Here is a 40,533-nt window from a genome sequence, read left to right as displayed (position 1 = left end):
TCATCCGTAAATACAGTAGTCTCTACTTTATAGATGTGGTTTGCAATCACGATTTCCGGATCCGTGACCGGTCCATATATCGTCATCCGGAAATGACATGGCAGATAAGATTCGTTGTTGATCATCCTTGTGCCTCGGACTCTTTTTAAATCGGTCGGAAGGTCAAAGAGCCCTTTCGTTTTCTTGCCTTCTTTTACGGTAAGATCGAACGGAAACTCCGGGAACATTATTCCTTGTTCCATCGTGATCTCTGGTTCCGGCTCTTCTTCTCCAGGTAGGATCGTGATCGGATCCGCTGCTTCCGCCAGAAATGAATATGTTGTTTCTCGGATCCAAAACGGATACGGCGCAAGAATCTGCATTGTCTTTACTGTTGCATAATCTCCCGGTTCCGTACTCGCTGTCAAAATATAACACGTTAGGTAATAGTCTCCAAAGATTAATTTTCCTGGCGTTTTATTTACTACATCGTATTCAGCCTGATCCGTCAGCTCATTTAGAGCTTCTTTCTTTTCTGCATTCGCTCCTCTAACCCATATTTCAAGATCATATTCTAGCGGGTCTTTCCGAAAATTATTGATCTCGATGCCGTATTTTTGCTCTGTGCTTTCGTAGTTCCATGAATACGCATGGAATACGGCGTCTTTCAATCTCGTTTTAAAAGAGGAGAGATCAATCTCTCTCCCCTGTGAACTAATGTATTTTATCATTGAAATTGCACCCCGATTTCTCCAAGTCCTCGTTTAAAGCTCCGGCTGTCAATTACCGATATTACTTTAATATTCCGTGCTGCTCTTGAAAATGCTGCAGCCATTCTGCCGTAATCAATATCAGTTCCCATTTGTGTTGCCCCCTGCGTATTTATACTGATGGCATTCGCCGCTGCTTTCGCTGCTTTAGCCACTACCGGGATATTATTGTAAATTCCTTTCGCAAGTCCACTCATAAAGTCCGGCATCCACGACTCATATTCTCTTAGTGGTCCCTCGTCCGGCCGTGAAAAGTGCAGGAAACTTTTGATTTTGCCTCCAATTCCTTTCACTCCGTCTACGATTTTTCCAACTCCAGACATAATTCCATCCTTAAGCCCACCTATAAAATCAGCGCCCCATTCGTACGCCTGACTCGCTAATCCGGTAATAAAATCTTTTATCGTATTAAACGGTTTTTTTACGATATTTGCCAGTCCGCTTACAACAGACTTAATCCCATTTTTAAGTCCATTAAATGCTTTTACCGCAGCATTTTTTATTGCATTAGTTACTGTGGATACAAAAGACTTTATTGCATTAAAAACAGATGTTACAACAGATTTTGCTCCGTTTACTGCTGTTTGTATCGCTGATTTTATCGCGTTCCATACGCTCGTCGTTACGGATTTAATCCCATTGAACACAGAAGTCACAAATGATTTCACGGCATTAAATACAGACTGAACTACAGATTTCACAGCGTTCACCGCTGTTTGTATTGCTGATTTGATCGCGTTCCATACGCTTGACGCCACAGATTTAATGCTGTTAAATACAGACGTTATAAACGATCCTACAGCATTAAATACGGACGTTATGACTGATTTCACGGCATTCACGGCCGTCGAAATTGCTGTTTTTACCTGCTGCCATACCTGTCCAGCTACTTTCGTGATCGTCGACCAGTTTTGTATAACTGTTATAATGGCAGCTATTGCCAATGCGATTCCGGCTATGACCGCTATAATTGGCAGTAACGATACTTGTAATGTTGCAAATGCTCCTGCCATAGCTAATACAACTGGCGTTATTACAGTTGCTGCTGCCAGTAATACTCCCAGCACCGTCACGAACGTCTGTACTGGCGCTGGCAGTTCCGAAAACTTTTTCGCAATATCCGCTATCACATCTAATATCGGTTGTAGAGCATTCTGTAAATTTTCTCCGATTCCCTCTGTACTGCTCTTGATCTCATTGATAGATGACTGCCACTCCTGGCTCGGTGTCGCTTTTGCAAATTCTTTTGCTTTGCCAGTTGTGTCACTAAATGCGTCTCCTGTCTGAAAGAGGGCAACAGACGCATCAATTCCCAGATCTTCAAATTGGCTGGACAGTGAAGACAATGCTTTCTGTTGGTCTTCCGGGGACATTTTTTTCAAATCTGCCCCAATGCTTGATGCCACATCCGCAACTGTCGCTTTTCCACTCTGCCATTCCTTAAATGTATTTTGTGTTGCTTTTGAGAAGTTCCCCATGTTTTCTTCAAAGGTTCCGTCTCCAAGCTTGATCTGCAGCTCTTTTACGGCATCGGCCACTTTACCTGTATTCATTGCCCCGTTTTCCATGCCGTTCTTCATAATCTGCATCATCTGTTCAGCGGAAAAACCGGCCTCTTCGAATAGTGGGGAATACTCGTTGAGCGTATCCATGAAGTCCCCGCTCTTATTCAAGTTCTCCTGATATCCTGCCGCTATCAGATCCATAGCTTCCTGGGCACTGAGTCCGTATTCCTGCATCAGTTTCGATGCACCCAGAACATTGTCCTGCATATCAGTTCCTGTGATATCCGATATCGACATCAGCTGTTGTGAAATATTTTGCAGATTCGTATTATCCAATTCTCCAAAATTTTGTTTCACCAACGTTACAGCCTTTCCGGCTTCTTCTACGGAATCAGTCACGCCTGAGTTAAAAACATTTTTTACAACGTCTCCCGCCTGCTGCGCTTCTTTTTCCGTTAACCCAAGATTTGCCTGCATGTTGGATTGCGCATCTCCAAATTCTTGCGATGTTCCCATAGCGTTCTTCCCGATCTCTACGAGCTTATCGCCTATGCCTCCAGCTACATCTGCCAATTCTGCCATGGCCGTGATCTGCGTTGAATTTGCAATCTGGTCAATCTTTTCTTTTAGACCTCCCGCTCCGCTCCCTGCGTTTTTGAAAGCATTTTCCAGAGCACTGGATGTCTGTTTTGCTTCATTTTTAAGATTTCCCAGTTTCTGCTCTGTCTGTTCTGTCTCTCTTTGCAACGCCCGAAATCCTTCCGGACTAATCGGATTCCCAAACTCGGCATTCACCGTTTTGGCTTCTGCTCTCAAACTTCGTAATTTCTTAGTGGATTCAGTCAGCTCGCTTTGCAGTTCTTTGTATCCTGTAGTATCCGTTTCTCCAGCATCCTGCATTTCCTGCATCGCGTTTTTCAGTTCGGCCGTTTTCTTTTTCGTCTGTTCTATTTCTGTCTGAATCGGCGTCATTGCCGCTTTCCATGCATCATAATTTTTAGCCGATGCTGCAGCCTGCTCATTTGCGATCTTCAATGCGTCTAATCTTTTTTCTGTGTCAGAGATCGATTTCCCAAGCAATTCGTTTTTTTGTGTCAGAAGCGTTATGTTGGACGGATCCAGTTTCAGCAATCGATTTACATCCTGTAATTCCTTCGATGTGCTCTTTAAGTTTTTATCTACCCCCTCCAGGGCTTTATTTAATCCAGTCGCATCTCCATCCAGTTCGATCGTGATGCCTTTTATCCTGCTGCTCCCTGTCTCACCTCCTACAGATTGTCAATATCTTCCTGCGTAGCCAGCCGCGGATAATCGTATTCATCGTTTTTCATTTCCACAAACATGTCGTTTACCAGTCCAATGCTCAATAAGTCCAGGTCAGATACAGCAATACCGCATTGCACACACCGTAGCATGAACAATGCGGTATTTAACTGTCTATCTATTTCCCTTTCTTTTTTTTTGCCTTTGACATTTGTTTATTTTCCAGGTTCCACATTTTCATGATCTCTGGAAAAATTTTATAAATGTCGAACATTTCAAACTGGTCAATCCATTCTAAGATATCGTCCGGCTGACTTGGGTCTCCGTGTTTGTGCATCAGGTATGCGATATTCTCAAACATCTCAAGCGAATGGATTGGCAAATTGGACTCAAACTGACTTTCGTCAAATTCTTCTCCTTTTTCTTCGGCTGCTTTCTTTAAGTCTTCTTTCAACCGTTCCTGGACTTTCATCTGCTTTGCTATGTTGTCCATATCCACAAAAATATCCCTGTTAAACTTCAGCCGGTACATTCTCGGAATCGCTGCTGAGCTTTTAAATTTACATTCTTTTTCATCAATGGTTATTGTTTTTCTCATGTCTGTCCAGTCCCTCCATCAGCTTATGCAGCCGGCTGTTTCTCGTATACACTTTCAAACCAGCTGTTTCTCGTTGCATCGTCAGTATTGTCTGTTGTCTTTGCTCTTACATCCCCGTCTTCATTTGATGCGCAGGAAATTGTAACCGTTTCGGTTCCTGGTTCCTTGGTGTCTTCCGTTGTTTCGGACTCTACATTTGGGCGTGTCGCCGTACAATTGTAAAACCAGAACAGCGTTGGTTTTACATCCCCATCAATCTGGAACCCCAGTGCAAATGTTTTTCCCTTCGCATTTATGTTTTCAATCAGTACCTTTTTACCGTCTTCTTCTTCTCCTAAAACATCTTTCCGGAAATCATCCGTAATTAACGCCATCTCTAAATCGCCTTCATACCCGCCATTTGATGCACTTTTATAGTACACGATGCCATCCGCATAGAACGGAGTAATCTCTCCCTGCTGTTCAAGGGATATTGATACCGCTCCCGGAAGTGGTGCCGGAGTTCCGTATCCGTCATCTTCCTGCACTGCATAATGCACATTTTTAATGTTAAATTTTACTTTGCTCCTTCTTATACCTCCGTTTCAAAATTTACCTGTAACATTCTTTCAGATTCGATATAATACTCTGACTTTTCGTAAAAGAGTTCATTTTCTGTCATCCAGTTTTCTATTTTTCCCTCCGCCTCCAAATCTTTTTTCATTGTATATAATTCGATGTCCACCTCCGTGATCTGGTGATATACAATGCCGTCTGCAGAAAAATTGTCGGTTCCCGAGAATGAATACACAATATAAGGCGGCTGCGGAACATCTCCTTCCGCAAAATGGCTGTATGCAACAGGATATCCCAGGCTTTTCAGTCCCTCATAGATTTCTTGTGCTGTCATCTGCCTAGCCTCGCTTTCACGCGTCGTTCATACTCTTTGTTGCACCACTCTTCTACTTTTTTAATATGTGGATATGCTTCGGCTCTCCCTCCCTGCTGCAACTGGTGTCCTTTCTCCAGAAGGTGTGTTAGTCCCGGTTTTTTCCGGTTATGAATCGTAAAAGAAAATTTCCCGTTTCCAGATTTAACTGCCTTTACGCTCCATCCGTCCGCATAGTGTCCTTTTCTGCTTCCGGATCCGCGCGGCGATGTCGCCTTCAATTTTTTTCTTCCTTCGGCCGCTACTTCCTTTGCAATCTCTTCCATTTCTTCATTTTTAAGTTCTCTGTATTCTCTCAACTCTTTCATAATCACATCTGCCAGATTTCCGGCGTCAGCTTTCGCCATCTTTTACCACCGCCTTTATTTTTACTGTCTGGTTCCGAAACTGTATGTTGTCAATCGAATTTATGTTATAGACTCCGTTCCGAAACAATATCCTGAATCGTTTTGTATTCATTTCATCAAAGAACGGCTTCCACCGAAATATAAATTCTACCGTATTTTCCTGTTTTACATTGGCTGCTTCCCAGTACTCTCTTCCGGACAGGCCGTTAACATAAGCATATGCTTTCTTGTAATCTTCCCATTTTCCGGCCGGATTCCCGATATCATCAAACTCGCCTGTATATTTTTGTATCACAACTTTATTTCTGTAAGCTCCGGCATCCATACGATCACTCTCCGTTCGGTAACAGGTTTGTGCTATACATTCCAAGGATTGTCTCTACCGTCCTATTTGGATTTGCCTGGCTCACCGTCGTGGATCGGTTGTCCCACATATCCGCGATCAGCGCAAGAACAGCTATTGTAATATCTTCATGTTCGTTTAGTTCTTCTTCTGTCAGGCCGGTATATCCTTTACAATATGCAACCGCAGCCCCAAATTGAGCTTCTATTAGATTTTTGTCATCATCTTCAAGATTTTCCTCAATTTCTCTGATATGATTACAAATCGTAGCAAGCGAAATATCATTTATTTTCCTTCTTTCTCACCGCCTTCATTTTTTCCAGAAATCCACACGCCACATATTCAGAGGCCAGGGAACTTTTCAGCTCCCGCACCTCTCCTTTTTCCATTGCAATCTTTCCGGAAAAACTTTTCAATGCCCTATATTTCATTGTGTATCACCTTAATCTCCAGAAGCCATTGTAAGTACAGAAATTTTCTGCTCGTCTTCCACTTTCGCGTCAATTTCTGTCCATCCTACAACTCCGATCGCGTGCTGTGTTGCGTAGATTTCTCTTAATACCTGTGCTTCAAAATTCTCCGTGATCTTAACTGCCAGTCCAGACATATCGCCATAATAGATAGCTCTGGATCCTGCTGCCATTTCCGGCATGTTGTCAGAAACATACACATCTTTTCCCAGCAGTACACGGCCAAACGCTGCATTGATGTCATCCTGCAGCAGATATCTTCCATTTCCATCTTTTAATTTTCTGATGGCTGTTCTGGTCTTGCTTGACATGATCCAGATAGCCCTCTGCTGGAACGCATCTTTTACAGAATCCTGCAGATCAATTAACTCATCCGCTGTAATTGCCGTCTGAGATGCTGCAGTTACTCCCTGAGTTACCGTAGACAATCCTTCAATTTTGGATGCCGTCCCTTTCAATAATTCGCCTTCAATCCATCTGGCCACTTTCTGAGCCATGTGATTTACAACAAAAGATACGATATCGAACTGGCTGTTATTCATGAGCGAGCGCGACACTTTAGTCAATGCCCCTGCTAAAAATCCAGATAAGGTAATGCTTCCGAATTTTCCTGCGCTTGCTTCCAGTTCTTCAAATTCATCCGCGTATGCCATTTCAATATCATTTGCATCCGCTGGATAAAACGGGATCACAAGGCTTCCCTTGATGTTGTACTTAGTTGCTCTTTCCAGGATTGGCGAAATTTCATATACTTTTTCAATGATTCTCTGTGCGATGGTTTCCGGGATCACGGCTCCATTGTCCGTCAGCGTCATGTTTGTGTCAGCTCTTAATTCTCCGTTCGCCACTCCGCGAAGATACTCTGCGAACATCTTTTCTTCATCCTGCGCTCTCTGCTCTGCGGATTCATCGTTTTCCGAAGCTCCTTCGCCGCCTTCCTCATTGTTTCCGCCTGTCTCTTCTAAGCGTTTTTTGATTCCTTCCAGCGTTTTGATCGTCTTGTCGATATCATCGATCTCTTTCTGGATATCGTTTACTTTCTGTTCCTCTTCTTCGTTGATTGCTCTCTGTTCTGCCTCTACTGTTTCATACAGGTCTTTCAATTCCTGTACTTTTTCGGCTCTCTGCTCTTTTAATTTTTTGATGTTGTTTTTTTCTGCAAAGAACTGAATGTTCATCTTCATCTTTCTTTGCTCTGCTCTATTTACTCTCGTCTTTTTCCTTACACATTACCTCCGTATTTTTCGATAATCTTTTTTAAGCTGCTGTTGTCATAGTTCTTTTTATCTTCAAACCCGATATATTCAGGTTCAAATTCTTCCGCACGGATTTCAAAAACTTCCTCTTTTTCTCCTGCTCTGGTCTCTGCTGTGACTGTAGTCCCTTCGTACCATGGCCGCATGTTTGTTATTAAGGACACCTCCCTCATATCCATGTCGGTAATCGTCCGTGTCGGGATCCCGTTCTCTCCATCTGCTCGGACTTCTACCGGGTGCAGGATGTCAAAACTCCATCCTCGCAACCTTCTCTCTTTTGCTGCCTGTACAACTTCCGGATCTTCGGTTTCCACATGTGCTCTCAGCCCGATTTTATCTTCCTGCAGATTCAGGTTTGTCTTGGTGCTTCCAAGGATCCTGCTCCACTTGTGGTTCAGTAAGATTTTTATCTCTTCTGCCCGCTTCATCGCTTTCCGGAAAGTTCCCGACTGAATCCTCTCGATAAAATAGCCGCCCTTCCCATCCGGGATTGGCCGGCTATTCCTTCCTGTCACATTCACATACCCATCAATGATCACGGATTCTCTTCCATTCTCTGCCCTGAGTTCAATTCTTGCCCTTCTTCGGTCCCTCCTTCCCCGATCTTTGCACTTTTGTTCATGTTTGGTATATAAATACTTTGGTTTTCCGGATCGTATAACACGTCCTGTAATCCAAGTTTTACCATATTAATTCCTAACGGTTCACGGTTTTCCATCGCTCTGATTTCGTCGATCTGCAGCCATCCGGTTTCTGCCGCCGTTTTATAAGCACTGTAACGTTTATCTGTGTCTCCTTTAGTAAGCTCATACATATCCGGAGCGAAATAGTAGGTTCCTTTTTCTTTTTCCAGGAGCAGCGCCCGGTTTAATGCTGTCATAAATTCGCCCATAAAGGTATTTACACAGTATTTTATGTACGTTTTGTCTCCCTGTTCCGTCTCGATATCTTCCGGAACTCCAAGGATCCGGCGCAACTCCTCTCCATTGGTTTTCTTGTTTTCGTTCAACTGCATCTCAACAGACGTATTAGACGCCTCCTGGAATTCCAGCCCTTCATTCAGGATCACAACATTTTCCGTGTTATTTCGATACAGGTTCCTCCAGGCCGCCCGCAACTTGTTAATCGCCCCTTGCGACAGCTTTCTGGCCGACTTTACAAAACCTTTCTTATTTCCACCGGTTTTCACAAGGTTTTCTTCATATTCAAGCGAATTATATGCCACGCTTAACACCTTGCTATTCTCTTCAACAATGCTGTTTCCTCGCATACCGTCTTTTGTATTTCGGAGCACCCGGATGAATTGTTCTGGAAAATAAGATTTCCCCTGTACCATAATTACATATTCTTTAAAGATTTCGTCTGCGTTGGATGCTGTAGAAACACATTCGCTTTTTACATATCTTAGAGAATCTATTGTCAGTCCATTCCAGTCAACATAGATATATCCACCTCGGCCAAGATAATAATCTTTCACGATCGCCTGTTTCATCTGGTTTGCATCCAGTGTGTCTCCGGTTTCTTCATTTAACATAAATACCCGGTAATCTTCTTTCGCCTCAATTACCCTGTCTCCATCTCTCCGATACAGTTTAATCGGGATATTGGCCACTGTTCTTGCAATTTCATTAATCGCCCCTGCCACCGACGGAATCTGTATCGCTTTTTCTCTCGTGATGTCATCGTTATTAATCCAGGCAGAAAGGAGTTGACTTCCCTGTTCGGATTCTTCTTTTTTCTCTTCCGTTTCTTCCGGCTCTGCTCTTACTCTTTTCTTAAAAAATAACCTTTGCTACCTCCTATAGTTCAATATTCTCCAGTTCCGCCCTCGCTTCCAGTAGATTGATGTAATCCTGCATCATGTTAAGCTGCAGGCAATAGATGCTCTTTGGACACGTCGGTATAAAATCAAGTTCCCGGTTTTCCCATTTTTTTATCATGGATTCTAATTTTTCAAAGCGGATTCTTACTTGCCAGTATTCCGCCCGAAATCGTTCTTTATAATCATTGCTTTCCATCATTTTTATTGTGTCTTTTAATCCCATGTCTATCTCCTTTATGCTGTCTGTACTACAAAATCTCCGTCATACAGCAATACATTTTGTTGCAATAGATAAATGCTGTTTATGATTGCTGCCACTTCATCCACTTTTCCGGATGATTTTTTCTTGTTCACGTATCGGTTCATATTTGTATCAAAAGTACACTTTGCATTTTCAAAATTGATTTCTAAAAGAATATTTTCTGTGTAATGCCATTGCCGATTTAAGATATATTCGTAAAGCAGTTTTGTCGGCGGATGCAGTGTATCGCTGTGCTGCCGGATTTCCACCGTTTCGTATTTCTCATTCCATTTCTGTGCACTGGACAGGGCATTGTAACGATCGTAACCAATCGCCCGCACCGTTACGCCATATTTTTCTTCGATTCCAAATACAAAATCCTCGATCACGCTGTAATCTACTGTCATATCGCCGCAGGCAATGCATTTCATCTCTTGAATAAATCTTCTATAATCAATATGTTCAAATTCATTCTTTTCGTCTATCCGGCCTTCTGGGATAAATGCTATTACATCGGAGTAAATTTCCCCGTCCATCTCTGCGCTCATGGCTACGGCGCAATTATCGTTCGACATGGCCAGATCGACGCCAATATATACTTCCATTCCTTCCCAATCAATATGATCTATCTTGCAGGCTCTTACTTTCTCTACTTCAACATAGACTTCTGTTCCCTGCCCCTGATAGACGATATTGCAATGTTTGGTCAGGAAATTTTCTCGAAGACTCTCCCGTCGTATCGCCTTCTCTCTTTTCTTTACCAGATCATCCCATACTTCTTCGATTTCCTGTGCCAGAGGATTTCCGTCCTTCAGCACGTCATCATCCGTCGCCCAATCATCTGGATTATCCGGCTCATACAGTAAAGCAAATACTGTCGGGTCTTCTACCAGACCATCAAGTATCATTTTGGCATCCTGCACTTCATCTTCCAGCGGATTGTGAACCGTCGGATATTTCGTGGATATAATAAATCCCAGTTTATTTTTTACAAGAAGCTGGCCTGATCGCATAGCCTCAATCGCGTATGGTGTCGGCAGTGCACCTACTTCATCTGCTATAAAAACAGATGGTTCTTTTCCATCCATCCTTGTTGTGGAATAATTCAGCGGTGTATATTTTGTTTTCGTTGGCCGGTGTAAGATATAATCCCGCAGTATTTTAAATTCTCCCTTTTCAAACACTGCTGCGTTTGTCTGTATTAGCGGTTCAATTGCTTCTTTTATCTCTCTTGCCAATGCTCCATCTGGCGCGACAGAAAAAAATCTCGAATAGCTCGGTTCCAGGTAAAAGAGCAAAATAAACAGTACGGCCACAACAAATGTTTTTCCGTTTTTTCTGCATATTTCCAGCAGTGCTGTCTGGTACCTTCTTTTTCTTTTGTCTTCTCTGTATACTGTTCCGATCACAGCCGTGATCAGCAGCCACTGGTATCCGGCCAAGGATTTATATATGCTTTGCCCTGCTTTTGGCCCTTTCGCCATTTTGAGCAGTTTTAAAATTACATAGATTTTTTTTAGCAATTTCGTGTTAATACAATAAATTTCACTTTCCCCTCGGAAAATCGAAAGAAATTCCCTGCATTGTATCTTTACGTATTTTGGCGCTCTGATACGCTCTTCTGCGACTTCCTCCGCATAATTAACTGCCGGGTGTTTAATCATCGTCATCTTCCTCATTCAGTATGTCCATCAGAGTTTTTTTCTCTTCTTCTTGATGTACCGCCGCAATTGACAATTTTGCTCTGCTCTGCGGAGATAAGCAAAGCTCATTACAGCAGCGAAAAAAATCTTTCGTTGCTGAATCCTTTGCAAGTCTGAAATTTTTTTCTAATAACATTTTGGGATCTTCATTGGATTGTTTGTCAAAACTTTGCAGCTGGTCAATCGATACGCACGCCCTGGAAAGAATGAATAAATCAAGATTTCCAAGCAACTTTGACTCATCTAATTCAGCGATTATGTACCTAAAAATCTTTTTCTGATTCCTGTTCAAGTAATTCGGAGGTTTTAATTTGTCAGTTTTGCCGCGGGTCAGCTTTTCAATGTTTCTGCGCTTTTGCTCTTCCTCTTTTGTGATCGTTCCTGTTTTTGCTTCCACGCTTTTTGCCGGTCTTGCCCTTCTATCCCTCCTTAAAATTTTCATTTCTAAGATTTTGTGTGCTCAGATATGGGGCGTCGGTCGGGAGACAGCTCAAAAAATCAAGGCCAGAACCCCGGGGGGATCATCATACTGCGCCTTCGTCCTCTTCCTCCTGCTGCCGCGCAATCTCCTGCAGTTCTTTTCTCGGTATTTCTCCTTTTTCGGCCATTTCATGATGTCGTCCACACAAGCTTATCAGATTGCTATCATCCAGCCTTGCGTCCCAATCTTCCACGATCGGCACAATATGATGTACTGATATGCCTTCTGTCTCAACCCTCTTTGCCCCATACAGTTTCCTTTTACATATCTGACAGCAGTATCTGTCTCTCGTTCTTATATCAACACTCTTCCTTCTCCATCTCTCGCCTCGTCTGAATACCTGTATCTTTCTTCCTTCTTTCTTTTTGTATGATTGTCTTTCCTTGATTCTTCTTTCTTTTTGCGGACACATATACTTCGTGTCGTGTACTCTCCCGCAATACTGGCATGATCTCAGCATCTTCCTTCATTTCTTCCTTTTATCAGATTGTTGATCAATTCCCTGATTCCCTCCGGATCCATTTCCCAGTTATCTTTCCCTACTATTATCATCTGAGTTCCATCTGCTTTCTTTCTGTTCTTTCTCTGTGTAGTATGCCTGCATTTTCCACCATTCCTGTAGCATTCACCTTTCTTGCATTTTTTTACTTTCCCATCACACAAATATAAATTCATTTTCATCCTCCTGTTTGATTGCGCCCCCTGGACTCGAACCAGGACCATCGGCTAAGGAGACCGATAAGCTACCCTTACTCTAAGGCGCGCTATTTTTACACATAACAAAAACAGCACCCACCTAATATGGATGCTGTTTCCTGAAAGGTTATCAATAGAAACTTGTCAACAATGGTTTATTTGTTCACTGGCTTCATTTTATTTTTAACATACTTTTGTGTGACACGGCGTGACATTTATAAATTTTTCTCAAAAAATCTTTTATTTCTTTGGCGACAGGATTCTGCCGTGTATGGTATATTCCGGTTTGGATACATCATATTCATCCGATATGCCGTCTGGGTCCAATTCAGGTCTTGCAAATAATAAAAATCAAACATTATTCTTAACTCGATCTGATTTATACTCTGTATGTACTCTTCTGCTTCATTCGTCAGTGTTAAAAGTTCCATTTCTTCTCTCTGCAGCATATCTTTTCTTTTCTGCAGGAGTTTCTTCTTTTTGTCCAAAATCCCGTCTGGGTGCCCTTCTATCTTAAAATGCTGTGTGCCTCCATATCCTCCTTTCACTGTATCTGCTACTTCCATTTTTCTTAAATCCGTTATTTCTTTTTCTAATTTCCGGATCCTTTCTTTTATGATTTTTATTCTCTGCTTCATGTCTACGTACTGGATCAATATATTTCTGTCCATTTCCTCTCCTCCTGCTGCCGCTTATTTTCCTTCAAATTCCGCCTTTGTCACCCCTCCCTTTATCTTTTTCTTCGTCTCACCATCTTTTCTTTGCATCCCTGTGCTTCTCTGTTTTTTAATCTTCTTGGTTCCCATATTCCTAAGGTATCCAACATCATTTCCCTGAAATCGAACAATACTCCAATCATGGCATCTATCTCTGCCATATCTTCAATTTCGATCATCACCGCACTGTCTTCTTCCATAGCTTCTCTGTATCCTCGATAACCAGAGTTTCCAACTATTCTACGATATTTGTACCCAGTTCCTTTGTGCATGATTACTACGTTGTTAATTTCTCCTACTTCTGTTAATACCTTCATTCTTCCTCCTTCGGTATGTAAAACACTGTATTTTCATCTGGTATCCTGTCTTTATATGTTGTTATAATCTTTTTTAATACTTTTTCCGCACTCTCATGTTTTGTGTATTTCCCTGCTATATCATGCTTTCCCCCATGAGTGATAAAAATTCCATATATTCCCGGTAAGTATTGTCCACACTCAATCTTCTCCGCCTGATCCATGTTAAATATTTCATCTCTATCCTGACTTACAATAATCATTCCCAGTAACCTCCTGCTGCCCCGGTTTGGTGCCACTGCGGTTCTTTCTTTTCCTCTACTTTTGGTTCTCCATCGCATCTTTTAAGGCATTCTTCATCATCTGGATACAAAAACATGCACTCTCCTCCACTTATTTCGCATTCCCATCCGTGATATTGATCAGTTCTCCTCGCCATTTTGCATCCCATTTTTTTCTCCTCCTGTTATTTCCCAATTCGTTTTTTGTTTCTTCTAAGCTTCCGGAATTTCTTCAAACAATTCTTCATACTTACTCGGTGCATATCTTAATAAAAGTTTTTTTTGCTTCTTCCTCTTCAATAGCCTCTCCTGCTTTTTCTCCACAAAACGGACATCCTTTCACTTTCTATTCTCCTTTCATCTCAGTAACAGCTCTTTGGATTGTACTTGTACTTACTTTCAGTTCATCCGCTATCTTCGAATTACTCCATCCAGCATCACGTAATGCCTTTACCTTTCCCAAATCCAGCGGTTTCTTCTTCGTTCCTTTCTTTCCTTCTTTTTTCAGTTCTTCCTGCTGCCTGTTTCCTCCTCTGATCAGGTCGATCAGCTCTTTTGCTTCCTCTATCGTCAAATCGATGTACATTTGTTCCTCCTTTCCGCCTGCTGCCTTCCGGCGGCAGGCTGGTGGTTTCTTTGTTTCTTATGCGCCGGTTGCGGTATATGAAAACCAGTGCTTCAAAAAACTGGTCGCCGAGAATTACATAAAAAAACAACTATATTTAGGATTTGTTTACGGTTACTTGCAGTTTTCCCGGTCAAATCAGTTTTTTACCTTTATTGAATCCCTAAGATACAATATCCTTCTTCCAATCCTCGGAATCCTTCCAATACATAAACAACTTCTTTTTCAAGTTCCCGACCCGTTGGACTCCCATCCATCATTTCCCGCAGCTCCAGGATGTCACCTATCATGTAATTCCTGTCATTCTTCCGCAGTTCAAATGTCTTGGTCCCGTCTGCTATCGCATCAAAGAACATTTTCGCTATCTTAAGCTTATGTCTCCTGCCCACTTCTTCGATTTCCGGTGCTTCTACCCGTTTTGTATCTGGTATCTCCACCCTTTGATCATCCGGAAGGTACTCTGGAAAATCTTTTTCCAGTTCTGTCTGGCCTGGTATCTGTTCTTCCTGTTGCGATGTCGCAACCGGCATAGGTTCTTCTTTTGCGGGCTTTTTTTCTTTTTCCTGCGGCGGTTCTGTTTCTTCTTCCTGGCTCCCATAAGCCGCTTCCCATGGATCCTCAGCATTCAAATCGAACGTTTCGCTGTATTCCACCAACATTTCATTCCATGACAGTTCCTGGACTCCGGATGTTCCCATGGTCCTCACTGTGATCTTGTCCTCTTCAAATTTGATTGCCAAAATACCTTTCTTCATCAGCCGGTATCCTTCCGGGATAACTGTTGCCTTTACATCATCGATACACTTTGCTTTTGCGATCTCCTGCAGCTCTTCCCTTCGTCTGGGCGATTCATATTCTTTTAACAGCACTTCCTGAAGCTTCGTTGGTTCTGCACTCTCATCTTTTTCCATATGCTTCAATTCCCTGATCTCTTTGATGCTCGTTTTATCCGTTACTAGCACATAGTCCTCTGGATCCATGGTCAGCATCTCTGATAACCGGCTCTTTCCCAGTCCAATAAATTCCGGCCGCAGTTCCATGCTATTCCCACCTACACTGTACCGGTCATTGATGGCCATAAACCGGCTGGCCGGGCTTTTGGTCAGTCCCAGCTCCTTTTCAGCAAATTCAAAGATGTTTTCATATCCATCCTGACGGTACGCTTCTGAATCCCGTATCTGCTTTAACCGGTATCCGATCGCTACAAAACTCTCTGCCAGATGATTCAATCTTCTCCTCAAATCTTCCTTGATATCCATATATTCCTGTATCGTGATCTGGTGATATTCTTCTACTCTTACTTCTCCCATTTACGCCGCCTTCCTTATCTTCCTCAAGATTGTATTTTCAAAACCTTTTACAAATTTCTTTACGGATTCCGGTACCGGATTCCCATTGTTATTATTGTAGGCTCCCCGGTACTGGATTACTTCTGCTCCTCGTATCTCCATGGTGTAGAACGGAATTTCCTCTTCCCCGATCTGCCGGATGAACACGATATCTGTCTCTCCTTTGATCACTTTATCTATATACGTCCCGACACAATGATGTAATCTCTTTCCTTCTTCTGTGATATCCTGTAATGTTTCTGGTACCACAATCGTATAATTTTTGGTCTTGTATTTATATTTCAGGAACTCCGGCCGTCTTTCCTGCCATTTCTGTTCCTTTGCCCGGCTCTCTTTGATCTCTATCTCTTCTATCAAATCGCGGTGCCTCTTTTGCAGTTTCCCTGGAAAGAGCACTGCTTTTTCCTTCATGTTGTACCCTGCTCTTTCTGCCATCCGAAGATAATCCAGCCATGTTCCGGCATCATTTCCTTTCATCAGATATGTGCAGATTTTCCGGATCGTTGTGTATTGTTTCAATTCCGCCAGGCGGTATGTTGCAAGTTCCATCGCATAAATCTCTTCCAGACTCAATTTGTTGTCCGGATCCTGTCGCATGATACTTATCCCCTTTTTCCCGATGTCGTTATCCCTTGCCATCTTCATCTGCTCTCTTGTGATCCCCAGGACTTCCTGTAGTTTCTTTCCTTCTTTCAGGAATCTTTCATATGAGTCCAGTTCTCTTGCCAGTCTCTTCATTCCTGCCTTGATTACCTTCTCAATCTGTGGCTGGTAAGCATATGCACGTAAAATCTTTTCCCATTTCTCTTTCGGATTTCTCCAATCCGCTACAACATCTATCCCGCTGTACTGGATCGTACTTCCTTTGATCGCCTGCTTTAACCCGCCTTTATAGATCCTTGCCGTTCCGTGCGGATAGTTCCCCGTTCCATAAGCGCCTGCATCGCTCCAGCAACTGCCTCGTCCTCTTTCTTCTTCATACAGGACATAATCATCTTCAATGAACCAAATATAGGCATCGCCTACTCTCAGTTCTTCTCTTTCTCCTGCTTTTGATATCTTTTGCACTGCGCTCTCGATCGCCGCTACTCCATATTTTGTTTTCCGGAATCGGACAAACCGCATTTTATCGACCTCTTTCTGCTGCCTTCCGGCAGACTTAAAGATGATCTTCTTCCTGCAGCAAGGACATGTCCCTCTCTGATTGTGCCGGATCGGATGTTCTCTCCTGTCATATACGGCTTCTCCTCCACAATGGCAACATATTGCCCTACTCTCCTTCTTTTCCGTTCGGTAAAATACATATGCAGGCATCTGGTTTTCTATCCATTGTCTCATTTTCCCCGACATGGGCCGGATTTCTTTTATATGTTCCATGACCTTTTTTCTCCGTCTTGCCCACGCCCTGTCCCACTTTCTTTTATTTACTTCTTCCTGCATCGTCACTATCTTGCCTTTTAGATCACTTTTCCTTTCCCACTCTGGCCATTCTTCCATGTCATCAAAAAATTTATCGACTACGTCCTGCTCTTCCTGTACCAGATCCGTTTCGAGCCGGAATGGATCACTGCTCCAATATCCTATCATTCTTTGGTTCCAGCCTTCTCCTTCCACGTAGTTAGCAAATTCTGTACCTCGGATGCACACCCTGGCATTCTGCTTCCTGGCAATGGTCTTTCCATCTATCACCAGGCAGTCTCCCAGGATATGTACTTTCTTCTCTCCGAATGGGATAGCTTCGATCTGTTTCTTTTTCACTTCTTATTCCTTCCTTCGTAATAATCTTTTGCAATTTTAAATACGACTCTCGGCGGCAGATATACGCATGTTTTCCCGTTTCTGCGTCGCTCGGCTTCCTTCCTGGCCAAATCCATAGCTTTTTGCAGGTGTTTTCCTTTTTTTCGGATCTTCCTTGCAAAATTCTCATCCTTCTCAGCCTGAACTTTTAGATAGTCCGCAATGCCTTCTGCCAGGTCCTTTTCCTTCGCTTCTTTTATCTCCATATCCAGCTTCCCGACTGCTGCCATCAGATCATCCGTCACGAAATCAATCTCTCCATTCCAGAACATCTCTGTGATTTCTTCATCCAGTCCGTTTTCCTGGCATAATTTCTCCAATTGTTCCTTTTCTCCTTCTTCTTTCAGGCTCCTGGCTACGGCATTGATCTCTCCAGCAGTTTCCATTTCTCCGAATACATCAAACATTCGCCTCTCTCCTTCCTGCAAAATCGCATAAATGCTGCTTTTGCGAGCTTACCAGTACAAATTTCCACCCATGATCTCCCGGATCGCATCCTCCGGTTCATACTTTCCTGCATAATTTTTCGCCTGCAAAAGCCTCCGATGCAGTTTCTCTGCGCTTTTGCGGTTCATCGGACAGCACAGATGCACGATCTCTTCTGCTGTCTTCCGGCCGCGTCCAAATTCCATAAAAAGCGTATCTCTGAGGCTCCTCTTTAACAGCAGGTCCGTCTTGCGACATTTATGTGGTCCTCTGTCTCCGTGGTGAAATCCTAACGGCAATTCAATAATGTTGTAATAAAAGTCACATCCTCCCTGGCTCCGGAAGATGATATGATGTTTTTCCAACCTTCCCATACATTCTTCCGTTGTAAATCCTCCCAGAGCATCTTCTAATTCGTACAGCTGCATAATTTTTCCTCTAACTCCTTTCTACATTCGTATCGTTCCATCTGATCTGTGTCTGCGGTTACCTTGTTGGTCTGCGTAAAGATATAAATCTGCTTCCAGAGATCTTCATTGGCAATCTCTTTTCCAGCTGCAGTCTTCCACTCATGCTGCGCATAGACTTTTGTTCCCTTCAACATGCGCGCAAAGTAGTCCGAATCCGCATGGATTCTTATTTCATAAGCTTCGTTTAACTTGATTCGACGCATTGCCATGACGGCTGCCTGGATCGTGATCCGGTTCCTGGTCGTTTCCAGATCAAATCCATCTATTTCCAGTGTGTACGGTGTCCCGTTGCTCCGGATAAATTCCAGCACAGCTTTATAGACTGCCGGTCCTCTTCCTCTGCTGTGCGTCAATGTGTATATGTAGATATCTATTTTCTTCATAAGCCCTCCTTATCCATCTTTAATCCTGACCTGAATGTACTCCATAAATGGGTACCCTGTCTGTGTGAATCCTTTTCTTACGCCTGCATTTTCCCTATCATGACGCTTGTCGATATAGTATCCCTTTTTTGCTCTGGCATCTGCACGAAAGAAATCCCTCTCCCATACTACTTCTTTGATTATGATTGGCCGTGTCATGTTCCTCGATGGGAGAATATGTCTTCCCTCCATACTTCTCCATCTTTTTCCTGCCCTTCTCTTTTACCAGGTAAGAAGCAAGTTCTCCATACTGGCCTGTCCCATCTAATAGTTTTATGTGGATATATCCACGATCCCAGCATCTTTTCAACAATTTTGTGTCTATGCTCTTTAAGACCATGTGGATATGGGCAGCTCCCCTGTCTCCTGTCTCCAATACATAGACATATTTAAATACTTTATCTGCTTTTTTATGCTCTCTTCGCAGGTCTGCTATCAGTTTATCTTTCATTTTTACCAGTTCTTTATAGGTATCTGGTCTTTCATTTTTCCGGATTGAGAAGGTTACAAACATATCTCCTTCTTCAAAATTACAGTTCAGCAACCATCTTAATCGTTCTACCTGATGTCGGATATTTACGTTCTCCTGGGCCTCCTTTGTCTGTTCCTTCCTCTTGATCCGTCTTTCTTTCGGCTTATGCATCCTGCTGTAATACTTCTTTGTCTCTATCGTTTTCCCAGCTATTACAGTCCGCTGATAAAATGGCATATCTCTTTACTCCTTAATCTCTTTGTATTTCTAAACTTAATACTTTTAACAAGGCTGAAAGGCGGCTTTTTGCCGCCATTTTCTTGCCTTTTTAGGAGGAATTTGATATACTGAAGATGTTTAATGATTGATGAATTAAGAACCTTGCTTTTTCTGGCGGGTTCTTTTTTCATGCTCACATTTCAGATGTTCAAATTCTTCCGGTTCTCCAATGTCCTCATATTTTCCAAGCTTGTCCACAATATCTCCCAGTGCGCAATTGTTATCCACACGGATCAGAGAAGCTCGGTATGTATAGGATCCATGGTTCCTCATTGTCAATCGCATACTTTCTCCCATTCGTTGTAGATTACAAGCGGTTGCATCTCAAAGTTATCCATCATCACTCTCCGCGTTTCTTTCATTAATTGCAGGTCTTTTATCTCCATGCTTCCCTGCATTTCCTGTACCGTTACCAGCATAGCTGCAGCTAAGATCGGCATTTCCAGTTCATTGCACGGATATACAAAATTCGTCACATTGTTCAGTACTTCTCCCAATAACTCATTTCTTGCCGCTATTCTTTCTTCTTTACTCCCCTTCATTTCTGCAACCTGCTTAATTTCTTCTGTAAAGCTTTTCCTATCTGCCATCTTCTTTCTCCTTTCTTAAAATCGCTAAAGTTTCGTTGTAAGCCATCACGGCTCCTTCTTTATAAGCAATCTCGCGCTCTGGTTCTTCCAGATACGCTTTTTCTAATCTACGCATCTCGGCATCCCGTTTGTATCTTACTTTCTGCTCCTGCATTCTCATTGTGTCTTTTAATTGATCTACCTTTTCTTTCATCATGACGATTCCTGGAACAATAAAGCAAAGTACTAAAGCTAATGGAACATCTGCAAAGTACGCCAGCATTGTGCCGATCATGACTAAAATACTTCCTTCAATCATTGCTTGTCCTTCCTGCCCGGTTTATCGGGCTTTTTCTTTCGCTCCTATTGCTCTTATCACTGCCAGAGTCATCTGCCGTTTCAGCTCCGGCGTCAATTCCTTTACTTCTTTCCCGTTTACAAACCTCTTGATCTTATAACCTTCCATACAATTACCTCCCTTACATCGTATTTCCGGAAGTTTGTCCGCTATGAATTAAAAGCCTGCATCGCCCCTCTTTTTCTTCTTCTATTTCAGTAAGCTATCCAGGTTAAAGATTCCGGAACTTCCATCCGTCACCTTTGGAAGTTTTGACATTTATTGTATAGGGTGTAGATTTTTCTTCTTTTCATTTCCTAAGAAAGGAGGAATGTTGAAGGTGCGTTACTTACAGCGACCTTTTTCAATTTGTCATGATGCTTTGTGCAATCGTGGCATTATTAAACAGTCGTAAATAGGCTGTTTGTTCTGATCTACACCCTTACATATCCTGCCGGATCCCTGCCAGGGACCGGCAGTTTCTTTGCTACATATGTTTGCTTTTTATTCTCTTTCTTCGTATACTTTAAATACAGGCACTGCCATGCCGAGTATTGAAAGAAAGGAGGCTATTTGTTATTGAAATTAAACATCGATTGTGTGCGCGATATTTTAATATCTGCTGAAGAAGTTATTACATTCGAAAAAAGTTTCTATTACGAAAAAGACACTCCCTCATCTTTATCTGATAAATATTCTCACGACGAGATCATTTATCATATTCTTCAAGCAAGAGATTCCGGATTAATAACTACTAGCAGTTTTTACGATTCTGGCCGCAGTGTTTATATCACCGATTTAACTCCAAAAGGCCATGAATTTCTCGCTAATATCAGGACCGAAACCGTATGGAATAAACTTAAAAGTAAAGGGGCCGCATCACTTCCTATTCTTTTTGAACTGGCTAAAGATTTGGCTCTCTCGCATTTCCAAAGTTTACTATGATCTTTAATTCAAGTTCGGCTGTGCCCTCTGGCATAGTCGATTCCTTTTTTAATTTGTAATATTCAATTCCTTTTAGAAGTTTCTTTTCCAAATATAATTGATCATCTACTATTTCTAATCTCAGCCATTTTTGCTCTTCCATCCGCTTTTCCTTCCTTCTATTACCAAGTTAGAGAACTTAAGGTAAATACTACACATACAAATAGCGCCCACACCGGATACCAGCCATTGTTTTCCGGTGCTACTTTTCGCATTATTGCAATCATGATTGCTCCAACAATCCACATTCCTATTACTATCAATGTTTTCATCCGTTCTCCTTCCTGCTGCCTTTAAACAATATTTGCATTTCAATCTCTGTTATTGTCTAATTTGTTAAACACTCAATCTAAAAAAATATCACTTACCTTTTTCCCTAGTGCAGTTGCAATTTTTGACAAAGTCTCTGTTGTTGTAACGGTAATTGTCCCGCTCTCTAAACCAGAAATTATTGTCCTTGACACTCCTGCCTTTTTAGACAGCTCTACTTGTGACATTTTTTCCTTTTCTCTAATCTCTTTGATTCTATAATTCAAGGTTTGTCCCTCCTTTCGTTTAATTTGTTTGACACAAATAGTTTAACTTGTTAGACACACTTTGTCAATACTTTTGTTCAAAATGTTTGACATGTGTAACCCCACCATTGTATAATATACTAAACAAAGGTGGTGAAAAAAAATGACTTTAGGAGATATTATTAAAGAATATAGAACTTCTCATAAAATAAGCATGGGAACTTTTTCTGATATGAGTGGTATAAGTAAAGCGTACATTTCTCTTTTAGAAAAGAATAAGCATCCTAAAACAGGAAAACCAATTTCTCCTTCTATTCAATGCATTAAGCAAGCCGCAGATGCGATGGGTATTGATTTCAATACATTATTTGAGCGAATAGACGGTACTGTATCATTGACTCCGAATAAAGAAGAAAGCAAACCTCCTGCTAAAAAGGGAGCTTTAATCAATATATATGGCCGTGTTGCCGCTGGTATCCCATTAGAGATGATAGAAGATGTTATAGACACGGAAGAGATTCCGGAAGATATGGCCAAAACCGGCAGCTTTTTCGGTTTACAGATTCACGGAGACAGCATGGAACCTAAGATTTCCGACGGTGATATTGTTATTGTCCGACAACAGGATGACGCGGAAACCGGTGATACTGTTATAGCGACTGTAAATGGAACAGATGCAACATGCAAAAGACTAAGAAAATACAGGGATGGAATTGAACTCATTTCTACAAATCCCAGTTATGAGCCTATGTTCTTTTCCAATCAGGAGATAAAGTCAAAACCCGTTCGGATTATCGGGCGTGTTGTGGAACTAAGGGCAAAATTTTAATATTAGAGAGGTATATAACATGAAAAAGATTCGTAACAAAGGAAATAGTCTAATCGACTTTCCATCAGATTGCACTATAATCGACATCGAAACCACCGGACTTGATCCTGCATTTGATTCTATTATCGAAGTTGGCGCCATTAAAGTTAAAGATGGAAAACCTGAGTCTTCATTTTCTTCATTAATCAAGCCGGCACCTCAGCCTCTTTATGATGACTGTATTGAGGATTTTAATTCTGATTTTTTAATTGACAATAATGGTCAAAAGTACTATTTCGTTGATCCTTTTATTACTGATTTGACCGGAATAACAAATAAAATGCTTTCTTCTGCTCCGGATATTTCTATTGTTTTACAAGATTTTTATAATTTTATTGGTAACGATATTTTAATTGGACATAATATTCATTTTGACATAAATTTTTTATATGATAATTTCGCCAAATATTTAAATTTTGAACTTTCAAACGATTTTGTAGATACTTTAAGATTGTCAAGAAATTTGCATAAATCGCTTAAGCATCACAGACTTTCTGATATGGTTGATTTTTACAATATAGAAGTAGAGTCCGTCCACCGTTCGCTTTCAGATTGTCAGGCCACGTATGATCTCTTCATAAAACTTCAAAATGCTGCTATAGATCAGTTCGGAAGTGTTGATAATTTTATTGCAGATTTCAAGCAGAAGAAACATACTTACATTGACCTTAGTTCTATTACGCCTGTTTCTGACGAAATTGACGAGTCTGGCTTCTTTTACCAAAAAGTATGTTGTTTCACCGGTAAATTAGAAAAAATGACTCGAAAAGAAGCTATGCAGCTTGTTGTGAATGCCGGAGGTATAATCGCTAATTCTGTTACCAAGAAAACAAATTATTTGATTTTAGGTAACAACGACTACTGCCCAACAATTAAGGACGGAAAAAGCTCAAAACAAAAGAAAGCAGAAAAATTGAAACTTTCAGGTCAAGACATAGAGATATTGTCTGAAAATGTATTTTACGATTTGATAAATGAAATTTAAAAACTGCCTGGCGGCAACCGGGCGGCACTGAGAATTGTTGTAATAATAAAATTTCTATGGTATTATACTAGTACAGAGAAAACCGTACTGATTACGGTTGAAAGGCACTCATGTATTTTTTATAATACTTGGGTGTCTTTTAATTTATAAACAAAAAACCGCCTGGCGGCAACCAGGCGGCACTGAGAAAACTTACTACCATGCAGCCAGCATGATATACTTTCCTCTACACAAGTTTAAGTATATCATTTCTTGGTTGCACCTGGCAAGAGGTGTATTTTTTGTACCCTTTTTTCATATTTTTTACAAAGGTAAGGTGATATACATGAAAACAGCTGCTGCTTACATTCGCGTCAGTACACATATGCAGGAAGAATTGTCCCCAGACGCTCAGAGGCGTCTCCTCCTGGAATATGCAAAGAAAAACCATATGATACTGCCCAAAGAATTTATTTTTGTTGATAAGGGCATCTCCGGCAAAAAAGCGGCCAAACGGCCGGCCTTTATGGAGATGATCTCCCTCGCCAAGCAAAAACCTGCTCCTTTTGAAGTAATCCTTGTCTGGAAATTCTCCCGGTTTGCCAGAAACCAAGAGGAGTCTATCGTGTACAAATCTATGCTTCGGAATAAATGCGGTATTGAAGTGATCAGCATAACTGAAAATATTGGCGGCGACATCTATGGCGGCCTAATCGAGCGGATTATCGAATGGATGGATGAGTTTTATTCCATCCGCCTGGCAGAGGATGTTACCAGAGGAATGACAGAAAATGCTCTGCGGGGCAATTTCCAGGCCTCTCCTGCTCTCGGATACAAAGTAGAGCAAAAGGGGAAACCTCCGGTCATCGTCCCAGACCAGGCAGAGATTGTCAAATTGATCTTTGACAAATACACAGGCTCTACAATGGGCTTTTATGAGATTGCCCGATATCTTAATAGCCTTGGACTTAAAACGCGAACTGGCGGCGAATTTGAAGCCCGTGGCGTGCGGTACATTATCCAGAATCCCATCTACAAAGGATATCTGCGTTGGAATCGTTCTGATGCAAATTCCAAAAAGTTAAAAGATAAAAGCGAATGGATCATCCGGAAAGGCAATTTTGAAGCCATCATCCCAGAAGAAGCCTGGAATCTGGCCAACGAACGACTGGAAAGAGAATACCATCCCCGGGGCGGCGTGGCCATTTCCATGAGACGCCACTGGCTGTCCGGTCTCGTAAAATGTTCCGCCTGCGGCGCCACTCTGTCCACCTCTGTGCAAAAAGATTCCAGATATGGCCGGACTTATATCAATTTCCAGTGCTACCGGTATCTGAAAGGGAAATGTTCCAGTAACCACCGGATCAGCGAGAAGAAACTCGTGCCTCTGATCTTAAATGCCCTGCAGGAAGATATGGGAAAGTCTTACATAGAATACGAATATGCACCTGCTACCTCTCTGTCCAGCGACACATGTCTCTATGAGGAGCAGATGCAGAAATTGGAACTGAAAGAGAAACGTATCAAAGAGGCCTATCTTGACGGCGTGGATACTCTGGAAGAGTATAAAGAGAATAAAAAACTTTTAGAGAAGGAACGTGCTGCACTGGAAGAAAAATTAAAATCCCGGCCGGCAGAACCGGAACCGGTCAACATGCCAGGCCGGATCCGGGGCGTTTATGATATCGTTTCCAGTGAAAAATACAGCACAGAAGAAAAACATGCCGCCATCACGTCTGTTGTCAGCAAAATTGTCTTTGACCGGGAAAATAAAGAAATCTCTATCCACTACTATGCCTGAAAATGGCTTAAATACGTGGTTTTTTGGTACTTATAAACAATTGCGAAAAGGTCATCCATTCCGGACAGCTGACCCGTTTCCCATCGCAGTATTGTGTCAGAATCGGCTGCTTTACATTTGGTCTTGAAAGATAATTTGAAAAAATTTCATCTACAATCGTATTGATCGAATCATAAGTGGTTTTTCCGGGAATCCACTTATGATCGTACGCTGTAGAAGAAGTGATCGTAAAATCATGGCCTTTGTTTCTGTACCATTCCGTATATACCCGGTTCATCGTAAATGACATGATCGCCAGAATATTGGCTTCCAGCGTTGATCTTGGCCACGTGGAATAAATCTCACAGGCTGCTACATTTTTAATATAATCTTTGTATCTGACATAATGATCTGTTGCCGTCTTATCTCCCACCGGACCATCATGAACTACAATATACTCCGGAATTACCACACGGCTTAATACAATCTCTCCCGTTTCATTTACCGGTTTAATTTCAGCTTCAGCAATTTTAGGAGGATAATCTCCCCACAAGGTATGCGGACCGATCACAAAATTATCCAGATTATCATCGGACACTTCCAATGGCTGCATCCGGACATTCTGTATTCCCCGGACTCCGGAAAGAATCTGCGCTCCGGATACGGTAACCGGCTCATACCCCGGGGCACTGATTTTTACCGTATATTCCGCGTACGGCTGATTTTCCCCCGGCGACATGCTGTATTCTACCGGAGGCGCTGCAAGTTCAATATCCTCCGTCTGTCCGTCTTCATTGGTTTCTATCTTTTCAATTACGGATTCAGGATCTCCGGTATAAGAAATCTCCACAGACGCATCGGAAATCGGTCTGGCTCCGGTATTGGAATTTACCTGAACCATCAGCTGTCCCTTATCAATCTGTTCCCTTCTGTCTTGTTCCGGCATATGCCACCTTCCAAAAGTCTTTTACTCTAATATATGTTTTTTCCCGGAAAACGGTTCTTCTAAGGAAGAATCCTCTTTCAAAATTTTCAACATACTTTTCAGCGAGACATTTCCCTGAAAGTATTTATCATCCATTTCAAAAAGAACTGCCTCAAGTCCTTCCATCATAATTCCTGCCAAAATCTCATCTGTATATAAGCATAAAAGAGAAAGAACGCAGGAATTCATAGAAAATCCTGCGTTCTTTTATTCTCTGTTTTATTTTCAAAATCTTAGTCGATCTTTACAATCCATCCACGGGTATCTTTTACTTTACCAAGCTGGATACCTGTTACTTCGTCATACAGTCTCTGGCTTAATTCACCAATTCCGCCATCCTGTACCTGCATGATCTCATCACCCATACGTAATTTTCCGACAGGTGAAATAACGGCTGCTGTTCCGGTTCCCCATACTTCTTCCAGTGTTCCGTTCTTCCATGCTTCTTCAATCTCTGCAATATCGATACGTTTCTCAATTACATCATATCCCCATTCTTTGCAGATCTGGATAACAGAATCTCTTGTAATTCCAGGAAGGATGCTGCCGTTGAGCATTGGTGTTACAACTTTTCCATCAATCTTAAAGAAAATATTCATCGCTCCTACTTCTTCAATGTATTTTCTATATACACCATCCAGCCAGAGTACCTGAGAATATCCTTCGTCATGAGCCTTAACCTGTGATAAAATACTTGCTGCGTAGTTGCCTCCGGTCTTCGCTTCACCGATTCCTCCTCTGACAGCTCTTACATAGTCATCTTCAATCCAGATACCGACCGGATCCAGTCCTTCCGGATAATATGGTCCTACCGGTGATAAGATAATAATAAATTTATAATATGCAGATGTACGTAATCCTAAGAATGGATCTGTACCAATGATAAACGGACGAATATATAAAGAATGATCTGGTTCATTCGGAATCCAGTCTTTATCAAGTTCTACCAGTTCTTCAATCGCCTGTACGAAATCTTCTTCCGGAATCTCTGGAATACACAATCTGTCGGAAGAACGGTTGGAACGTTTTGCGTTCATATCCGGACGGAACAGATTGACTCCCCCGTCAACTGCGTTATATGCTTTTAATCCTTCGAAAACACCCTGTCCATAATGGAAAATCGTTGCAGCCGGAGGTAATGTAATATCTCCATATGGGACAATTCTAGGATCATACCATCCTTTTCCCTCTGCATAATCCATGATGAACATATGATCTGTAAAGATAGTTCCAAATAATAATGGATCATCTTTTGCAGGTTTCGCTTTTGGAGTTTCCGTCTTTGTTACTTTGATGTCTAACATCCTCATCTCTTCCTTCCTGTTTGTATTTTGTTGAATATATTATGAAACTTTTTTTTTCGGATGTCAATTGTTGTTTACAATTTTTCGTATTTTGTAAAACGGTACTCGATATCGAAATACGTTTCTTCTTCTCCTTCTTCCGTCAGCTTCCACTCCTCCATCTCATCCAGATTCGGGAAATAAGTGTCCGCGTCGTAGGCATAATCCGTCCTTGTAACATAAGCCGTACTGCAGTATGGAAGGAGCATACGGTAAATGCTCTCCCCTCCTATGACAAAGATATCTTCCTGCGGATATTTTTTTAATTCTTCCAGCAGTTCTTCTTTGCTGTGGACAATCACAGCGCCCTTCACATCGTAATCTTTGTTTTTCGTCATAACAATATTGGTCCGTTTCACCAGAGGCAGTCCGTTTGGAAAGCTTTCCAGAGTTTTCCTGCCCATAACAACTACTTTACCGATCGTTGTATTTCGAAACATCTTCATATCATTCGGAATATGGACAAGCAGTTCATTATTCTTGCCAATTCCCCAGTTCTTATCTGCATTTACAATTAGATTCATAATATCCTCCTATATGGCGATTGGTATATCTTTGATCTGCTCACCGGCCTGATAATCTTCTACCTTAAAATCATCCAGCGTAAATTCATAAAAATCTTTCACGTCCGGATTCATCCAGAATTTCGGTGCCGGATACGTCTTCCTCTGGATCATTTCCTGAATAATCGGAATATGGCGGTCATAAATATGCGCATCTGCTATGACATGCACCAGTTCTCCCGGCTCCATATCACATACCTGCGCCATCATATATACCAGAACAGAATACTGCACTACATTCCAGTTATTTGCTGCCAGAATATCCTGGGACCTCTGATTCAAAATCGCGTTCAGAGTTAATTTATCATGTCCGGGTTTCTGGGTTACATTAAATGTCATGCTGTAAGCGCATGGATACAGATTCATTTCATGAAGATCCTGATGGACATAAATATTCGTCATAATCCTGCGGCTGAACGGATGATTCTTCAGATCATAAATCACCCGGTCCACCTGATCCATCATACCTTCCGGATACTGATGCTTCACCCTCATCTGGTATCCATAAGCTTTTCCAATAGAGCCATTCTCATCTGCCCACTCATCCCAGATACTGCTCTTCAGATCTTTCACATTATTAGATTTTCGCTGCCAGATCCAAAGGAGTTCATCAATGGCTGATTTTACATAAGTCTTCCTGAGAGTCAGCGCCGGAAATTCCTTTGACAGATCATATCGGTTCACGACTCCGAATTGTTTGATCGTATAAGCCGGCGTTCCATCCGCCCAGTGAGGTCTGACCTTTTCTCCTTCCGTACTTGTTCCATGATCCAGAATATCTTTGCACATGTCAATAAACAATTGATCTGCGTAACTCATTCTATTATTTCTCCTTTTCTTTTTCTTCTGCTTCACTGTTTATCGTCAGCATCTCAATCCTTCGCCGGAAGAAATTGATCTTACGGTCAAAAATACCAAGACGATACAGATTAATCACAAACATACCTAATATAAGGGCAAGCAGCATACCGCCTAATCCTCCGATCTTCCATCCGACATAAATCAGGAAAATCGTCGTCAGGGCTGAGATTCCCATACTGTCTCCCATCATCTTCGGCTGAAGCACCTGTTTCAGGATCAGACAGACTGCGTATACGATCAGCAGGATTACCGCTCTCTTAATATCTCCTGTCACAATACAGAATAGTGCCCATGGAATGATTACCGTACCGGTTCCAAGAATCGGAAAAATATCCACAATTCCAATCAAAACCGCAAACAAAAACGCGTAGCTGATGCTGGCAATCTTAAATCCGATCCACAAAATCGCAATGATAATAAACATGATCTTAATCTGCGCCAGACAGTAGCTTCCAAGGACGCCCAAAGTATTATGCAGAAAAATATTGATTTTGTGCTTTACAACCTTCGGCACTGACCTGTGATACCACCGTATGATCTTTTCCCTGTCAATCAAAAACATATAAGAAGAAAAGAACATAACGACCACACCGATCAATCCATTGGTCATGCCTTTTGCCATGCTTCCTGCATGAGATACCCCGTAATTTCCTATGCCTGACACAATTCCTGCAATTCCGCTGCCGATGGACTGAAGAATGTTATCCAGCTGACTCTGCACTGCCGGCGGCAGAATTTCCAGAATATATTCTATCTTCTGCCGGAAAAAATCAAACTGCACAATAAAGTCCTTCTGAAAGTCCGGAAATCCCTGGATAAACTGAATGACCTGCATTGTCACTCCCCGTACAAAGAAATACAGCAGCGCGATAATCGCTGTCACGACCGCCACGATCAAAATGACCGAACCGAACTTTTTCGGCAGCTTTATCTTCTTTTCCAGATATTCGATCACCGGATGAGCAATCATTGCAATGATCCATCCTGCGACAAAAGGCCATAAAAATCCCAGACATCTTGGCACGACAAATACCAGAAGCACCGCTCCCGCGGCGATTACCAGCAATTCCATAATCATATCCAGATAAATTTCCCAACGTTTCATATGCATCTATCACTCCTTGCCTTCTTATCCCGCTTATTATAACGTATCATGACATACCCGTCCACCCTGGATGATCTGCAATACGGATCCTGTCTGACCTGCGGTCATAATAATAAACATGATCTGACAGAATCTCTTCAGGGTTTACAATTGTCTGATTGGTTTCCTTTACCATATACGATAATTCCCTGACATTTTCCACATCCTCTTCTCTCAGCAGAATCACCTCGTGAATGCTGCTCGGAAGAATATAAAGATTCTGTTCCATCCTGGACGCAAAATCGTACAGCACCTCCTGATAGATCATTGCCGATGCTCCGTTCATATAATCACTGTTAGATAAAACAAAAACCGGTATGCCGCTTTCCTCCACCTGAACAGGAATCACACTCTCGATCTTCTTGAGTACAGGAGGAAATATCTTTTCGGTATTGCGTCTGGCATCTTTCTTTATCTGCTCTTCATCAACGCCCCACATCAGAAGATCTCTCTTACGCACAAGCGCGCTTGCCATCCCGTCTGCATTCCGATATGCCATCCACCGGTAAGTCACCGCAAGATCCTCCATCTGATCAAATGGACACATCTTCAGCATCTCCCGGTTCTTTCCATAATGGACCAGCCGGTAAAACAGCCGGTCTTTGATGTAACCATAATCCGTCATCTTTTGTTCATCCAGGTCAAAACCAAGACTGCATTCCTCATAGGCAGTCCCAATTCCACACATGATCTCCGACAGATCCCATCCTTTGGCATATTCCTGATAATATGGCTCCAGGTACAAAACCGGCTGCAGATGCTCCCCTTCTCTTCCAATCGACAATGCTGCGATCATTACCTGATTGTTTCTGCAGATTTTCTGTACTCTGGCTTCTTTCCCTTCCGCATCCCTGACATATTCCAGGATATGCTGTCTCACATAATCATAAAATTCTCTCTCACTTAACATGATGTTCTCCTTTCCCTCCAGGACGAAAAACCCATGTCATACCCGCTGGCCTTGCCAGTTCCTTCACGCTTTTTCATTTGTAAATATTTTCCATTTTCATTGTACTGGAATCTCTCTGCTTTTTCAAGTCTTTTATACTAATTTATAAAATTGTCATATTCTGCGCGGCGCCCGGCCTGACCAGACAAAATTTTACAGTCAACTGAAAAAAGGAAATTTTCCTGCGAAAATTTCCCTTTCATTATGCATAAACTTATTTTTCTTTGAAATACTCCCGGAAAAAATCGAGCAAAGCTTCCATTTCTTCCTTTGTACCAATCGTAATCCTCAGATAATCATTGATCCTTGGCTGATCAAAATATCTGACATAAATCTTTTTTTCTTTGGCAGCTTCAAATAATTCTTCTGCCGCAAACTTTTCGTGAGAAGCAAACAGGAAATTTGCCTTAGAATCCGGGAAAGTAAATCCTAATCCCTTCATTTCCTCTTTGAACCATTCTCTTGTATCTATGATCTTCTTTCTCGTCTCCTGAAAATATTCTTCATCTTCCAGAACCGCTGCCCCCATAAGAATCGACGGCTCATTCATCGTATAAGAATTATAAGAATATTTCACATCATTCATGGCACGGATCAGATCTTTATTTCCCATGGCATATCCAATACGAAGTCCCGCCATGGAACGTGACTTGGAATACGTCTGCACCACCAGCAGATTCTCATATTTCCTGGTCAGTTCCAGCGCAGAAGTCCCCCCAAAATCAATATAAGCCTCATCTACAATTACAACAACATCCTGATTTCCCTTAAGAATCTCTTCCACTTCATCCAAAGGCATCAGAATTCCTGTCGGAGCGTTCGGATTCGGAAATACAACACCTCCATTTTCTCCGGCATAATCTTTTATTCTGATCTTAAATTCCTGATCCAGTGCTTTCTTTTCATACGGAATTTCAAAAAGTTCTGCCCAGACCGGATAAAATGAATATGTAATGTCCGGGAAGAAAACCGGCTTGTCACTGTTAAAAAAGGTCATAAATGCAATCGCCAGCACATCATCGGACCCAACTCCTACAAAAACTTCCTCTTTGGAAAGTCCATGATAAGAAGCGATGGCTTCCGTCAGCTTCACTGCCGCCGGATCCGGATATTTTCTCAGATTTTTAATCTGAGACACTGCCTCCATGGCCTTCGGAGACGGCGGATATGGATTTTCATTGGTATTTAATTTAATGACCCCTTCTTCCTTCGGCTGCTCGCCGGGAGTATAAGGCTCAACTTTTCGTACATTATCTCTCCAACTGCTCATAACATTCTCCCGTTTATTTATATTCATCCCTGAGTTTTTTAAACAGCGGCAGGGCCTGCTCGATTCTCTCGGTCGGCACACAATAAGAAACCCTTACATATCCAGGGCATCCGAAACTGTCTCCCGGCACGATCAGAAGGTCATATTTCTTCGCGCGCTCACAGAAAGCATTGGCATCTTCTTCCAGCGCTTTCGGGAACAGATAAAAGGCTCCGCCCGGTTCCACGCACTCATATCCCATATCAATGAGCGCATTGTAGAACAAATCCTTATTCTTCTGATAAATGGAAATGTCAGATGTGAGATCCACACATTCCCCGATGACTTTCTGGTAAAGGCTCGGAACGCTGACATAAGAAAGCAGCCTTCCCGCCGCAATAAAGCACGGAATCAGATTTTCGAAGTCTTCCGCCTCGGTCGGCGCAACAATATATCCCACACGCTCTCCCGGAAGAGACAGGGATTTACTGAAAGAATATCCCACCAGTGTATTTTTATAATATTTCGGCACATGCGGCACTTCAAACCCATCATAAACAATCTCGCGGTATGGCTCATCTGTAATAATATAAATGCTGTGCCCGTATTCTTTCTGTTTTGCTTCCAGCAAATCCGCCAGTTTCTGGATCGTTTCCTCAGAATACACAACTCCTGTCGGATTGTTCGGAGAATTGATCAGAACCGCTTTTGTATGCTCATTGACTGCTTCTTCCAGCTTTTCAAAATTAATCTGGAAATCAGATGTGTCTGCCAGAACCGTTACCAGTTTACAGCCGGCTCCCTGAGCATATGCCTGATACTCTGGAAAATACGGCGCGATCGTAATAATCTCATCCTCCGGGCCGTCCACCAGCGTCCGGAAACAGATTCCAAGGGCTGCTGCTGCTCCAATGGTCATGAAAATATTATTCTCTGTATAATGCGTTCCAAACCGGCGGTTTAAAGAATCCGCAACTGCTTTACGGACTTCTGTGATTCCCGCATTGCTTGTATAACCGTGAATTTCCACAGGATCTAAGGTCTGCAGATACCGGATCGCCGTCTCATCGACTTCTTTCGGCGCCGGAACGCTTGGATTGCCGATGCTGAAATCAAATACATTTTCCGGACCTACTTCCTTCGCACGCTGCATTCCAAATTCAAAAATATCACGGATCACAGAGTGCTGTTTTGATAATTCTAATACTTCTTTTGATAACATCTTTTTTCTCCTTTTCTCACTTTATTGTAAAACAAAGCAAGTATCCAGGCAAGCCTTCCTCCCAATTTACTCATCTAAGGCTTTTCTTAAGCTGTGTGTAAATTCATAAACATGCTTCGGACTCTCTGTGCCATGCTGGCTGATCAGCTTCACAATGGCACTTCCAACGATCACGCCGTCACAGTACTGACTCATTGTCTTTGCCTGTTCCGGACCGGATATTCCAAATCCCACCGCGCATGGGATCTCTGAATTCTTTTTGATCACATCAAAGAAAGAATCAAAATCCGTTGTAAATTCGCTTCTTGTTCCTGTCACTCCGATAGAAGAGACGCAGTAAAGAAAGCCCTCCGCATCGCCTGCGATCATAGAAATACGGTCATGGGATGTCGGCGTCACAAGGCTGATATTATCTACTCTATGGGCTGTCGCCTCTCCCTGAATCTCATCCTTTTCTTCATACGGCATATCCGGCACAATGACGCCGTCGATTCCGCACTCATTGCAAAGATCAAAAAATTTCTTTGTTCCGAAACGGTAAATACTGTTTAAGTACATCATCATAACAAACGGAGTTTCTTTAATCTCTTCTCTTAATTCCTTCACCATCTGAAAGATTCCTTTCAGAGTCGTCCCCTGGGAAAGGGAATGCTGGCTGGCTTCCTGGATGACGATTCCTTCCGCAATCGGATCAGAAAAAGGAACCCCGATTTCAATAATGTCCGCTCCGGCTCTTACCATTTCACGAATGTTTTCTTTTGTTGTCTCATATCCGTAATCTCCGGAAACAATATAAGTCACCAGCGCCTTCTGGCCGCTGTTTTTTCTTTTTTCAAATGTCTCTCTAATTCTCATCTAATTCCACTCCTCTGTATCTTGCTACCTGGTATACATCTTTGTCTCCACGTCCGGACAGACAGATAACCATCGTCTCGTCCTGGCTCATTTTCGGAGCAATCTCCATGGCTGCGGCCACCGCGTGAGATGACTCAATGGCAGGAATAATTCCCTCCAGCCTGGACAGATACTCAAACGCCCTGACTGCCTGTTCATCCGTGATACTTACATATTCGGCCCTTCCGATTTCACGAAGATACGCGTGTTCCGGTCCTACACCCGGGTAATCCAGCCCTGCAGAAATTGAATATACGGGATTGATCTGACCTTCTTCATTCTGAAGGAAATAGCTCTTCATTCCATGGAAAATTCCTTTGGTTCCTTTTGCCATCGTTGCAGCATGCTGATCTGTATCTACCCCTTTTCCGGCTGCCTCTGCCCCTACCAGACGGACAGATTCTTCTTTGATAAAATCATAAAAAGCGCCCATGGCGTTGGATCCGCCGCCGACACAGGCAACCACACAGTCCGGAAGTTTTCCTTCTTTTTCCTGCATCTGCTTTCTTGTCTCTTCTCCTATAATCTTCTGGAAATCCCTTACCATAGCCGGATAAGGATGCGGTCCCATAACAGATCCGATACAGTAAAATGTGGTTTCGATGTTTGTTGCCCAGTCTCTCATAGCCTCATTAATGGCGTCCTTTAAGATTCTGGTTCCGCTTTCCACCGCTACTACTTTTGCTCCCAGAAGCTCCATGCGGTAGGCATTTAAGCTCTGACGCTCCACGTCTTCCGCTCCCATGTATACCACACATTCCATATCAAACAAAGCAGCCGCTGTCGCTGTTGCCACGCCATGCTGTCCGGCTCCGGTTTCCGCAATGATCCTTTTCTTGCCCATTCTCTTTGCCAGGAGCACCTGTCCCAGAACATTATTAATCTTATGGGCGCCTGTGTGGTTCAGATCTTCTCTTTTGAGATAAATCTTTGCTCCTCCCAGGTCCTTCGTCATCTTCTCCGCATAATAAAGAAGAGACGGACGGTTGGCATACTCTCTATAATAATAATGAAGTTCCTTCAAAAAATCCGGATCATTTTTATATTTTTCATAAGCTTCATTAAGCTCATTGACTGCGTTCATAACAATTTCCGGCACATACTGTCCGCCGTACTCTCCAAATCTTCCTGTTTTACCCATTGTTTCCTCCTGCTATCTCCATGATTTTCTTCATTTTCTCCAAATCCTTATATCCATCGGTTTCAATTCCGCTGGAAATATCAATCCCTTCCGGATGAATCTCATCTAAAATATCCTTCAGATTCTCCGGATTCAGTCCGCCGGCCAGAAAATACGGCTTCGTAATCTCTGCCTCTTTCAGAATATCCAGACGGATGGTTCTGCCGGTTCCTCCATAGGCTTCTTTTGAAAAACTGTCCAGCAGAATCCGGTCAGCCGGCAGCATCTGCACTTTCTGAATATCTTCCGCTGATTTCACCCTGGCTGCCTTCCAGATTTCTTTATCACAAAGACTTCTTAACTTCCGGATATCTTCTTCTGTCTCATCCCCATGAAGCTGAAGCGCATCCAGCGGAACCCGTGCGGCAGTTTCTGCCATCTTCTCCGGCGTCTCATTGACAAATACCCCCACACAGCGGATTTCTTTCCTCAAATCCTTCCGAAATCTGACTGCCTCTTCCACAGACACTTGTCTCGGGCTGTCTGCAAAGACAAATCCGACATAATCCGGGCAGACTTCATCGGCATATGCAGCGTCTTCCTCCCTGCGGATTCCGCACATTTTAACGATCATAAACTGCTCCTTAATTCTTTCATCATTTCCTGAATGTTATCAGCTCTCATAAATGCTTCGCCAATCAGGGCTCCGTCCGCTCCCTGTTTCCTTACATTCAGCAGATCTTCTTTGGTCATCATTCCACTTTCAGAAACCAGAACCGCCTCGTAAGAGATTTTCGGCGCAAGCTTTGATGTGGTGTTCAGATCGACCTCGAAAGTTTTCAGATTACGGTTGTTAATCCCTATGATATCACACTTGCAGGCGGTTGTCTGTTTCAATTCCTCTTCATTATGAACTTCCGCCAGACAGTCCAGCCCAAGACTCTTTGCCAGTTCGTAAAATTCCTTCATTTTCTCCTCTGAAAGAATGGCTGCGATCAGCAGAACCGCATCTGCTCCCAGGACTTTCGCCTCATAAATCTGATATGGATCAATGATGAAATCTTTCCTCAGCATCGGGAGATCCACTTTGGCACGAATATCTGCGAAATATTTGCTGCCGCCCTTGAAATAATGTTCTTCTGTCAGGCAGGAAATGGCGGCTGCGCCGGCTTCCTCATAGGCAAGAGCCGTTTCCACCGGCCGGAACTCTTCCGCGATCACTCCCCTGGACGGAGACGCTTTTTTTACTTCCGCAATGATGGATAACCCATCCTTCTGCAGGGCTTCCTTAAATCCATAATTCTTGTTTTTTGAATTTAAGGCCATTTCTTTCATATCCTCCAGAGGGAAATTATCCATTTCTCTCTGAAGCTGTTCTTTTCTTTTTTCTACAATCTCATCTAAAATCATTTTTTACTCCTAACAAGCATTGGTGTACTGAATAAATTCATCTAATTTCTCTAAAGCCTTCCCTGATTCGATTGCCTGTCTGGCAATCTCGACTCCTTCTTTTATCGTTGCCGCTTTTCCTATGGTATAAAGAGCGGCCCCTGCATTTAAAAGAACGATGTCCCTCTTTGCTCCCTGTTCTTTTCCTTCCAGGATATCTCTGGTGATCACAGCATTTTCATCTGCTGTTCCGCCAACAATATCGTCCTTAGAATATAAAGACAATCCCAATTCTTCTGGATCTATTTTATATTTTGTAATCTTGCCGTCTTTGATTTCACAGACACTGGATGTGGAAGAAATAGACAGCTCATCCAAACGGTCATCTCCGAATACGATCAGCGCATGTTTGACTCCAAGATTTTTTAATACTTCTGCCATCGGTTCCAGCAATTCTTCTTCATAGACTCCCAAAACAATATAATTAGTCATGGCCGGATTGGCCAGCGGTCCTAAAATGTTAAATACAGAACGGACTCCAAGCTGGGCCCGAACCGGACCGGCATATTTCATAGAGCCATGATGAGTCTGAGCAAACAGGAATGCCACTCCGATATCTTCCAGACACTGTCTGCCTTCTTCCGGTGACAATCCGATCTTAGCTCCCAGGGATTCCAGAACATCGGCTGCGCCGCTCTTGGAGGAAACACTCCGGTTTCCGTGTTTTGCGACCTTGGCGCCTGCTGCCGCGATAACGAAAGAAGATGTGGTGGAAATATTAAAACTGTTTGCCAGGTCTCCTCCGGTTCCTACAATATCAATGGCTTCTGTCTCCTCCGGAACAACCGCTGCCTTCGCACGCATCACCTTCGCAAAACCTGTGATTTCTTCCGGCGTCTCCCCATTCATGCGAAGCCCGGTCAGAAAGCTGGCAATCTGGGCTTCCGTTGCATTTCCTGACATGATACAGTCCATTGCTTTATAAGATTCCTCTGTGGTCAGGTGGTTTCCTTCTACAATCTTTGCTAAGAATGGTTTTAATGTCTCCTGATTCATCGTTGTCATATCGATTTCCTTCTTTCTGTTCTCAATGTCAATTCCTGCCACATCAGTTAAAAAGTTTTCTAATATTCTCATTCCCATTTCCGTCAGAATAGACTCCGGATGAAACTGAATGCCATACACGGGCATCTCTTTGTGTTTCAGCGCCATAATCTGTCCTGCCTCATCGGTTCCGAGAACCTCCAGACAGTCCGGCACGCTTTCCGCATCCACCACAAGGGAATGGTATCTTGCCGCATAAATTTCCTCTTCCAGTCCGTCAAACAGAGGATCTGTATTCTTAATAAAGATTTTGCTCATCTTTCCGTGCATCAGTTCCTCTGCCGGTATGACTTTTCCGCCGAACACTTCCCCGATGGCCTGATGTCCAAGACAAATGCCAAGAATCGGCACTCTGCCGGAGAACTGCCGGATCACTTCGTTTGTGATTCCCGCGGTTTCAGGATATCCCGGCCCCGGAGAAATGATAATCGACTCCGGCGCCATGGTTTCTATTTCTTCTATTGTAATCTCATCGTTTCTCGCTACATCAATATGGGGATGAAGCTCTCCCACATACTGGTATACGTTATAGGTAAAAGAATCATAATTATCAATCAATAAAATCATAACTGAGCCGCCTCCTTGATCGCATCAATCACTGTCTGTGCTTTGTTTCTGGTTTCTTCATACTCTCTCTTCGGCACAGAATCCGCTACGATTCCGGCTCCCGCCTGTACGTATCCTTTTCCGTCTTTAAATACTACGGTCCGAATAGCGATACAGGTATCGATTCTGCCGTCAAATGCCAGATAGCCGACGGTTCCTCCATAAACGCCCCGTTTCTTCTCTTCCAGCTCATCGATGATCTCCATGGCTCTTACTTTCGGCGCTCCGGACAATGTTCCTGCCGGAAGCACACTGAAGAGAGCATCCATCGGCGTCTTATCTTTCCGTAATTTCCCCTGAACATCACTGACCAGATGGGTGACTTTGGAATACTTTTCTACTGTCATGAAGTTTTTAACTTCCACCGTGCCAAATTCACTGACTTTTCCCACATCATTTCTTCCAAGATCCACCAGCATAGTGTGTTCCGCACGTTCCTTCGGGTCATGCTCCAGCTGCCTTACCAGCATATCATCTTCTTCTCTGGTGGCTCCTCTCGGCACGGTTCCTGCGATCGGCTTGGTGGTCACAATCTGATTCTGCACACTGACCAGTTTCTCCGGTGACGCTCCGACTACCTGATAATCTACGAAATCGAAGAAATACAGATACGGCGATGGATTGCTGGTTCTCAGACATCGGTACACATCAAACGGATCCGCATCGCTTTCCACTTCGAATCTCTGGGAAAGAACCACCTGGAAAATATCACCTTTCGTAATATATTCTTTGGCTTTCTTTACGCTTTCTTCGTACCCTTCTTTTGTGAGATTAGAAGTTACCTTCGGCTTTTCTGCCAGGAAACGGTCTCTCTGAATTGCCACCGGACGCTCCATCTTGCGAAGGATCAGCTCCGCCCGGTCTTCCAGTTCTTCATAAATGTCTTCCACCGGGTCTCCCTGATGGATATTCTGGATGATGATGACCTTGTTGGATAAATGATCGTATGCAATCAGCTGATCATACATACACAAGTGGCAGTCCGGCATCTGAAGATCATCCTCCGGCACATTCTTCAGACTCTTTTCAATATAACGGATCATATCATAACCGAAATATCCGATCAGACCTCCTGTCAGATTCGGCATTCCCGGAATGACCGGAGCTTTGTGTTCCCTGGCAATTTCCATCAGGAACTGTGCCGGATTCTCAATCTCCTGTTTCTGTCCATCGATATCTGCTTCTTTTCCCTGTATCCTGATTTCTGATTTTGGATTGATTCCGATAAAGGAATATCTTCCCCATTGATCCTTATTTTCCACACTTTCCAGCATAAAGCAGGAAGTCCCTTTTTTCCTGAGAGCCCGGAACATACGAATCGGCGTCATATAGTCCGCCAGTACTTCATAAAATACCGGTACACTCTTGTACTCTTTCAGTAATTCTCTCACTTCGTCCAATGATGGATATAACATCTTAAGCCTCCTTACAATCGGTCGCCGGCGGCTTTCCGCTGCAAGCTCTGCGGCGCAGGTTCTATCCCTTTAACGCTGCAAGCCTCGCACCTCACGACTTCGTCGTTCGTTCGCGGCTGGCGCCGCAGGTTCTATCC

52 protein-coding genes, 1 tRNA gene and 1 pseudogene are annotated in these 40,533 nt (G+C 42.8%); 4 read left to right on the top strand and 50 right to left on the bottom strand.

All coding sequences use genetic code 11. The annotated features are described in order from the left end of the window. The 33 genes from JMF81_RS14835 to JMF81_RS16560 all read right to left on the bottom strand — a co-directional run. Positions 1-710 (bottom strand): hypothetical protein (locus JMF81_RS14835; RefSeq protein WP_201312206.1); only part of this gene is annotated, 710 nt, incomplete at its 3' end. Continuing rightward, complete coding sequence (locus JMF81_RS14830) at positions 707-3,385, bottom strand: phage tail tape measure protein (RefSeq protein ID WP_201312205.1); 2,679 nt, start codon at positions 3,383-3,385, stop codon at positions 707-709. The genes JMF81_RS14835 and JMF81_RS14830, both read right to left, overlap by 4 nt. A 310-nt stretch (positions 3,386-3,695) precedes the next feature. Continuing rightward, positions 3,696-4,115: a hypothetical protein gene (locus JMF81_RS14825; protein WP_201312204.1), complete on the bottom strand. Its 420-nt coding sequence runs from the start codon at positions 4,113-4,115 to the stop codon at positions 3,696-3,698. Positions 4,116-4,138: 23 nt separating this feature from the next. Continuing rightward, positions 4,139-4,690, bottom strand: coding sequence for a major tail protein (locus tag JMF81_RS14820; protein WP_201312212.1), 552 nt, complete (start codon positions 4,688-4,690; stop codon positions 4,139-4,141). Beyond that, positions 4,687-5,004: a hypothetical protein gene (locus JMF81_RS14815; RefSeq protein WP_201312203.1), complete on the bottom strand. Its 318-nt coding sequence runs from the start codon at positions 5,002-5,004 to the stop codon at positions 4,687-4,689. The genes JMF81_RS14820 and JMF81_RS14815 overlap by 4 nt, the downstream gene beginning before the upstream one ends. Further along, positions 5,001-5,390, bottom strand: a complete 390-nt coding sequence (locus JMF81_RS14810; RefSeq protein ID WP_201312202.1) for an HK97 gp10 family phage protein — start codon at positions 5,388-5,390, stop codon at positions 5,001-5,003. Before JMF81_RS14810 ends, JMF81_RS14815 begins: the two co-directional genes overlap by 4 nt. Further along, on the bottom strand, positions 5,377-5,715 hold the full coding sequence (locus JMF81_RS14805) for a phage head closure protein (RefSeq protein ID WP_201312201.1): 339 nt from the start codon (positions 5,713-5,715) through the stop codon (positions 5,377-5,379). Before JMF81_RS14805 ends, JMF81_RS14810 begins: the two co-directional genes overlap by 14 nt. A 4-nt stretch (positions 5,716-5,719) precedes the next feature. Then, positions 5,720-5,977 carry a head-tail connector protein gene (locus JMF81_RS16825; RefSeq protein ID WP_279323900.1) on the bottom strand — a complete coding sequence of 86 codons (258 nt, stop codon included), beginning with the start codon at positions 5,975-5,977 and terminating at the stop codon, positions 5,720-5,722. A 37-nt stretch (positions 5,978-6,014) separates the two neighbouring features. Further along, complete coding sequence (locus tag JMF81_RS14795) at positions 6,015-6,164, bottom strand: hypothetical protein (RefSeq protein ID WP_201312200.1); 150 nt, start codon at positions 6,162-6,164, stop codon at positions 6,015-6,017. An 11-nt stretch (positions 6,165-6,175) separates the two neighbouring features. Then, positions 6,176-7,387 (bottom strand): phage major capsid protein, encoded by a 1,212-nt coding sequence (locus JMF81_RS14790; RefSeq protein WP_243282701.1) that lies wholly within the window; start codon positions 7,385-7,387, stop codon positions 6,176-6,178. Between the two features lie 38 nt (positions 7,388-7,425). Then, positions 7,426-7,998 (bottom strand): HK97 family phage prohead protease, encoded by a 573-nt coding sequence (locus JMF81_RS14785; RefSeq protein WP_201312199.1) that lies wholly within the window; start codon positions 7,996-7,998, stop codon positions 7,426-7,428. After that, a complete protein-coding gene (locus JMF81_RS14780; protein ID WP_279323899.1) occupies positions 7,995-9,137 on the bottom strand; it encodes a phage portal protein in 1,143 nt (380 codons plus the stop codon). Before JMF81_RS14780 ends, JMF81_RS14785 begins: the two co-directional genes overlap by 4 nt. 121 nt (positions 9,138-9,258) lie before the next feature. Continuing rightward, positions 9,259-9,504: a crAss001_48 related protein gene (locus JMF81_RS14775; RefSeq protein WP_201312197.1), complete on the bottom strand. Its 246-nt coding sequence runs from the start codon at positions 9,502-9,504 to the stop codon at positions 9,259-9,261. A gap of 11 nt (positions 9,505-9,515) precedes the next feature. After that, positions 9,516-11,186 (bottom strand): terminase TerL endonuclease subunit, encoded by a 1,671-nt coding sequence (locus JMF81_RS14770; protein WP_201312196.1) that lies wholly within the window; start codon positions 11,184-11,186, stop codon positions 9,516-9,518. After that, entirely contained in the window at positions 11,179-11,622 is a 444-nt protein-coding gene (locus JMF81_RS14765) for a P27 family phage terminase small subunit (RefSeq protein WP_201312195.1), read from the bottom strand. Before JMF81_RS14765 ends, JMF81_RS14770 begins: the two co-directional genes overlap by 8 nt. Positions 11,623-11,749: 127 nt before the next feature. Further along, a complete protein-coding gene (locus JMF81_RS14760) occupies positions 11,750-12,166 on the bottom strand; it encodes an HNH endonuclease (protein WP_201312194.1) in 417 nt (138 codons plus the stop codon). Continuing rightward, positions 12,160-12,381: a hypothetical protein gene (locus JMF81_RS14755; RefSeq protein ID WP_201312193.1), complete on the bottom strand. Its 222-nt coding sequence runs from the start codon at positions 12,379-12,381 to the stop codon at positions 12,160-12,162. The genes JMF81_RS14760 and JMF81_RS14755 overlap by 7 nt, the downstream gene beginning before the upstream one ends. Positions 12,382-12,399: 18 nt before the next feature. Beyond that, a tRNA-Arg gene (locus JMF81_RS14750) sits at positions 12,400-12,470 on the bottom strand. Between the two features lie 147 nt (positions 12,471-12,617). Further along, a complete protein-coding gene (locus tag JMF81_RS14745; RefSeq protein WP_243282699.1) occupies positions 12,618-13,073 on the bottom strand; it encodes a hypothetical protein in 456 nt (151 codons plus the stop codon). A gap of 59 nt (positions 13,074-13,132) precedes the next feature. Next, the gene (locus JMF81_RS14740) at positions 13,133-13,435 is read right to left on the bottom strand and encodes a hypothetical protein (protein WP_201312192.1); all 303 of its coding nucleotides are present in this window, start codon (positions 13,433-13,435) and stop codon (positions 13,133-13,135) included. Beyond that, a complete protein-coding gene (locus JMF81_RS14735) occupies positions 13,432-13,677 on the bottom strand; it encodes a hypothetical protein (protein ID WP_201312191.1) in 246 nt (81 codons plus the stop codon). Before JMF81_RS14735 ends, JMF81_RS14740 begins: the two co-directional genes overlap by 4 nt. Next, positions 13,674-13,865 (bottom strand): hypothetical protein, encoded by a 192-nt coding sequence (locus tag JMF81_RS14730; RefSeq protein ID WP_201312190.1) that lies wholly within the window; start codon positions 13,863-13,865, stop codon positions 13,674-13,676. The genes JMF81_RS14735 and JMF81_RS14730 overlap by 4 nt, the downstream gene beginning before the upstream one ends. A 176-nt stretch (positions 13,866-14,041) precedes the next feature. After that, on the bottom strand, positions 14,042-14,281 hold the full coding sequence (locus tag JMF81_RS14725; protein ID WP_201312189.1) for a helix-turn-helix domain-containing protein: 240 nt from the start codon (positions 14,279-14,281) through the stop codon (positions 14,042-14,044). 191 nt (positions 14,282-14,472) lie between these two features. Next, the gene (locus tag JMF81_RS14720; protein WP_201312188.1) at positions 14,473-15,630 is read right to left on the bottom strand and encodes an ASCH/PUA domain-containing protein; all 1,158 of its coding nucleotides are present in this window, start codon (positions 15,628-15,630) and stop codon (positions 14,473-14,475) included. After that, a complete protein-coding gene (locus JMF81_RS14715) occupies positions 15,631-17,427 on the bottom strand; it encodes a PcfJ domain-containing protein (protein ID WP_201312187.1) in 1,797 nt (598 codons plus the stop codon). Further along, positions 17,424-17,873: a Cas9 inhibitor AcrIIA9 family protein gene (locus JMF81_RS14710; RefSeq protein WP_201312186.1), complete on the bottom strand. Its 450-nt coding sequence runs from the start codon at positions 17,871-17,873 to the stop codon at positions 17,424-17,426. Before JMF81_RS14710 ends, JMF81_RS14715 begins: the two co-directional genes overlap by 4 nt. A 48-nt stretch (positions 17,874-17,921) precedes the next feature. Continuing rightward, complete coding sequence (locus JMF81_RS14705; protein ID WP_201312185.1) at positions 17,922-18,320, bottom strand: hypothetical protein; 399 nt, start codon at positions 18,318-18,320, stop codon at positions 17,922-17,924. Then, positions 18,302-18,745, bottom strand: a complete 444-nt coding sequence (locus JMF81_RS14700) for an RNase H family protein (protein ID WP_201312184.1) — start codon at positions 18,743-18,745, stop codon at positions 18,302-18,304. The genes JMF81_RS14705 and JMF81_RS14700 overlap by 19 nt, the downstream gene beginning before the upstream one ends. Before the next feature lie 97 nt (positions 18,746-18,842). Beyond that, the gene (locus tag JMF81_RS14695; RefSeq protein WP_243282696.1) at positions 18,843-19,493 is read right to left on the bottom strand and encodes a rolling circle replication-associated protein; all 651 of its coding nucleotides are present in this window, start codon (positions 19,491-19,493) and stop codon (positions 18,843-18,845) included. Between the two features lie 135 nt (positions 19,494-19,628). After that, positions 19,629-19,820, bottom strand: coding sequence for a hypothetical protein (locus tag JMF81_RS14690; protein ID WP_201312213.1), 192 nt, complete (start codon positions 19,818-19,820; stop codon positions 19,629-19,631). Beyond that, positions 19,811-20,125 (bottom strand): hypothetical protein, encoded by a 315-nt coding sequence (locus JMF81_RS14685; protein ID WP_201312183.1) that lies wholly within the window; start codon positions 20,123-20,125, stop codon positions 19,811-19,813. Before JMF81_RS14685 ends, JMF81_RS14690 begins: the two co-directional genes overlap by 10 nt. After that, complete coding sequence (locus JMF81_RS14680) at positions 20,115-20,423, bottom strand: hypothetical protein (protein ID WP_201312182.1); 309 nt, start codon at positions 20,421-20,423, stop codon at positions 20,115-20,117. The genes JMF81_RS14685 and JMF81_RS14680 overlap by 11 nt, the downstream gene beginning before the upstream one ends. A 21-nt stretch (positions 20,424-20,444) precedes the next feature. After that, positions 20,445-20,570: a hypothetical protein gene (locus JMF81_RS16560; protein ID WP_279323898.1), complete on the bottom strand. Its 126-nt coding sequence runs from the start codon at positions 20,568-20,570 to the stop codon at positions 20,445-20,447. Positions 20,571-21,014: 444 nt separating this feature from the next. Here JMF81_RS16560 and JMF81_RS14675 point away from each other — a divergent pair, with 444 nt between their 5' ends. Further along, entirely contained in the window at positions 21,015-21,386 is a 372-nt protein-coding gene (locus JMF81_RS14675) for a DUF2513 domain-containing protein (protein WP_201312181.1), read from the top strand. Here JMF81_RS14675 and JMF81_RS14670 read toward each other — a convergent pair. From JMF81_RS14670 to JMF81_RS14660, 3 genes are all read right to left on the bottom strand, one after another. Then, positions 21,346-21,528 (bottom strand): hypothetical protein, encoded by a 183-nt coding sequence (locus tag JMF81_RS14670; protein ID WP_201312180.1) that lies wholly within the window; start codon positions 21,526-21,528, stop codon positions 21,346-21,348. The two genes, JMF81_RS14675 and JMF81_RS14670, sit on opposite strands and share 41 nt — an antisense overlap. Positions 21,529-21,547: 19 nt before the next feature. Continuing rightward, positions 21,548-21,697 carry a hypothetical protein gene (locus JMF81_RS14665; RefSeq protein WP_201312179.1) on the bottom strand — a complete coding sequence of 50 codons (150 nt, stop codon included), beginning with the start codon at positions 21,695-21,697 and terminating at the stop codon, positions 21,548-21,550. Between the two features lie 72 nt (positions 21,698-21,769). Next, positions 21,770-21,961, bottom strand: a complete 192-nt coding sequence (locus tag JMF81_RS14660; protein WP_201312178.1) for a helix-turn-helix transcriptional regulator — start codon at positions 21,959-21,961, stop codon at positions 21,770-21,772. Between the two features lie 142 nt (positions 21,962-22,103). Here JMF81_RS14660 and JMF81_RS14655 point away from each other — a divergent pair, with 142 nt between their 5' ends. From JMF81_RS14655 to JMF81_RS14645, 3 genes are all read left to right on the top strand, one after another. Next, positions 22,104-22,769, top strand: coding sequence for a LexA family protein (locus JMF81_RS14655; protein WP_201312177.1), 666 nt, complete (start codon positions 22,104-22,106; stop codon positions 22,767-22,769). A gap of 19 nt (positions 22,770-22,788) precedes the next feature. Beyond that, positions 22,789-23,793 (top strand): exonuclease domain-containing protein, encoded by a 1,005-nt coding sequence (locus tag JMF81_RS14650; protein ID WP_201312176.1) that lies wholly within the window; start codon positions 22,789-22,791, stop codon positions 23,791-23,793. Between the two features lie 325 nt (positions 23,794-24,118). Then, positions 24,119-25,573, top strand: a complete 1,455-nt coding sequence (locus JMF81_RS14645) for a recombinase family protein (protein WP_201312175.1) — start codon at positions 24,119-24,121, stop codon at positions 25,571-25,573. A gap of 49 nt (positions 25,574-25,622) precedes the next feature. Here the strand turns inward: JMF81_RS14645 and JMF81_RS14640 are convergent. The 14 genes and pseudogenes from JMF81_RS14640 to trpE all read right to left on the bottom strand — a co-directional run. After that, positions 25,623-26,498 (bottom strand): annotated as a pseudogene (locus JMF81_RS14640) (carboxypeptidase-like regulatory domain-containing protein); the annotation flags it as partial. A gap of 272 nt (positions 26,499-26,770) precedes the next feature. Beyond that, entirely contained in the window at positions 26,771-27,841 is a 1,071-nt protein-coding gene (locus JMF81_RS14635; protein ID WP_201312208.1) for a branched-chain amino acid aminotransferase, read from the bottom strand. A gap of 74 nt (positions 27,842-27,915) precedes the next feature. Further along, positions 27,916-28,404: a dihydrofolate reductase gene (locus tag JMF81_RS14630; protein WP_201312173.1), complete on the bottom strand. Its 489-nt coding sequence runs from the start codon at positions 28,402-28,404 to the stop codon at positions 27,916-27,918. Positions 28,405-28,413: 9 nt separating this feature from the next. Further along, entirely contained in the window at positions 28,414-29,262 is an 849-nt protein-coding gene (thyA, locus tag JMF81_RS14625; protein ID WP_201312172.1) for a thymidylate synthase, read from the bottom strand. Positions 29,263-29,266: 4 nt separating this feature from the next. Then, the gene (locus tag JMF81_RS14620; RefSeq protein ID WP_201312171.1) at positions 29,267-30,409 is read right to left on the bottom strand and encodes an AI-2E family transporter; all 1,143 of its coding nucleotides are present in this window, start codon (positions 30,407-30,409) and stop codon (positions 29,267-29,269) included. A 46-nt stretch (positions 30,410-30,455) separates the two neighbouring features. Beyond that, positions 30,456-31,358, bottom strand: coding sequence for a DUF5688 family protein (locus tag JMF81_RS14615; RefSeq protein ID WP_243282695.1), 903 nt, complete (start codon positions 31,356-31,358; stop codon positions 30,456-30,458). Between the two features lie 253 nt (positions 31,359-31,611). Beyond that, complete coding sequence (gene hisC, locus JMF81_RS14610; RefSeq protein WP_201312170.1) at positions 31,612-32,667, bottom strand: histidinol-phosphate transaminase; 1,056 nt, start codon at positions 32,665-32,667, stop codon at positions 31,612-31,614. 13 nt (positions 32,668-32,680) lie between these two features. Continuing rightward, positions 32,681-33,868: a pyridoxal phosphate-dependent aminotransferase gene (locus JMF81_RS14605; RefSeq protein ID WP_201312169.1), complete on the bottom strand. Its 1,188-nt coding sequence runs from the start codon at positions 33,866-33,868 to the stop codon at positions 32,681-32,683. Between the two features lie 66 nt (positions 33,869-33,934). Continuing rightward, positions 33,935-34,723: a tryptophan synthase subunit alpha gene (gene trpA, locus JMF81_RS14600; protein ID WP_201312168.1), complete on the bottom strand. Its 789-nt coding sequence runs from the start codon at positions 34,721-34,723 to the stop codon at positions 33,935-33,937. Next, entirely contained in the window at positions 34,713-35,903 is a 1,191-nt protein-coding gene (gene trpB / locus JMF81_RS14595) for a tryptophan synthase subunit beta (protein ID WP_201312167.1), read from the bottom strand. The genes trpA and trpB overlap by 11 nt, the downstream gene beginning before the upstream one ends. Further along, positions 35,896-36,516, bottom strand: coding sequence for a phosphoribosylanthranilate isomerase (locus JMF81_RS14590; RefSeq protein ID WP_201312166.1), 621 nt, complete (start codon positions 36,514-36,516; stop codon positions 35,896-35,898). The genes trpB and JMF81_RS14590 overlap by 8 nt, the downstream gene beginning before the upstream one ends. After that, complete coding sequence (trpC, locus tag JMF81_RS14585; RefSeq protein ID WP_201312165.1) at positions 36,513-37,292, bottom strand: indole-3-glycerol phosphate synthase TrpC; 780 nt, start codon at positions 37,290-37,292, stop codon at positions 36,513-36,515. The genes JMF81_RS14590 and trpC overlap by 4 nt, the downstream gene beginning before the upstream one ends. Positions 37,293-37,301: 9 nt before the next feature. Beyond that, positions 37,302-38,942, bottom strand: a complete 1,641-nt coding sequence (locus JMF81_RS14580) for a bifunctional anthranilate synthase component II/anthranilate phosphoribosyltransferase (RefSeq protein WP_201312164.1) — start codon at positions 38,940-38,942, stop codon at positions 37,302-37,304. Continuing rightward, a complete protein-coding gene (trpE, locus tag JMF81_RS14575) occupies positions 38,939-40,396 on the bottom strand; it encodes an anthranilate synthase component I (RefSeq protein WP_201312163.1) in 1,458 nt (485 codons plus the stop codon). The genes JMF81_RS14580 and trpE overlap by 4 nt, the downstream gene beginning before the upstream one ends. Positions 40,397-40,533: the final 137 nt, after the last annotated feature.

Source organism: Anaerostipes butyraticus (assembly GCF_016586355.1).
GTDB lineage: Bacteria > Bacillota > Clostridia > Lachnospirales > Lachnospiraceae > Anaerostipes > Anaerostipes butyraticus.
Note: the sequence above shows the minus strand (reverse complement) of the source record. Positions and strands in the feature narration are given on the sequence as shown.

Coding starts and splice junctions, on each gene's coding strand:
- JMF81_RS14645 (WP_201312175.1), top strand. CDS start 24,119: ATGAAAACAGCTGCTGCTTACATTCGCGTCAGTACACATATGCAGGAA.
- JMF81_RS14730 (WP_201312190.1), bottom strand. CDS start 13,865: ATGGGATGCAAAATGGCGAGGAGAACTGATCAATATCACGGATGGGAA.
- JMF81_RS14825 (WP_201312204.1), bottom strand. CDS start 4,115: ATGAGAAAAACAATAACCATTGATGAAAAAGAATGTAAATTTAAAAGC.
- JMF81_RS14740 (WP_201312192.1), bottom strand. CDS start 13,435: ATGAAGGTATTAACAGAAGTAGGAGAAATTAACAACGTAGTAATCATG.
- JMF81_RS14745 (WP_243282699.1), bottom strand. CDS start 13,073: ATGGACAGAAATATATTGATCCAGTACGTAGACATGAAGCAGAGAATA.
- JMF81_RS14810 (WP_201312202.1), bottom strand. CDS start 5,390: ATGGCGAAAGCTGACGCCGGAAATCTGGCAGATGTGATTATGAAAGAG.
- trpB (WP_201312167.1), bottom strand. CDS start 35,903: ATGGGTAAAACAGGAAGATTTGGAGAGTACGGCGGACAGTATGTGCCG.
- JMF81_RS14620 (WP_201312171.1), bottom strand. CDS start 30,409: ATGAAACGTTGGGAAATTTATCTGGATATGATTATGGAATTGCTGGTA.
- JMF81_RS14710 (WP_201312186.1), bottom strand. CDS start 17,873: ATGTTTGATGTATTCGGAGAAATGGAAACTGCTGGAGAGATCAATGCC.
- JMF81_RS14665 (WP_201312179.1), bottom strand. CDS start 21,697: ATGAAAACATTGATAGTAATAGGAATGTGGATTGTTGGAGCAATCATG.
- JMF81_RS14670 (WP_201312180.1), bottom strand. CDS start 21,528: ATGGAAGAGCAAAAATGGCTGAGATTAGAAATAGTAGATGATCAATTA.
- JMF81_RS16560 (WP_279323898.1), bottom strand. CDS start 20,570: ATGGAAGGTTATAAGATCAAGAGGTTTGTAAACGGGAAAGAAGTAAAG.
- JMF81_RS14775 (WP_201312197.1), bottom strand. CDS start 9,504: ATGGGATTAAAAGACACAATAAAAATGATGGAAAGCAATGATTATAAA.
- JMF81_RS14760 (WP_201312194.1), bottom strand. CDS start 12,166: ATGCTGAGATCATGCCAGTATTGCGGGAGAGTACACGACACGAAGTAT.
- JMF81_RS14655 (WP_201312177.1), top strand. CDS start 22,104: ATGACTTTAGGAGATATTATTAAAGAATATAGAACTTCTCATAAAATA.
- JMF81_RS14590 (WP_201312166.1), bottom strand. CDS start 36,516: ATGATCGTTAAAATGTGCGGAATCCGCAGGGAGGAAGACGCTGCATAT.
- JMF81_RS14685 (WP_201312183.1), bottom strand. CDS start 20,125: ATGGCAGATAGGAAAAGCTTTACAGAAGAAATTAAGCAGGTTGCAGAA.
- JMF81_RS14605 (WP_201312169.1), bottom strand. CDS start 33,868: ATGTTATCAAAAGAAGTATTAGAATTATCAAAACAGCACTCTGTGATC.
- JMF81_RS14695 (WP_243282696.1), bottom strand. CDS start 19,493: ATGCCATTTTATCAGCGGACTGTAATAGCTGGGAAAACGATAGAGACA.
- JMF81_RS14735 (WP_201312191.1), bottom strand. CDS start 13,677: ATGATTATTGTAAGTCAGGATAGAGATGAAATATTTAACATGGATCAG.
- hisC (WP_201312170.1), bottom strand. CDS start 32,667: ATGAGCAGTTGGAGAGATAATGTACGAAAAGTTGAGCCTTATACTCCC.
- trpC (WP_201312165.1), bottom strand. CDS start 37,292: ATGATTTTAGATGAGATTGTAGAAAAAAGAAAAGAACAGCTTCAGAGA.
- JMF81_RS14770 (WP_201312196.1), bottom strand. CDS start 11,186: ATGATTAAACACCCGGCAGTTAATTATGCGGAGGAAGTCGCAGAAGAG.
- JMF81_RS14725 (WP_201312189.1), bottom strand. CDS start 14,281: ATGTACATCGATTTGACGATAGAGGAAGCAAAAGAGCTGATCGACCTG.
- trpE (WP_201312163.1), bottom strand. CDS start 40,396: ATGTTATATCCATCATTGGACGAAGTGAGAGAATTACTGAAAGAGTAC.
- JMF81_RS14720 (WP_201312188.1), bottom strand. CDS start 15,630: ATGGGAGAAGTAAGAGTAGAAGAATATCACCAGATCACGATACAGGAA.
- JMF81_RS14815 (WP_201312203.1), bottom strand. CDS start 5,004: ATGACAGCACAAGAAATCTATGAGGGACTGAAAAGCCTGGGATATCCT.
- thyA (WP_201312172.1), bottom strand. CDS start 29,262: ATGAGTTACGCAGATCAATTGTTTATTGACATGTGCAAAGATATTCTG.
- JMF81_RS14790 (WP_243282701.1), bottom strand. CDS start 7,387: ATGAAGATGAACATTCAGTTCTTTGCAGAAAAAAACAACATCAAAAAA.
- JMF81_RS14690 (WP_201312213.1), bottom strand. CDS start 19,820: ATGCGATTGACAATGAGGAACCATGGATCCTATACATACCGAGCTTCT.
- JMF81_RS14795 (WP_201312200.1), bottom strand. CDS start 6,164: ATGAAATATAGGGCATTGAAAAGTTTTTCCGGAAAGATTGCAATGGAA.
- JMF81_RS14755 (WP_201312193.1), bottom strand. CDS start 12,381: ATGAATTTATATTTGTGTGATGGGAAAGTAAAAAAATGCAAGAAAGGT.
- JMF81_RS14630 (WP_201312173.1), bottom strand. CDS start 28,404: ATGAATCTAATTGTAAATGCAGATAAGAACTGGGGAATTGGCAAGAAT.
- trpA (WP_201312168.1), bottom strand. CDS start 34,723: ATGAGAATTAGAGAGACATTTGAAAAAAGAAAAAACAGCGGCCAGAAG.
- JMF81_RS14650 (WP_201312176.1), top strand. CDS start 22,789: ATGAAAAAGATTCGTAACAAAGGAAATAGTCTAATCGACTTTCCATCA.
- JMF81_RS14615 (WP_243282695.1), bottom strand. CDS start 31,358: ATGTTAAGTGAGAGAGAATTTTATGATTATGTGAGACAGCATATCCTG.
- JMF81_RS14705 (WP_201312185.1), bottom strand. CDS start 18,320: ATGCAGCTGTACGAATTAGAAGATGCTCTGGGAGGATTTACAACGGAA.
- JMF81_RS14680 (WP_201312182.1), bottom strand. CDS start 20,423: ATGATTGAAGGAAGTATTTTAGTCATGATCGGCACAATGCTGGCGTAC.
- JMF81_RS14635 (WP_201312208.1), bottom strand. CDS start 27,841: ATGTTAGACATCAAAGTAACAAAGACGGAAACTCCAAAAGCGAAACCT.
- JMF81_RS14805 (WP_201312201.1), bottom strand. CDS start 5,715: ATGGATGCCGGAGCTTACAGAAATAAAGTTGTGATACAAAAATATACA.
- JMF81_RS14580 (WP_201312164.1), bottom strand. CDS start 38,942: ATGATTTTATTGATTGATAATTATGATTCTTTTACCTATAACGTATAC.
- JMF81_RS14700 (WP_201312184.1), bottom strand. CDS start 18,745: ATGAAGAAAATAGATATCTACATATACACATTGACGCACAGCAGAGGA.